Genomic DNA, 57,671 nt, shown 5'->3' with positions numbered 1-57,671 from the left:
TATTCGTTTGTGTCGAAACCTTTTTTGAGCGTTTTTCCATTATTTCTGATCCTCCCTTGGCAACCATTGGTCTTGCGTTTCAATTAATTCATCTCGTACAGCATTTGCCATCAATTGATAGCCTAAGTTATTAGGATGAAAATGATCTTCTTCATACAATACATTATTTTTGCTATTTGACGTACTTTCGCTAGTACTTGACTGATTCGTTCCTTCTTCAGTTACGCCAACTTTTTGGTTTAACCCTTGATATAGCAAATCATTGATTGGGATAAAATAGCAGTTGTCCGCATTTTTGACAACAGACTCAGTCCCAGCATTCCAGTTGTTCACAATCGTCTGCATGTCTTTAATCTCAGGGAAATTCAAATAGAATGGATTATAAATACCTAAGATGTAAACCGGTGCGTGACCATTTAACTTCCTAATTTCTTCTATCAGTTGTTCAACATTTTTCTGATACTTTTGTAATGGTCGCTTAAATGATTGGATACTGATCCCAAATAGATCGTTTTGAATCACTTTCATTAAGTCATTTCCGCCCACTGTCAAAGTGATAAAGTCAGCTGATTTAATGTTTGTTTGAATCTCTGAATTTTTCTTGAGCCGTTTTAAAATTTGATCGCTCCGTTCACCGTTTACCCCATAGTTTTCAATTTCAACAGCAGTCAGATCATAGCGATCTTTTAAATCGTTGGCTACTAATGGAACAAAACCACCTTGTTTCGTTTGATCTCCTATTCCTTCAGTTAACGAATCGCCGATAGCTACATAATGGATTTTTTCTTTTTGATCCGTCTTTTGACTAACTGTCGCTGCTGGTTTTAATAGCGGTTTAGCTTTTGGAATCGATAAAGATAGTCCTAAATATACAAATATAGCGATAAGTAATGGGAACAAAACGAGCAATAGTTGTCGTTTTGTTAATTTCATATCATTCACCTCATATTATTCGATTGTTTCTTATGTTACCAAAAATTAAAATAAAAAGGTAGTGTTTCTGAAAAAAATAAGAATTATTATAAAGAAAAAAAGGATAAAATCAATGGCTAACTGACCAATGATTTATCCTCTTGATTTAGTCAACGTAATACATGATTGCAAAGGCGTTTTTCCCCGTATGTGTTGCAATAACTGGATTCGTGTGTAGAACAGGAATCGTCATATCAGGAAATAATTCTTGTAGTCCTTCTTTAAATTCTTGAGCAAGCTCTTGAGCATCTGCATGAGAGATCCCAATTTGACGAACATTTGGTAGCTCTTTTAATTCTTTCTTCAAATTATTGAACCATTTGTCAAAGGTTTTCTTTCCTCGACCCTTAGCAACTGGGATCAACTCTCCATGAGTGAAATTCATCACAGCACGTATGTTCAATACACTTGACAATAAACCAGTTGCTCGGCTAATGCGCCCACCTTTGACTAAGTTATCTAATGTAGAGATCCCAATATATAATTTTGTATTTTCTTGTACTTTTTTGATTTCTTCAAGAATCTCATCAGCACTTTTTCCTGCTTGTGCAAGTTCAGCAGCGCGGATTACTTGGAAGGACAGCCCCTGATCGGTTGTATCACTATCGATGACAGTCACTTTCGTTTTAGTCAGATTGCTTGCCTGACGGGCCGCTTCAACCGTTCCACTCAATCCTTTAGTCATATGGATCGAGATAACTTCACTGCCATCTTCGCCAAGTTGATCATAGGTTGAAATAAATTCACCGATTGGCGGTTGACTCGTTTTTGGTAATGATTTAGCTTGAGCCATCATATCCATGAATTTTTCTCCACCTAATTGATCGTCATCAGGATAGACCACGCCATCGATCATGATAGCTAGTGGCATCACCTGGATATTTAAGTTATCTCGCACACTTTTTTCCATTGTACAAGAAGAATCTGTTACGATTTTTACATTTGTCATACTATCTCACTCTTCCTTTAACAAGATGCCTTTTGGTTTACAACAAGTACTAATAAAGGCAATTTCTTTTTTAAGTATAACAGACAACAGACGTTTTTTCATTAAATACCTCTACGAACGATTCCGTTTTCATCCAAAGATGTGGTATTGATCCTTTCAACTTTATTAAAAAAGATATTTCCCAAAATGTGCTAAACAAGCTTTCAGGAAATACCTTTTTTCATTGGTTATTTATTTTCTTTTTCGTTGATATGTTTCAAATTGATGGGCATAAGGATTTTTTTCGTCCATCTCCCCTTGGCTGATATTGATTAATGACCATTGATCCCAATCAACTTCTGGAAAATAAGTATCCCCTATAAAAGAATGATGGATGACTGTACGATACAGCACCGAACAAAAAGGAAGAAATTCTTTATAAATAGCTGATCCTCCCGCAACGAACAAAATGCCATCGTTTTCCTTTGCATAGTCCAATACTTCTTCAATCTCGTGCATAACCATGACATTGTCAGCTTGGTAATCACGATCTCTTGTCATCACGATTGTTTGACGGTTAGGCAACGGACGACTTCCCATACCTTCAAATGTTTTTCTTCCCATAACTAAAGTGTTTGCTTCAGTCATTTGTTTAAAAAACTTCAGATCATTGGGTAATCGCCAAGGCAGTTGGTCTTCTTTACCGATCAACCCATTTTCATCTTGTGCCCAGATAGCAGCTAACATTTCATCATCCTTTCTGTGTTCATACTGCGATTGGCGCTTTGATTGCTGGATGAGGTTCATAGCCTTCAACCTTGATATCATCCATTTCAAAGTCAAACACAGATTTTTTTTCTGTATTTAAAACTAATTTAGGAAACGCACGCATTTCTCTTGAAAGTTGTTCTTTCATTTGTTCCACATGATTTGAATAGAGATGAGCATCACCTAAAGTATGGATAAATTCACCAACTTCTAATCCAGTTTCATGCGCAATCAGATGGGTTAACAAAGCATAACTGGCAATATTGAAAGGCACACCTAGAAATACATCACCACTCCGTTGATACAATTGACAACTTAAACGACCATCATGAACATAAAATTGAAACATCGTGTGGCAAGGCGGTAACGCCATACTAGGAACATCTTCTGGATTCCAAGCAGACACGATCAAACGTCTTGAATCAGGTGTTTTTTTGATTGCTTCGACCACTTCCTTGATTTGATCGATAAACCCACCATCTTTCGTTTTCCAATGGCGCCACTGGTACCCATAGATGTGACCTAAATCGCCATATTTTTCAGCAAATGCGTCATCAGTTAAAATTCTTTCACAAAATAGCTGACTTTGTTCTTGATATTGTTTATTAAACTCAGGATCAGAGATGCTTCGATGGCCAAAATCAGTCATATCTGGCCCATGGTATTCATCACTTTTGATATATCGTTCAAATGCCCATTCATCCCAGATATGATTGTTATTTTGTAAAAGATAACGGATATTCGTATCCCCTTTTAAAAACCATAACAATTCACTCTTAATCAACCCAAAAGGAACCCGTTTCGTTGTTAATAATGGAAATCCTTTTTGTAGGTCGAACCGCATTTGATAGCCAAAAATGCTGCGTGTACCGGTGCCTGTTCGGTCGCCTTTTTCATGTCCTTCTTCTAGTAGTTTCCTGCCTAAATCAAGATATGCTTGCTCCATTTTATTCCTCCTAGTCTTCTACCCATTCGCTTAAGTATTCCCAACGAGCCATTTTCTCATCTAATTTGCTTTCTGCTTGTGAAACGTTTGCTTGTAATTCTTGTAAACGAGTAAAGTTATCTCCTTGATGATTCATTTCTTCTTGTAGCTCTGAAATCTGTTCTTCTAATTCAGCAATTTCATCTTCGATCGTTTCCCATTCTTTTTGCTCCAAATAAGAAAGTTTCTTTTTTGTTTCCTTTTTACCGTCAGCAGCCGGCTTCGTTGGTTCATTCATTTTTTCTTTACCTAAAGGCGCTACATCTTTTTGTGTCAATAAATAACTCGACATATCCCCATAATATAATTTTTGCTTAGCATTTCCTTGAAAAACTAATAATTTTTCTGCTACTTTGTCTAAGAAATAACGGTCATGTGATACAGTAATCACGGCACCTGGGAAACTCTTGAAATAATCTTCTAAAATGGTCAGTGTGGCGATATCTAAATCATTCGTTGGTTCATCCAAGAGTAAAACATTAGGTTGTTGGATCAGCAATTTCAATAGATATAGTCGACGTTTTTCGCCACCAGATAATTTTTTGATCAATGTACCATGCATAAATCGAGGAAATAAAAATCTTTCCAATAATTCAGCCACACCAATTTGCATACCTTCTGCCGTTTGAGCTTCTTCAGCTGCTTCTTGCAAATAAGCAATCATGCGTTTTTCGGGATTCATCTCTTCATTTTCTTGTGTATAGTAGGCGATACGAACAGTCTCACCAACCGTAAACGTACCATTATCTAAAGGAATACGTCCCGCTAAAATATTCAGTAAGGTTGATTTACCGGCACCATTTTTCCCAGTGATCCCTAAACGTTCTCGTGATTGAATCAACAAATCTAAATGGTTGATCAGCAATTTCCCTTCAATAGCATATGTTCCATCTTTGATCTCTAATACTTTTTTTCCTAAACGTTTCGTTGCGATATTCAATTCGAGGTCTGCTTCATGATTGACTTGATACAAGTTTTCTTTAAGATCCTCAAAACGATTGATGCGTGCTTGTTGCTTCGTTCCGCGTGCTTGAACTCCAGCTCTCATCCAGGCTAATTCTTGTTTGTACAGGCGCTTTCGTTTTTCTTCTTGTTCCACTTCCACACGATCTCTTTCAGCTTTTTCTAAAATATAAGCTTCATAATTCCCTCGATACTCGTGTAGTTGTCCAAATGATAGTTCAAAAATGCGATTCGTCACTCGATCCAAGAAATAACGATCATGGGTGACCATTAATAACGATCCACGATACTGTTTTAAGTAATTTTCTAACCATTCAATCGCTTCATAATCCAAGTGGTTCGTGGGTTCATCTAATAATAATAAATCAGGCTCATCGATTAGGACTTGTGCTAAACTTACACGTTTTTTTTGTCCACCTGATAGTGCGCCAATCTTTTTATCTAATTCACTGATGCCTAATTTTTGTAAGATAATCTTAGCATTTGTATCTGTGGTCCAAGCATCTTCTTTGTTCATTTGTTCTTCTGCCTTGGCATAACGTCTCTGAACGCTCTCGTCCTCGCCATTCTCAGCTAATACAAGCAAAGCTTCCTCATATTCTCTCACGGTACGGATTAATGGACTATTTCCTTGAAAAACCGCTTGAAGTACAGTCAATTCATCAGAAAATTCGGTTGTCTGTGACAAATATCCAATTCGATAATCATTCGGATAAAAAACTGTTGGTCGATCTCCATCCCCACTGTCGATACCTGCTAAAATATTTAATAAACTTGTTTTTCCAGTTCCATTAGTTCCAATCAAACCGATTCGGTCTTTTTCGTGGATCAAAAAAGAAATCTGGTTAAATAGTTCTTTTTCACCATACGTTTTATTGAGGTCAGTTACTTTTAATTCTTTCAATCCATTCCCTCCTCATCTTGGTTATTGTATCATAAAATAATTTAATTACGGATATTTTTCTATTGTCATCTTAGACAAAATAAAGGGAGAAAATAAGATAGTGTTGATTTTTTCATTAGAGTGGGATAATAGTTAGAAAAAATCTGATTATTGCCTCATTTTTTTAAGGTACACAAAAAGCACACAACCTTGTATGATTAAAGTGCCTAAACAAAAATCAAAGGAGTGTGCTTTTTTTGTATCTATAAAATAAAAAAAATTTTATGTTTTGACTATCTATAACGTTCCTATTATAAAAAATAATTAGAAAGATGTTAATTATTCGATTATAGCTACTGCTCTAACCCAACCAGCACTAGCATTTTTAATTTTTATCGGATAACAACTGATTTTAAACCCCGTGGAAGGTAATTGATCAAGACTGGTTAATTTTTCAAGCTGACAATAAGATTTCTCGATTCCTGCAAAATGCCCTTCCCAAATAAGTGAAGGGTCTCCGGTCTTATCAAATTCTTTTGCAATGAATGGTAAAGGTCTGTCCCATGACCAAGCATCGGTACCTACCACTTTTATTCCTTGTTCGAGTAGCCATAAAGTTGCTTCTCTTCCTACACCGCACCCACTGATTAAGTAATTTGATGTTCCCCAATATTGATCCGCTCCAGTCCGAATTAAAACAATGTCCTTTTCTTTTAATCGATAGTCCATCGCATCTAAAGCTTCTTTAAAATCCTCGATTTCTAATCGATATCCGTCTGGTTTGTTTGAAAAATCAAATACAACACCATTACCGTAACACCAATCAAGAGGAATTTGCTCAATTGTCCAAGCTGGCTTACCTTTATCCATTGTTGGATGGTAGTGATAAGGAGCATCTAAATGAGTACCTGAATGCGTAGTCAAGTGAATTTTTTCGATCGCCCATGCTAAACCAGCAGGCAAGTGTTCTTTTTTTGCTGTTCCAAAGAAACGAAGCATATCGTTGACGCTTTGTTCATGATCAATATATGAAATTTTAGGTATCATTTCCTCTGGATCACTGGGCAAATCATTTTCTATAGTGATACTTAAGTCAACTAATTTCAATGTCTAACAACTCCTTGAATGATTATCTAAGTTTTAATATTAACTAAAAAAATTTTTCTATTTTACTTTTTTTTGATGATTTTTGAATTTATTTTTTATAGTGATAGTCTGATGGACAATCAATGAATTATGTCATTAAATTAAGAATAGACGTTATGAACGATGCTTTTATTAGTTTATAACGATTAGAAAGGTGAAGAAAATCTTGAAAAATAACTGTCATTTATCCTATTGATTTTATAATGTGGAAGTCCAACATAGTATACTTTACTTGATTTTTTGAGACTAGAAGAAATATCTTCTTTACATTAATAGAAAAATATATTACAATTTTTTTCGAATATCGGAGGATCCTAAGGGATTGGATAAGATTACTCTTATCCAATCCCTTTTTTGTTTTCTGATATCTAATTTTTCTTAAGGAGGTACGAAATGGAGAAGAACTGGTTTTACGTTATCTTCGGAGGTTTTTTAGAAATTTTTTGGGTACTTTGTTTAAAAAAATCAGAGAATTTCCATCATTTTTTCTATTCCATTTTGACGATTTTGCTCGTTGTTATTAGCTTTTATTTATTTGCTAAAGGTATGGAAAGCTTACCTACTGGAGCAGCATATACAGTGTTTACTGGAATAGGTGCAGTTGGAACAATCATTTTTGGTATTTTATTTCTAAATGAAAGTGTATCTGTGCAAAAAATATTGTTTTCTGCATTATTAGTTATAGGAATTTTGGGTCTAAAAATCACAACAAAGGAGGAATAATCTGTGGATATACTTTATCTTATACTAGCAGGAATAGCAGAGATCATAATGGTCTTTTCTCTTAAAAATTCACACGGATTTAAAAAAATAAATTGGAGCATTATAACTATTATTTCTGCAGCCTCTAGTTTACTCCTTTTATCGCATTCAATGAATACATTAGAAGCTGGGCTTAGCTATAGTATTTGGGTAGTTTTTGGTTCCATTGGTTCAATGATCCTTGGAGTATTTTTATTTAAAGAAAAAATGAACTGGCTGCAATTTGCTTCCATGATTATTATTTTATTTTCTGTGATTGGGCTAAAACTAGTTAGCTAATTAAATTGAAGAATCTATTGTCATTTGTGAGATTGGGACAAAACTTGTCTCAGTCTCTTCTACTATCACTAAAGCTGTTTTGCTAATTGAAAGCCATTTTCTTTTAAATACGCTTCAAATGCTTCTTATGTGATTTGAGTTTCATTCGGATCAAGCTTGGCACAAAACTCTCCGTTTTAAGCGATTATCTGGGCTTTTCCTTCAAAGTAAGGTTTTTCTTGACTTTCCTGATCTTTTCTTGCAATTGGTAAATCATAGATGTTGTTGGGGTTTGGACTCTACCTAAGGACAAACTTACTGGTATGCCTTTTTGCTGCAAGAGTAAACTATACCATGGGTTATCATTCATACCATCAATGAATCAACGTGAAATAACAAAAAATCTGAGACAGAATGAGGTTCATTCTGACCCAGATTTGATCACGCTGAGCACTTACTCAACTTTTTTAGCCGGAAGCGAACGTTTTCTTGCCCGCAATGCGAATTTAAATGAAAAATCATCAACTGGCTTATTCATAGTATAAGATTCCAGTAAATTAATATTTTTCCGATAACTATTAGCAGAAAAAGTTGTGATTTTCTCAGCTTCTTCATACTCATCAACGATTTTGCGCTCTAAGTAATAGCCACGTAACATTTTTTTAGAATAAAGACTGTCTTGTTGGATCATCCAAGAGGAGATCAAATTTCCTGAAGCCATTTTGATGCCTTCCATTTTTCGTTGTTGGATGAAAAAGTTGACCATTGTTTCATCATAAACATCGGTTAGGTTTTCTAAACTCTCAATGATCAATTGTGTGTTTTTTTGATAGGTTTCCCGAATTTCTTGAATATCTTTTTCAGAAATCAGTGTCTTTCGATCTGATTTTTGTCGTTGCCAGAACATTTTGGGATGTAAGATGATCCGAATCAACCGTCGAACAAAAATAAACCAGAAGCCGACAAACGACAGTACCTGACTAGTAATAGAGTGTTCAAAATTAGCAAGAAATCGTGAATAAAAACGATAGCCATTTGAGGAAAGCTTATCAGAACGATAACTTTTATCTAACCCATCACGTTCGATGGATAAAATCAATGCTTGAATTTCTTGTACTTCTTGCTTTTCATCATCAGAAAGATCTTTTAAATAAAGATCACGGATACGCTCTTGATAGTTTTCGATCACTGCTTCAGTTGCTAAATATTCTTTTGAATCTTTATCTAACGTTTTGATTTCAGATTTCAATACTTCAATGACTTCTTCTAGGATCATTAAAGCATTCAAATCTGTTTTCACTACCTCTTCCGTTTCTGTCAACAGGGGTAAAACCACGATGCCTACGATCAGCGTTACCAAAATAACTCCTGCCGTCAAAAATAATAATAAAGAGCGCTGATAAAAAATCATTTGGTTAATCGTAAAAGGTAAGATGAAAATCGTTGCTAAACTAACCGTTCCTTTCACACCACCAAAAGTTAAAATCAAAATCTCATTCAATTGTTCCTTGAATTCTTTTCCTTTATATTTAAATAAATAAAAAAGACTGATCGAAACAAAGCGAATCATAAATAAGATCATTGAGATCAACAAAATCGTGATTAACAGCAACCAATTTGAATAAAGCCCATCTCCCCAAACTGGAGAAAATACTTGGGTTAATTCGATTCCTAAAAAGATAAAAACTAACGCATTCAGCGTAAATGTGATTGTTGTCCATGTACTATCGGACAAACTTGATAACTCCGCATCAAACACCGAGATTTTTCTAAATCCCGAAGCTTGCAATACCCCAGCTACTACTGCGGCAATAATCCCTGAAACATCAAATACTTCTGCTAAAACATACGCTAAAAACGGTAATAGCAATTCAATTAACAAGTAACCTGTCACATCTCTGGCAGAAGCCTTCTCAATCAGATTAATTACTTTTCGTTTGACCCAGACAAGTAAAAAGCCAACGACGGCTCCTCCTATACTAGAAAACACAAGTGTAAATCCTGCGTTGACTGCAGAAAAAGAGCCCGTGATCAATGCAGCTAATGCAAATTGAAAGGCGGTAACACCTGAAGCATCATTCAATAATCCTTCGCCTTCTAAAATATGCATCGCTTTATTTGGGATATTCACCCGTCCAGAGAGCGAGCTGACAGCGACAGCATCGGTTGGTCCAAGAGCCGCTCCAAAAGCAAAACAAGCAGCTAATGGCACGCTGGGTAATAAAAACGACAGCGTGAAACCAACCCCGACTAATGTCAGGATTACCCCTCCAAAAGCCAGAAATAAAATCGTATCAAAGTTTTTCAGGATCGAGGATACATCGGCTTTTTCTCCTTCACGAAAAAGCAACGGCGCAATGATCATCACTAGAAAGAGTTCTGGTTCAAAGTTGATCGATTGGCCCCATTCTGTTAAGCCTAAGATGATACCAAGAAATATTTGGATCAGTGGAGCTGGGATCATAGGTAAAATGCGGCTAGCTATATTAGATAAGGTGATCGTTACAGCAAATACGATCACTAACTCAGCAAATTCCATGGTCCGTCCCCTTTATTTTTTATTTTGAGCGAGTACCTTTAGAAATTGTTCTTTTTTCTTCAATATTTTGTTTTCTACCACTTCTGCTTGTACATTGTTTCCTTCTAATTCACACTGTACTCGCTTTGATTCTAAACGTAGCAAATCATGTTTCAATCGCTCAAGCTGACGGTACATGATGATATTTTTCTTCCGCAGCTTACAAAGGATTTGCCGACGATCTTCCATTGAAAACGCACCATAACGATCATGCAACAGTTTCTTTTGTTCTTCAAAGCTCTTCCTCATTTTTAAGATCTCCTAAATGCAAACTTGATCTTCATGAAACACTGAACGTTAAAAGGAAAAGGATTCTCCTTCATTAGACAAGTTCAGCTGGATTCGAAGAATAAGTTTGCTTGAATTTCAGAAACTCATTCTATTCCAAATGGAAGAAAATATCAAGTGCGGAAAACACACCAAAAAAGGAGCTGGGAAACCATTTCCGCTCCTTTCTCAGCTATCCATTAAACTTTGGTTTTATTCAAAAAACTCGCCATAGATATCTTCAACACGTTGATCCGGATTGATCACGATGTATAAATTACCTGTTTTTTCACTGATTTTAGTTGATTGGTATTGATTATCCAATCCTTCTGTTCCTTTATCAAGATAAGGGAAATAAACTAGGTCAGGTGTACCATTGCGATAAAGAATCTCCATCCGTTCAATATCTTCATATTTTAATGCACGGTTGAACATGCCCATCTCTAATCCACCTAAGTTGATGTCGTGAGTTGCTACGGAATCACCTTCGTGAAAAATTTCGATCTTAAATCCAGCACAAGGATGGATTTCCATAAATTCACTACCATTGATTCGTCCAAAACTCGTTGTTATTTGTTTGATCCACAAATCACCAATATGGCGACGATTGATCGTCCACGTTTCGCCGTTTCGGAAATAAAATTTTAGCGCTGTCATTTCTTTACTCATAAAAAAATCCCCTTTTGACGTCATTTATTCTGGTTCCCTTTTAGTTTAGCACACATCCCACGTGAAGGTCACATCTAAAGTTTTTTCAAAGATGTGAAACTTTAGAAGCGTTCCACTATTGACAAAAAAATCCGGAAGCAACTCCCCAGCAATAAGCGAGGATTTTCTAAATAGGAGAAGTTTTTAAATTCCTCACTTATTACTCAGAGCTGATTGCTTCTTTCAGAATCTCTATTAAAGCGCGACTTCGACATTCATCGAAATCTATAAATGGTTATTTTGCTGGAGATAATCAACAAGGGCACTTGCTTCATTTGCTAAATTTCCCTCTACCACTGCTCTTTCTGCAGCTTGAAGTGCATCACTGACCCATTTCCCTGGTTTCTTGTCACTCACACTAAGAAGTTTCTTCCCATCAATTGCTAACTCTCGCATGGATGTAATCGGTAATTGATCATAGCACTTTGCTACTTGTTCTAGTTGAGGTGTTTCACCAAAATAAATCATGAGTTCTTCTGTCTTCAAAGCGTTCTCTTTTCCCAAACAATAGAGTACCATTGGTTCCAACATCTGTCTTTTACGTTGAATCAATCCATGAACGATCATTTGAACTTCTCGAATCATTTGGTTGGAACATTTCCATTCCTTTAAGAAAGGACGGATCTCACTTTCTTGAAGTCCTAACTGATCGATCAACAATGCCCACGCCTGACTTTCAGTTTGCAATGGTTCATCTGGTAAATCGGCAAAACGTAACAAGGCTTCACCATAGTCTCTTAAACCTGGACAATAAATATAACATTGCGTCTCAACGAATGTTCTCAATCCTGTAGAACGCTCTTTCCCTAATAACATTTTGATGAATTCCACATTAATCCGTTCGACAGAAATTTTTCCTAATAATGAATGGTTGGCCTGAATGGCCGCAGCCGTTTCTTGCTCGAGCGTAAACCCAATTTGACTAACAAATCGAATCCCACGCATCATACGCAAAGCATCTTCATGAAACCGTTCCTGTGGATCGCCTACTGCTCGAAGGATCTGGTTTTCTAAATCAGCTAACCCGTCAAATAAATCAATGATTTGACCATCTTCTTTTAATGCAAATGCATTGATCGTAAAATCACGTCTTTTTAGATCCTCTTCAAGTGAACGGACAAATTCGACATGATCTGGACGACGATAATCTTGATAGGTCGATTCTGTCCGAAAGGTCGTGATTTCATATTGTTCCTCTTCAGCCAAGACCAAAACGGTGCCATGTTCAATGCCGATATCAATGGTTTTCGGAAAAAGTTGTTTGATTTCTTCTGGGAATGCACTTGTTGCGATATCTACATCATGGATGGGTTGATCCAACAAGATATCTCTAACGCTTCCTCCGACAAAATAAGCTTCAAAACCCGCTTGCTCCAATTTATTCAAGACAGGAATCGCTTTTTGGTATTCTCTTGGTAATTGTTTTAGTTTCATTGTTTTCCCTCTTCCAACTTGATGGCTTACGCTTTTTTATCATCCTTATTTGCTTCTTTTCTTTCAAAGCGATTGTGATCTCTGCGATTAAATTTTTCCATATTTTTTTCAAATACATCCGTTAAATCGATTTCCAGGGAATTTGCCATGATCATAGTGACAAATAAAACATCACCTAATTCTTCTGCTACAGAATTGTTGGGCTCCGTTTCTTTCTTCGCTTTTTCACCGTATGTATGATTGACTTCTCGAGCCAGCTCCCCGACTTCTTCTGTTAAGCGTGCCATTTGAGCTAATGGAGAAAAATAGCCTATTTTAAACTGTTGGATATAGTCATCTACTTCCTGTTGCATACTTCTTAAAGAACGTTCTTTTGTCATTTCTTCTCCACCTTTCCTATTTATCTTACCAAAAACTACGTCCAAATCCTAGGCAAGAGCGATTGAGAAAATAAAGATTACGTGCTACATTGAGTATTGTGATGTAAAAAGAATGAAATATTGCGAAAATATTAGTCGGTTTATCGAAGGAGTGGTTTGATGATCTCAATGAAAACAGTTAAAGAAGTCGTAATGATTATGGTTGGTACAAGTATTTATGCGTTTGGACTCGTTTATTTAAATATTGCGAATCATTTAGCAGAAGGTGGCGTTTCAGGGATCACTTTGATCTTACGCGCACTTTTTGGGATTGATCCTGCCTACTCTACACTTTTGATCAATATACCTTTGATTTTGATTGGGGGAAAAATTTTAGGAAAACGTTCACTCGCTTATACCGTCTTAGGAACAGTTTCGTTGTCTGCATTTTTATGGATTTGGCAACGTGTTCCTTTACAAATCAATCTTCAACATGACTTACTGATCGTTTCATTATTGGCTGGCTTAATTGCCGGAACTGGAAGTGGTCTGGTCTATCGGATGGGTGGAACTACCGGTGGAAGTGATATCATTGCTCGTATATTAGAAAAGAATTATGGGATCTCAATGGGTCGATCTTTACTGGTATTAGATGTTATCGTTTTGTTGGCTTCATTGACTTACATTGACTTGAAACGCATGATGTATACGTTAATTGTTTCTTATGTTTTCAGCCGTGTCATTGATTCAATCTTAGATGGCGGTTACTCAGCTAAAGGGATTTTAGTCGTCTCAAACAAAAATGAAGAAATTGCCCCACTATTGATGACTGGATTAGAACGCGGCGTCACTTTTTTAAGTGGTGAAGGTGGATTTTCTGGTCATTCTAAAAAAATTATCTATATGGTGGTTAGTTCGAGTGAATTGAATGAAGTGAAACGAATCGTCCATGAAATCGATGAAAAAGCCTTTCTATCGATCATCAATGTCCATGAGGTCGAAGGAGAAGGATTCACTTATCTTAAACCACAGTCTAAGTTATTTAAGCGAATATAGCTCTCTCCTAGTCCTACTCGTTTTTCTGGAGTGAGTTTCATCTTTCTTTTTGGCATACAAAATCCCCCTATACAGGATTTTTATATTTCAGTGTCCTATATAGGGGGAGCATATCAACTTTCCTCAGTCTCTTTTAGTATCTTTAAAAACGAATAAACGTTTAGATAAAAGTATCCTTAGTTAGGATTCTTTCCTGCATGTTCGCCTTTTACTTGGTTCTTGCTTAATATTTCACGATTAACTTCATCGGACAATTCCAGGAAAGCATCTTTATCCCCTTTTTCAAGCGCTTGATCAATCTGTAAGTAAAGCATTTTGAGATGGGCTGCTTGTTCTTTCTCTTTGAGATATTGCTCGACTAGTTCAAGATCTTCTTCACTAATAGAGTCGTTCCAAGATGCAAAGGGGTTCTCTTCTAAAACCATTAAATACTCTTTCGTCTGCCAAGCATTTTCAAAAAGGCATTCTACATATAGCGGTCTTTTCCAATTTAATCGAATTTCATGAAAAATTTGATCAGTATCGGTAAACTCTTTCCCCTCGAGAAATAATTTCATTGGTTCTCCATCGAAAGAAAGGTCACTGATTTGTAATCCCCGATTTGCTTGATTCGCTCCTTCAACAAAATGAACATTACTTAAGATTGCTTCATGATTAGCCAAGTAATTCAAAATCCAAAAAACCTCTCTGCGACTAAATGAAACATGATTGACCATCCAAGTTAAGAAATTCTTTTTTTCCTTTACATCTATTAGCATTTTACTCACCTCTCTGCTAGGTCGTCTAATACTGACAATGCCTCCAAATCTCCAGGTTCCAATTCTAAATAATGAGTAAGTAGATCTTTTGTTTTTGTCAATTGTCCTTCTTCTCGTAAGAATAAGGCGTATTCTTTTAGAAAATCAGGTTCATGCTCCAATTCGTGATACGCTTGTTCATAATGAACAGCTGCTAGCGTGAAGTCCTCTAATTCATTATAGGCATGGGCTAAATTCCATTCCGCATATGGATTTGCAGTTTCTTCCATTTGCTCGATACTCTTGATTACATCTTCGTAACGTTCTTCATCTAAATACAAATTACTTAATGTTAATAATGTTTCGTCTTGTTTTTCGCCTAATTCCAACGCATTTAATAATAGTTTTTCTGCTTTTTCTTTGTCATGTAGGCGATACGCATTTTCAGAAGCTAAGTGATAGAGTTCTACTTGATAAGGATTTTCTTTGATCCCATCTTCAAGAACTTTCTGCGCTTCTTCAATCAATTCTTCTTCTTGCAATGCTTGACCTAAATAAAGATAAAGAGATTGATATTGGGGATTTACTTCTCTCAATTCTTGTAAATAATTGATCGTTTTTTCATTTTCTTTTAGCTGCAGATTGGTGAAAGCTAACTGGAATAAGCGATCATCTGTCCGTTCTTCCTGCAATGCTTGTTCCAATGGTTCGATTGCTGCTTCAAACTCTCCTTGCATGCTTAGAGATTGTCCTAAACGTTCCTGCATAGAGATGCCAGAAATCTCATCAATATTACTTGATAATAATAGTTGATAGATCGTTGCAGCTTCAGCAAAACGATCGACTGAAAAGTAAAGTTCAGCTAATGCAAATTGGATCAATGGTTCATCAGGCAACAACGCAGCTGCTTCCTTCAATTTCGCTTCACTGACTTCAGGAATACCGATCACTTGATATAAATCAGCAATTGCTAATAAAGCTTGAGGATAGTAGTCACTTTCTTTTGAAATGTTTTCCAGATATTCAAATGCTTGATCGATTTCATTATCTTCAATCGCAATTTCCGCCAATGGAATGAACAACTCATCATTTTCGGGGTACTGTTTCACTAACTGTCCAAAAATTTGCTTTGCTTCTTCTAAAAAACCAATCGCTAAGAGTTCTTCCCCTAATTCAGCCAAAACATCGGCCGGATCTTCTTTCAAAGCTTGTGTCAGATATAACTGAGCTTGCGCCAAATCTTCCTCTGACAATGCTTGTAACATTTTTTCACTATTTGTATTCATTTAAATCCCTCTAATCTCACTAATAATCTCGTCATAAGATTTCATTGTTTGTATTAATTCTTGTTCCTTTGGCGATTGATATTTCTCTATTATACCAATTTTTTTCAAAACAAGAATTTTTTTGCTTTTTTCCGCTAGAAGCAAGACATTTTCTAAATAATCAATTTTTGATAATTGTTCTGGCCAATCGATAGGATAACCCAGATGTTTCAACCAGATAAAAAAATTTTTCAATTGAAAGGACATATCCGCTAGTCCTACATTCCAAGTAAGATGAAAAAGCATTCCTAATAGTTTTTTCATACTAGCTGATAACAAATGACCATTTTCTGTTAGGTAAAAAGCTTGTTCAAATAGTTTACCATAATTTGAGAGATTTTCCGCATCTACTTGGTAAAAACTAATCATTTCTTCCAGCATCCCCGTAAAAGCCCGCTGAGATAACTGCCTTGGTTGCGGATAGTTTTTATAGAGATTTTGTAAAAAATGATAATCACAAACTAAACCACATGTTATCAAAGTCAAAAAATCTATTTGTTTCCCTTCTCCTTGTTTTTCACTGATTGTTTGATCGTAAACAATTCGTTCTGGAAGGTTGGTCGTTCGCAAGACGACTTGATTTGGCAATTGTAAAATATTTCGTTGAGGAGTTAATGCCCGGGCCATTGAACGAATCGATACCGGTATTAGCCATAATGTTGATGCAAGTGAGGTATGCTTCTGGAAAAAACCTGCTAAATCCATGATCCCCTCATTCCCAAACCCAATGATAAGTAAGGATTGGTTTTCAGGATATCGTTTTGCAAATGTCACAAGATTACTTAGTTCTGTTAAGTGATTACATTGAGTATTGGCACAGATATACCAATCAATCTCACTTGGGTTAGGAAACTGTTGGTTGATTTTCTCAACAAACAAATCGTAATACCGTTGGTTCGTCAAAAATAAAACAGGCTGATCAATCGTTATTGTTTTCAGTTGGCTGACCAACGTTTCCCCATAATAGATTTTTGTTTGTTCTTCTTGTCCTTGATAGTCGATTTCCATAAGCACCCCTCCTTTTCTTTATTTTACCATTAGTAAGTAAAATCGGAAAAGAATAGGGTAAATTCTTGGGAGAATATAGAAAAACTTCGTAATTCACCTACATTTAAGAGCACCTATTTAAAGAATTCTTGTGTAATAAATCGGGCATGGTATACTGTAATACGAAGTAAAAGATTATATAGGACTTTGCTTTTCATTTTATAAAACGGAGAAATGGATTAAGCAATTTTATTCAACTAAATTTCATCAAAAATGAGGGATAAGTTTTGTCAAAAATAAATAAAAAATCAGTTACAGCAATATTAATTATCTCCCTATGTGCTTTTTTTATGGTTTCACCTCAAATTTATAAACATGCACTCATTGTTTCAAATGACTGGGTATTTCATATGAACCGTTTCTATGACACGGCTATGCAATTAAAAAATGGCACGTTTAATTATTTCCAATCCATCTACGGTTTTAGCCAATCGGGAAGAGTCATCAATGCCCTTTATGGAACCGACTTTGCCTATTTACATGGACTGTTACTTTTAATTTTTAAAACTTGGTTCAGATTCCAACTTGTATCTACTTTTCTGTGTTACTTCACTGCCGGTACATCGATGTATTTCCTTGGACGGTACTGCCATTTAGAGCAAAAAATTGCTACTGGGATGGCTATTTTATACATGGGTACACCTACCATTTTTTACTATACTCTTGCCCAAAATTTTTCTGGTTGGGGTGCTGCCTTTTTACCTCTTATTTTTATTCCAGCTGTTAGAATGATAAGAAATCGGGAAAGCCCAATCCAACCTGTGGTGCTAGGAGGAACCATTTCATTATTGCTATCTGTCCATATGTTTTCAACCTTACTAGCCGTAGCCGCTTTGATTCCCTTTTTCCTTGTGGGTTTGCTTTACTCTAACAAAAAACTAGTAATAATCAAACAGGCTCTGCTAGCAGTGGTGATCGCTATCGGTCTTTCTTTCAATACGTTTGCTGCTTTTCTGGATTTGTCCAATGATACCTTGATTCCACCATACGCAGTAACTAATCTATTATCGAATAGTACTTCACTTTCGTTTGGTTCAATTGGCTGGACAAACTTTGGACTAATCCTTTCTATGATATTTATTTTTCAACTTGTGTTTACTATCGTCCACTTTAATAAACTCAATGTGTTGGAAAAAACAATCAACTTAGTCGGAGCATTCTTTTTACTTGTCTCTTCTAAATACATTCCTTGGAATGATATCGGCAATTATTTTACATTTGTTCGCAAAATGCAATTTCCACAAAGACTGGGTTGCCTCGCATGTATCTTATTAATACTAGGGTTCGGTTTTACCATTCAAAAAACCTTTGTAACTTTAGAGAAACAATCGGTTTTAAAAATCAGTGTGCCACTATTACTGACTTTTTCATTGTTAAATTTAACAGGTGGCTATGCTTTAATTTCGGATACAGCAGCTATCTGGAATAGTGATGCCCCACTTTCTAAAGACACCAGTGCTGCTGAAACCTTAGAAAGTAATGCAAGTAATATTCGTCACCTATTTGGAGGCAATGCTGATCTATCTGCTGCTTTACAAATACACAGAAAACCGATGGCTGACTATTTACCCGCTAGTGGTGGACAATTGGAAGATCCTTACAAAGCTTATAAAGAGGACGTTTTACACAATTCTATCCCTCTTAAAAGATCAATTGACAAACAAGGGAATATACATCTAACTTTCACTGCTAAAGATACAAATAAAATAACTTTACCAGTAATCATTTACCACAATAGTTCCCTCATAATCAATGGAAAATCTAGAAGTGAAGCACAATATTCACTGACTTCAATAGGCGCTCTAAGAATTTCTCCAAAGATTGGTACAAATGAAATTATTGTAGGATATAAACCAGGTAAACTATTCAGATCAGCTATTTATCTCCGAATATTAACAGTGGTTATCATCATTGCTTACTATATGAGCAAACGATGCAAATTTTTCAGTAAAAACAAACGCACGCAATAACCGATGAGCAAAAGATTTTTTCTAAACAGCCAGATAGACAAATGAGACAATGAACGAAGCAATCAACTTTGAATAAATAAGAGGTTGTAAAAATAACGACTATCTTATTCATTAAGATAGTTTGAAAAAATAGCTTTTCGTCAATAATGACTGAGAAGTTTTGTATTAAAAATCTGGGACAGAATGAACCGTATTCTGCCTCAGATTTTTTTATTATTGTTTAAAGCAAAGTTGTGAAAAGAGCGTAAATCAGAGGTTTTGCAAGCATCGGGAGCTTCGATGACAATGAGAAAAGATTTTTTGAAATAGCTTCTCCTATTTTAGAAAATCATCGCTTATTGCTGAGAAATTGATAAAAGAATTGTATCGAAAACCTTCAACGTATCGTTTAGGTCGATTTGCTGAATTTATGTTTTTGACGGGCACACACATCGGAGAAGCAATAGAAATACAAGCGAAAGATTTTGATTTTGAAAATAGTCAAGCTTTCGTAAACGGATCAATTGATCGTTCTGGAGAATATCGAAGAGGGATCAAGGGATCTGTTAAAACAAACGCATCATACAGAAATCTTGATATAACAAATAGAACTCTTTGTTTGGTTAAACGGACAATTGAAGAAGTAACTTGGGATTCTATGGAAAACGACAAGTTCGAAAATCTCAACTATCTATTTGTAACGAAGAACGGGGTTCCTGTACAAAACAATTCTTTCAATCTAGCTTTGAAAAGAGCTGATGAACGTGTTGATTTAGCGCATAAAATTTATCATCTCATATTTTTCGCCATACGCACGTTTCGTGGTTGACAGAAAAAGGATAGCCGTTAAAAGCAATCATGGATAGAGTTGGACATGAAGACTCTAAAATCACAAATCAAATTTACACTCACGTTACATAGAGAATGCGAGTTAACATTTTAGAGGACTTAGAAAAAGATGGGCTCTGATTATTATTGCCCCTTTTCTGCCCCTTTTTCATATTTCGACTTAAGAAAAACGCCTGTAGCTCTAGAGCCACAGGCGTTTATTCAGCCGTATTATTTAACAGCGTCTTTTAATGCTTTACCTGGTTTGAATGCAGGTACTTTGCTAGCTGGGATTTCGATTTCTTCACCAGTTTGTGGATTACGTCCTTTACGTGCAGCACGTTCGCGAACTTCAAAGTTACCAAAACCGATTAATTGAACTTTTTCGCCGTTAGCTAAAGCATCTTGAATAGTTGAAAATACAGCATCGACTGCTGCAGTTGCATCTTTTTTAGTTAAGTCAGTAGCTGAAGCAACTTTTTCGATTAATTCTGCTTTGTTTGCCATGGATAGATTCACCTCCTCCACAAGAGATATGATGTAAAACATCAGTTTAGTTAAAAACATTCTGAGTGGTCCAGAAGTTTAAAAGAAATATTGATCTAGTTCAATATTCTGTTATCACGATATCATATAAACCGCTTAATAGCAAGGTTTTTACCATTTTTCACGTGCTTTTTTTAGTCATAAAAACGTAATAAACAAAACCACCTATTTTTTTTGAAAAAAATCTGCCGATGTGGTAAAATGCCTATTTTCGTCTTCTTGGAATGATTCGGATCGAAGTTCCTTCGAAAGTAAATGCTTTACGAATTTGATTTTCTAAGAAACGTTCATAAGAAAAATGCATCAACTCTTCTTCGTTAACAAAAACGACGAAGGTTGGTGGTTTTACAGCCACTTGCGTAGCATAGAAAATCTTCAACCGCTTCCCTTTATCTGTTGGAGTCGGGTTGATTGCTACTGCATCCATGATGATATCATTCAAGACAGCAGACGGCACACGCAAGTTTTGATTCATACTTACTTCTTCGATCATTTCAGGTAAACGTTCTAAACGTTGTTTTGTGACTGCTGATACGAAGACGATTGGCGCGTAATCTAAATAACGAAATTCTTCACGAATTTCTTGCTCAAAATCACGCATCGTATTGGTTTCTTTTTTGACAAGATCCCATTTGTTTACCACGATGATCACACCACGTCCTGCTTCATGAGCGTATCCAGCTACCCGTTTGTCTTGCTCACGGATTCCTTCTTCAGCATTCAAAACCATCAAAACGATGTCGGAACGGTCAATAGCACGCATCGCACGCATCACACTGTATTTTTCGGTATTTTCATATACTTTTCCACGTTTACGCATTCCAGCAGTATCGATCATTAAAAATTTCTGACCGTTATCAGATACAAAGTGAGTATCGATAGCATCTCTAGTCGTTCCTTCTATATCCGAAACGATCACTCGTTCTTCTCCTAGAATCGCATTAATCAATGAAGATTTCCCAACATTTGGGCGGCCGATCAAACTAAATTTGATCGTATCATCCTCTTCTTCTTCCCCATCATTTGAAAAGTGTTTAATTGCTTCATCTAATACGTCGCCGATCCCTAAACCGTGACTCCCTGACACTGGATATGGATCACCCAATCCTAATGAATAAAATTCGTAAATATCGTTTCGCATTTCGGGATTATCCACTTTGTTAACTGCTAAAATCACAGGTTTATTACTGCGGTATAAAATTTTTGCTACTACTTCATCTGCATCGGTGACTCCTTCACGTCCGCTGACAACACAGATGATGACATCTGCTTCTTCAATCGCGATTTCTGCTTGATGCTTGATTTGATCCATGAATGGTTCGTCACCTAAATCAATCCCACCTGTATCGATCACACTGAATTCTCGACCTAACCATTCGCCTTTAGCATAAATACGATCGCGAGTTACTCCTGGAGTATCTTCGACAATCGAGATACGCTCGCCAGCGATGCGGTTAAAAATCGTAGACTTACCGACGTTCGGGCGGCCAACGATTGCAATTGTTGGATTTGCCATATTTTTTCCTCCTCACAAGTTTCCAATCTTACTTAGTGTAACGAAAGCTTTGCGAACTTTCAAGCATTGTTCGCTAAAATTACGCAAGTATTTATTCATTGGACAACTTTTTTTCATAAAACATCAAAGTGAATATTGAACCCTAGGAAACCACCTTTTATTCTTGTTTCTTTGGTTAAGGAACTTCATTGTTTCAATAACCCTAAAAACCATATTCAGAACCGCTAGATGAGCGTTAGCCTAAATATTCACACACTACTGAACTTAAAATCGATCAGTGACATTTGATTATAGCATAAATTGTTTCTCTCGTTTTCATTTTCTACTCTTTTTATTGTTTCATGATATGTGAAAGCTCTTTTCTTCACTCTCATTCTTTCAACGATCTTCATATTCTCAAACTCTCAGTTTATCTAGCGCAATATCCTAATTCCTTATTCTAGCCTGTATTTTCTTATGGTCACTTCATTAGTCCCACTGTGCCTACAATATAGCCTGATGCCCAAAAATGTTGATTTTCAAACTCAAATTAATATTTTCATGTTTACCAGAAATTATTAACGTCCTTTTTCTTTTAAATAGCCTGTAAAACTGGACATGCATATTTCATTAATCTACAACCGGAAAGTTTATTCCATATCTAGCTATGAGAAATAAGCCGAAGAATCCAAAAATAGTTCCTCCTATTTTTGGTATTCTTCAGCAATTTTTTGTTAAAGCAACTTCTTGAACCATGTGGATAAGGTCGTGAAAGAAGCGATCAGCTCCAAATTTTTTTGAACGAATGTGATAAACATCAAGAAAAGAATTTGACGTTAAATGCTCCCTCCGGGAAGTAACGAGATTGGCAAAATGTAATCCTTGCTTGTCTTTTCATTCTTCATTTTTTTCAGAAGAACATCAACAATCAGACTTGCGATTTCATCAATTGGTTGTCTGATTGTGGTCAATTGTGGGAAAAATTTCTCAACAAAAGATGTTCCATCATAGCCAATAATTTTTAGATCTTCTGGGATATTAAGTTTAAGCTGATGAGCAATTTTCATAGTAAGAATGGCTGTTAGATCATCAGAAACAAAAATACCATCTGGTTTGTGACTTAGGATCGTCGACTTGATTTCCATTTCTCGACGAATCGTAGAGAGATTATTAGGAATTTTGAAAACTTTGCCATTTGGATTTTGAAAAGAAAAACCAAGCGCACGTAACCCTGTTGGAGAATCCGTATTGTCATTTCCTGTAATCATAATACTATTTTGACAACCATTTTTTTGTAACGTTTTAGCAGCCAGTTTTCCACCTTCAAAGTTGTCTGAAGAAACAATGGAAACATTGGGAGCTAAGTTTCTATCAAAAGCGACAATAGGTGCTCCCACACGCTCATAATCAGCAATTCCAAGATTATGACTAGATGAGATAATCCCATCAACTTGATTCGCTTCAAGCATTTCAATATATTCCCGCTCTTTAGCAGGATCGTTCTGACTATTGCAAATAATTGTTTTATAGCCATGTTTGAATAATTCGATTTCCAGATACTCAATCAGTTCAGAGTAAAAGATATTACTGATATTAGGAAAAATAAGCCCAATAAGTTGGGGTGACTTTCCTTGAAGTCCACGTGCTAGATTATTAGGTTTGTAACCAAGAGTTTTCATAGCTTCATGAACTTTTTGTTTTGTTTTTTCCGATAGATATCCCTTATTGTTAATGACACGTGAAACGGTAGTTGGGCTAACTCCAGCTAGTTCAGCGACATCAGATAATTTTGCTACCATATTAATATTTTAATTCAAAGTATTTTCCAGTCGGTTCACCTGATTTAAGTTGAATACCATTTTGGTGTTTCTCAGGGAATACGCGACTAGTAAATACTTTTTCTCCTTTATTAATAAAAATCTCAATGATTGAATTGTCTACAAAAATGTTAGCAATTGTTTCTTTAGTATCAATTGAGCATTCACGAATCGTACCAAAGTCAGTGGCATATTGAATGCCTGCTTTACTGCGATCTAAAATAATTTTTCCTTCTTTGGTATCTACAATCAAGCTAAGTCCATTTCCTTTACTATCAGAGAAAAGAAGTAACTCCGATTTCTGATTTGGAGGAAACGTTAGTTCAAGCTCATAAGTATTATTTGTTTCTGCTTTTGCTGTAAATTGTTCAGAACTAGCACGTAATGATGTAATAGCTTCTACTGGATATTGGTAAAGTTTACCATCTTTTATTGAAAGTTCTTTTACAAGACTCATTGCTCCCTGATAATCATACTTATCAGTTGGATAATCGATATCAGGTAGTCCAATCCAACTGACAATCAGAGCACGACCATCAGGAGTATTGAATCCTTGAGTCGCATACGCTTCAAATCCATAATCAAGATTTTGAATTTCTGAAGTGCCCACAAGTTTTACTTTTTCTATGTCAAGCGATTGACAGATCTTAAAAGTATTTGGGTAGATATTTCCATAATTAAGCTCAGATTTATCCAACCCTTGAGGACAATAAATGAGAACAGGTTTTTTGTCTACAAATACCAGATTTGGACACTCAATCATGTATTCTGAACCAGTGCCGCCAAAATCAAGGTTGCCAACTTCTTCCCATGTTTCCACGTTATTGTCAGTCGCTTTGTAAAGTTTGATAAAGCCTGATTTTTCTAAATTTTGTGCTCCAACAATCGCATACAATTGTCCTTCATAATTAAACATTTGTGGATCACGAAAATGATCAGTTACATCAGCAGGTGGATGAATAAGAACATTCTCACCTTTCGTAATGTTGTAGTCTTTATCCATCCATGCTCCGATTTGAAGTGTATCACGTTCCCAATTTTCATTTCGAACGTTTCCTGTATAGAGTAAGAATAGATTCCCCTCTATTTCATATGCAGAACCGGAATAAGCGCCGTGGCTATCTCGTTTTGTGTCTGGAAGAAGTTCTGCTCCTGTTACATGAAAATGAACTAAGTCATCTGATTCAGTGTGTACCCATTCTTTCAAACCATGAGCAGCTCCAAATGGCCAATTTTGATAAAAAAGCGTATATTTTCCGTTAAAAAAAGAAAAACCATTAGGATCGTTTAACAATCCTGTTTTAGGTTCGATATGATAGCTAGCACGCCAAGGTGATCGTTTTACATTATCCTTAATTTTATCCATCTCATCTTTAGTCCAATCAGAATAAGCACGATATCGTATTTCTCGAGGTAAGTTCATATTTTACTCCTTCAATTTATCTTTTTACAACTAGTATGGTAAACGTTTTCCGTTGAAAAATCAATCATTTCATTTAAAAAAATAAATTATATGACAAACGTTTGACATATTTTTAAGATATGCTAAAATAAATTTGCATTTAAGTGAACCGTTTTCACGTAAAAATAAAAAAGGAGTGATTCGAATGAATTACAGTAAAGTAGCTTCCGACGTAATACAAGCGGTCGGAAAAGATAACCTTATTGCAACTGCACACTGCGCTACACGTCTTCGTCTCGTACTAAAAGATGACACGAAAGTGAATCAAAAAGCTTTAGACGAAAATCCAGATGTGAAAGGCACATTTAAAATTGATGGACAATATCAAGTGATTATAGGTGCAGGTGATGTTAATTTCGTTTATGACGAACTTATCAAAAAAACTGGACTTTCAGAAATTTCAACAGATGATTTAAAACAAATTGCTAGTAAAGATAAAAAATTCAACCCCATTATGGCATTAATTAAATTATTATCAGATATTTTTGTTCCAATTATACCTGCCCTTGTTGCAGGTGGTTTATTAATGGCATTACAAAACTTTTTAACAGCTGCTGGACTTTTTGGACCAAAATCAATTGAAGAAATGTATCCTGCGATTGAAGGTATTTCCTCAATGATCCAACTGATGTCCGCTGCACCATTTATGTTTTTGCCTATTCTAGTTGGTATTTCCGCTGCTAAACGTTTTGGAGCCAACCAGTTCCTTGGTGCTGCAATTGGAATGATTATGACAACACCACAACTTGGTGGTTCTATGGAATATTGGAATATTTTTGGTTATCATGTCTCACAAACTAACTATGCTTATCAAGTCATTCCTGTGTTAGCAGCTGTTTGGCTATTATCAATACTGGAAAAGTTTTTTCACAAAAAACTTCCATCATCCGTTGACTTTACATTTACCCCCTTATTATCTGTAATCATTACCGGCTTTCTAACCTTCACAGTCATCGGCCCTGTCATGTTATTGCTTTCTAACGGGATTACAGATGCGATCGTTTGGCTATATAATGCAACCGGATTTATTGGAATGGGTATTTTTGGTGGAACTTACTCGTTAATCGTTATGACCGGTCTTCATCAATCATTTCCTGCAATTGAAACGCAGTTACTTTCAGCATGGACTAATGGTATTGGACATGGAGACTTTATATTTGTAGTTGCTTCTATGGCGAACGTTGCCCAAGGTGCTGCAACATTTGCTATCTGGTTCTTGACTAAAAATGCTAAAACAAAAAGTCTTGCTTCCTCTGCAGGAGTATCAGCTCTTCTTGGAATTACTGAACCAGCTCTGTTTGGTGTCAATTTAAAATATCGTTTCCCGTTTTTCTGTGCTTTAATTGGTTCCGGAGTTGCCGCTGCAGTAGCAGGTCTACTGAAAGTAGTTGCTGTATCACTTGGTTCAGCAGGTTTTCTTGGATTTCTTTCAATTAATGCAACCTCTATCCCATTTTATTTACTATGTGAATTAATTAGCTTTGCGATTGCTTTTGCAATTACTTACTTTTATGGAAAAACAAAAGCTTCAGGCATCTTTGCAGCAGAAGCTCTTACGGATCAAACAGTGACGAATCATTCAGAAAACACCCAACAATCCACAGTTACTTCTGGCGAACCTACTAAAACAAATCATTCTTCAGAAACAATCGTTAGTCCCCTTGCAGGTGAAGTGATTGGACTTGATTCAGTAAATGATCCAGTATTTTCTTCAGAGACTATGGGAAAAGGTATTGCGATTAAACCAACTGGGGACACTGTTTATTCTCCAGTAGACGGTACTATTCAAGTTACATTTGAGACTGGACATGCTTACGGTCTTAAATCGAATGATGGCGCTGAAATACTGATTCATATTGGTATTGACACCGTATCGATGGGCGGTAAAGGATTTATACAAAAAGTTACTGCTAATCAAAAAGTAAAAAAAGGAGATATCCTTGGAACGTTTGATCGTACGCTAATTAAAGAAGCAGGACTTGATGATACAACAATGGTTATTGTGACAAATACCGCAGATTATTCAAAAGTGACACCACTTATTAAAGGAACAGTTACCGCTACTACTGATTTACTTGAAGTTGACTAATGGAATAGTCAATAGTACTGATTATTCTTTCTAACCAAAACATCAATAAACGGATAATTTAAAGGGCTATGCGCGATCTGATGTATGTATTAACTGGAATAATAGCGATTTTTCAAAAGAAAATAACAAATAAACGAGTTAAATTCTTTAAAAATCTGAACAATAAATTGGTTAAATGCATAACTGCCCATGAAATCATCTTTAACTATAAGGAGAAATGTTTTATGCTATACGGTGCAATTGAAGCAGGAGGAACAAAATTTGTCTGTGCAGTTGGTAATGCACAATTAGAGGTTATTGAGAGAGTGAGTTTTGAAACTTTGAATCCAGGAGAAACAATGCCACAAGTTGTTTCTTTTTTCAAAAAATATGAAACAGAATTGTCCAGCATTGCTGTTGGTTCTTTCGGACCTATTGATATCCATCCTGAATCGAAAACATATGGATATATAACCTCAACACCTAAAATACCGTGGAGAAATTTCGATTTTATTGGTTATCTAAAAAGAAATTTTGAGAAAATTCCTTTTTATTGGACAACTGATGTCAATGCTGCAGCTTATGGAGAATATATAGCTGGACATGGTCAAGGCCATTCATTAGTTGTTTATTATACAGTTGGCACAGGTATAGGTGGTGGTGCACTGCAAAATGGAAGATTTATCGAGGGATTCAGTCATCCGGAAATGGGACATATGATTGTACGTAATCACCCTGACGATCACTTTAAGGGTAACTGCCCTTATCATCAAAATTGTTTAGAAGGTATGGCAGCAGGACCTGCTATCGAAAAGAGAATAGGAATTAAAGGTCAAGATTTAAAGGAAGATCATCCTTTTTGGGACATGGAAGCTTTTTACATTGCCCAATGCATTCATAATACTACAATGATGTTTTCACCGGATATTATCATTCTAGGTGGCGGTGTAATGAAACAAGTACACTTACAAGAGAAAATTCATCGTGAATTTTCAAAACTTAATCAGAATTATGTTGCTCATCCGAAAATAGAAGAATATATTGTTTTTCCAAAATTAGGAGATCAAGCTGGAATTATCGGTTGTTTAGGGCTAGCCCAAAAAATAGCTTCTAATTAAACAATGATAGAGTTTTGATAGTAGTTTGACAGAAATCTCCAGCTCTGATAAATAGTTTAAGCAAATCATCTATCCAATATCTCCAATTGTGAATACAATATGGCACTTGCACAGCCATTTGGTATGGTCTAAACGATGTACTTTATTAGGTATTCCTTAGCCCTTCTCACAGCAGTTGGTTTTATCTTTCACTCGATTTGTGAGTTTAACTAGTTCTAATGATAATAACAGAAAAAGATCAATCAATGTTGTAAACATTGATTGATCTTTTTGTCTCATTTCAGTTTTTTTAAAATGAACACTCAAAAATTTTATTTTTCTGAATCATCAGTAGTCGTTTCTTCGACTTCTTCTTTCAAAGCATCACCTAAAAGATCACCCATTGTGAAACCAGTATTTTCTTCTGGTAATTCATAAGTTTCAACATCTTTTGGTTCTTCTTCCGATGCTGGTTTTTCTTCTAAAGCCTTGATGCTAAGGGCAATACGATGTTCTTCAGGATGTACTTCTAAAACTTTTACTTGCACTTCATCCCCTTCATGAAGTACTTCATGAGGTGTAGCGATGTGCTTGTGGGAGATTTGAGAAATATGAACCAGACCTTCTACCCCTGGGAATACTTCTACAAATGCACCAAAGCTTGTCAAACGTTTCACTTTTCCATCTAAAACTGAACCAACAGTGGCTTTTTCTTCAATATCAGTCCAAGGCCCAGGCAACGTGTCTTTAATTGAAAGAGAAACACGTTCTTGTTCAGGATTAATCGAAAGAACTTTTACTTTTACTTCATCCCCAACTGCTAAAGCATCACTAGGCTTCGCCACATGGCTATGTGAGATCTCAGAAACATGGACCAATCCATCAATTCCACCTAAATCAACGAAAGCACCAAAATCAGTAATACGAGCTACTCGTCCGTCGATAACGTCTCCCTCGTGAATATTGGCTAGAATTTCTTTTTTCTTTTCTTCTTTTTCCGTTTCCACAACTGCTTTGTGTGAAAGAATTAAACGGTTTTCTGAAGGTTCGATCTCAACGATCTTGAACGCCAATGTTTGACCTTTGTATTCTGAAAAATCAGCAACAAAATGATCTTCCACCATTGAAGCTGGTACAAAACCACGAACACCTACATCAACGACTAAGCCGCCTTTTACGACATTCGTCACAGGTGCTTCGATGATATTACCTGCTTGGAAATCTTTTTCGATATCTTCCCAAACTTTTTTGGCATCCAAACGGCGTTTTGAAAGCAAATAGCTACCGTTTTCTTTATCTTTTCCGATAGTACTGATAACTACAAGATCTAGAGTATCTCCTACTTTTACTACCTCGTTGATATCTTCAACAGGTGAAGTAGACAATTCTTTAGCAGGAACGACGCCTTCAACTCCGGCACCTTCGATTCCTACCACAACTTGTTTATCTTCGATTACTAAAACTTCGCCGGATACAACGTCTCCAACGTTTACTTCTTGGACGCTATTCATTGCATCTTCCATTGATTGACTGTTTTCTGTTTGATTTTGTTCAAATTCTGTCATAACATTTGTCCTCCTAACCAACATTCTGCCGTAACAACGGTACTAATTTTAGTTTAATTGATTATTAAAAAAAAATAAAGCGATTTCGTTTGGTTTACCCTAAAAATCCTGAGTTTTTCCCTTTTTACAAAAGATAGCCTTTTTCTGTGACCACTTTTTTGATGGATTGGACAACTTCCGTAATCGATTTTCCAGTAGTGTCGATTCGAATGGCATCATCCGCTTGTCTTAAAGGGGATACTTTTCTTGTAGAATCATAATGATCTCTCTCTTGGATTTCCTTCGTAAGAGTTTCCAACTCTGTTGGTATCCCTTTTTCAATATTTTCTTTATAGCGTCTTTGTGCCCGTTCTGTTACACTTGCTACTAAAAATATTTTCACTTCTGCCTGAGGTAAAACAGAAGTACCAATATCTCGGCCGTCCATTACAACCCCACCATGTTCACCAATTTTACGTTGGATCGAAACCAGTGCTTCACGTACTTTTTGATGAGCAGAAACTTCAGAAACTGCCTTGGTCACATCTGGCTGACGAATTTCTGTAGTTACATCTTGGTCTGCCACCAAAACGTGTTGACCGTCTGTCTCTTGGATAAAAGAGATTGGATAGGCTTGGATCAGCTTTACGAGTTGCTCTTCATCTCCAAAAGGTACTTGGTGTTTTATCGCTAGATACGTAATGGCACGATACATGGCGCCTGTATCGGTATAAATATAGTTGTATTCTTTTGCCAAAATTTTTGCAACAGTACTTTTACCTGACGAAGCAGGTCCATCTATTGCAATACTGATTTGTGTCATGCTATAACTCCCTTTTCAAAAAAAAAGCCGCAGATCGCGGCTAAGATTATTTAACTTTTAATTGTTGTCCAGGATAAATCATATAATTATTTGGATCTAAACCATTTAATGCAAATAATTGATCAATAGTGATCCCGGCACGTTCAGCTACTTGTTTAGGTCCGTCACCTGGTTGAACAGTCACTGTTGATCCATCTGCAGCAGCCGAAGAGGATGGTGTTGTCGCTTCTTCTACCGTGCTAGTTGGTTGTGTTTCTTGTTGGTAAGTAGACGTTGTCGAAGGCGTTGTTTCCTCTGGTACAGTAGTACTTTGTGGTGTACTTGCTACTACTGATTCTGTCTGAGTAGTGCTTTCAGGCTCCGTACTTGATTCTTTTGTTGATGATACTTCTGATGAGGTCGTACTTTCCACTACAGAAGACGTTGTTGTAGTTGATGATGCACTTGAAGCATTGGAAGACCCATTTCTAATCCAGAAGTAAGCTCCCGCTGGAATTGCAATACACAATACTAATAATACTAAGAAGAGAGACAAAAACAGCGTGTTGCCTTTCTTTTGTTGTCGTTGAGAACTTCTTGAAGAAAATTCGTCTTCAGTGTCATAAATCGGTTGTTCCCATGGCTCTTGTGTTTCATTATTTTCTGATGAATGATGTCTATCTTTTCTGCTCACCTTATTAACCTCCTAATTTCTATCGTGAATATTATACCATAGCCAGAACGCGATTGTCTTATAAATTTTCTATCCAATGTTTTTTTAAAATAAATTTAGTAAAATATCTTGCCACTGTTTTAGCTCTACAGATGGGCTGACTTCTCTATTTTCCTGACTCGTAAGGACCGCTCCATCAATATCACAACATTTTTCTGGTTTTTTTATCAGTTTCTCCCCAAAGTATTCAAGAATCAGCGCTCTTCGACAAGTCTTTGTATTGACATAATGAAGCATTTGTTGTAGTCGATATTCCTTTTCTTTTTCTTGACGTTTTAGCCGATTTAACCACTCTTGCGGATTGCTCGTTTGTGCAATTATTTCTAACCATTTTTGTTGAATCTCATCGAATTGTTCTTGTTCATTGCTATGATATTGCAGATAAATTTCAAAACTTTGTCGTTGTTCTCTAGAAAGTTGATTAAAAAAATAATGAATGCGTTCGTCATTTTCTTTGTATAAAAGAATCGCTTCACTCGCCTGTTGGTCTCTTCCCGCACGCCCGATTTCTTGAACATAATTTTCTAAACTATCTGGTAAATCGTAATGGACAACATAACGGATATCTGGCTTATCGATGCCCATACCAAAAGCATTCGTCGCAATCAAAAATTGAAGTTTATTTTGACTAAATTGTTGTTGCAACTGTCGCCTTTGTGATGCCTCTAATCCACCATGATAATAGCCGATAGTAAAACGTGAGCGAAATAGCTGATACAAACGCTCTACCTCTTTCTTTGTCGCACAATAAATAATCATCGAGCCTTTTGCTTGTTTCATCAGGTCCTCTAGATCAGCTTCTTTTTGGGAAGTCTTTTTGACATATAAAGCAATATTTTGTCGATTAACCGAATGGATAATTCGAACTGGCACTTCTTGAAACAAGACAGTTTCAATATCATGTTGCACGGCTGTAGTAGCGGTTGCTGTCAAGGCAAGCGTTACTGGAGAGCCTAATTTCTGAGCAATTTCTCCTAGTTGTTGGTATTCCGGACGGAAATCTACCCCCCACTGAGAAACGCAATGCACCTCATCGATCACATATAACCCAATTTTTTGTTTTTGTAATTGTTCCATCACATCTTTTTGCGTCAACATTTCTGGACTTAAAAATAAAAATTTATAATCGGACAAATGATTTAACACATAATATCGTTCCGTTCTAGATAGTAAACTATTGAAAGCAACAACTCGCTTTTCTCCTTGTTTCTGTAGTTGCATCACCTGATCCTCCATCAATGAAAGCAAAGGTGAAACAATGATAACTATTCCTTCACGCAGATAACCGGTCAGTTGGTAGCATAGGCTTTTTCCATTTCCTGTCGGTAACACTGCGAGGACATCTTGGTCATTCAATAAAGACTGGATGATTTCTTCTTGTCCTGAACGAAACGAAGTAAATCCAAAACGTTTTTGTAGTTCATCCTTCAGCGACATTCTTCAGTTCCCCTTTCAATACACCAATTTGATAAAAACGAAACTCTCCATAGTCTAGTGGTGCGACTTCATTTAATTCTCGATAATTCCATTCTTTGATGTTCGATAGTTGACTTAGTCGCTTAAATGTCTGCTTGGTGATCATTTTTTGATAAGGAAAATCAGTTAAATAAAGTTGCCATTCGATCAAATGATCGGTTACTGTTCCTCTTTTTAAATGACGTATCTTCATTACTTCATCAATTGAGCATCCAGATAAAATCAGTTTTCTCGTCGTTAACATACTTTGATTGAAGTTTTGCATAAGTAGTGGTGAAACCAATTGAAAAAGCAACGAATCTTTTTTTTCTTCGATTGTTTTTAGCAGCAGGTGTACTTGCTTTGCTTCATACAATTCACGTTGCACTTCATTGGTTATTTCTGTTAATTGATAAGTTAATAGACCAGGTGACTGGATACCTGAAAATTGATTGGCCAGAAAGTTAGCCGATTCAGATGTCATCGTTGAAAAGATTTCACTCAGTTCTTGGCTTAATTTTTTTGCTAAGGTTTGTCGATCTAGTTGTGTGTCAGCTAACCATTTTTTTACTTGGATAGTATAATAGGGACTAGTTTCAATCGGTAAGTATTCCTTTTTATTATTTACCAGATGAGAGACAACTTGAACAGCAAACTTGATCAACCGCCAACAATTCTCAGCGGTTCTTCCATAACGATCATAATGGAGCCCTTCTAGATCAATTATTTCTTCTGCTAAAGCTTTTTCACCTAAATGAGTGATCATCACGCCATCTTCTAGCTGAATAAGGAACTTTTGGTCAACTAATTGGTCAATGATACGTGTAAATTCTTCTTGATTCATTTTAGGAAAACTACCATGTATAAATAATAAATGGTTTAAAAAACTATAAATCAATACCGAACTCGTTCGTTTTCCTGTGATAACTTGGTATAAGGAGCTGATCCTTAACTTGTTTCTTGTTGAAAATAAAGCTAAAATAAATGAAGTCATATTACTCCCCTTAAGAATAGGATGGTCAAAATGTCATTACTATGTAAATTAGTACCTGAGCGCTGTATCGCTTGTGGTCTTTGTCAAATCGAAGCCCCAGATATCTTTGATTATGATGAAGAAGGAATCGTTTTATTTGCCCAAGAACCAGAAGCTCATCAGCAATTTGTTTCTCAAACTGACGAGGAAGCCGTCAGAAAAGCTTATCAAAAATGTCCAGTAAGAGCTATTTTATTAGAGAAATCATGAAAACTAGTTAACCAAATGAATATAGATCAATGTAAGTGTTTCTAACAATGATGATTTGAAAAGTAGGCAGTTGACCTGGAAATGGTGTCTGAACAAATTTCTTTCTATGTTCAAGTGAAAGTTTGAGTTGATTTATCTCTAGTCTATTTATATAAAGATTGTGACTTATGTAGCTCTTCGGCAAAGTTTCTGATAAATGGACTTCTGAACTGCCTTAGATAAAGTCATGAAAGAAGCGGGAAGCTACGATAACAATAAGCTTGAATTTTTTTTAACAGTTTCTCATGTTTAAAAAAATTCAAGCTTTTTTCAAAGAGCTGATGCACACTTTTTACTCATTTTTAAAGTGAGCTGTAAGATTTAGATCTGGAACTCTATTCTCCTAACCAATTGATTAACGTATTGGTAATCGCTGTTTGTTGGTCTTCGTTTGTAATCTTAGCTTTACCGTCTCCCTTTTGTTCCCCATAGCTGCCAAATCCGCCATGATTTCCTCCATTAATCGAAACATATTCTGTTTGCTCAGGTAAATATTCTTTAGCTGATTCATAGGCTTTTTGATTCAAGACTTTATCATTAGACGCAGTCAGGCTTAATACAGGTAACGTCGTTTTCGCCAATGTACCTTTTTCATCAGGATAGCTTGCTAAGAAAAAGATTCCTTTTAAGTGTTTGTCAGAAGAATGCTGATTAGCATAGCGACTCGCCATGACGCCCCCCAATGAGTGTCCACCAATCACATAATTTCGATTTGAAAAGTCTTCTTTGATCTTATCTGCCTTATTCCCACTAAGTATGGCTAAGTCAAGAGGCATCTTAGCGATTGCTACGGAGTACCCACTTTTTGCTAATTGTTCAGCCCAGACACTATAACTAGCTGGTTCAACCAAAGCACCTGGATAAAAAATAACCAGTGGTTTTTGACTTTTTTCTTTCGTCTCAAAAAATAAATAATCTTTTTTATCCTTTCCATTTTGGGCTATTTGACTTGCTTGACTAGATGGTTCATAGGTATTTTGTTGTAAATAGTAGTACCCAGCGCCTCCTGCTAGCCCCAAAAAAATAATTATACCAATTAATACTCGCTTAAATATCTTCACATCTCTCACCTATTCTCCTTTTATCGTACCTATTGATCGATTATAAATTCACACTAAATAAAATACGAATACATTGCAACTCTTTTTTCTTGAAAAAGAATAAATTTGTTTAGCCAGTGGCACTAAATGCGATCTTTCTTAGACCTGACTCTTCCCCTCAACAAGACCCACTATAACAAAAAAAAAGGCTGATGAATGTACATTGACCTTCATCAGCCTTTAACAGTAAGAGAGCAGTTTCGTTCTCTATTGAACTAAAGTGTATTTAGTTGAGCATTCCAAATGATTATTTTCCACACAAACGGTAAACAGCTTCTGCATAGATTTCCATTGCTTTGTACATGCTGCTTAGTTCCCAACGTTCATTTGCCTGATGCATAAAATCAGGGGTATCTGGGAACATTGCACCAAATGCTACACATTGGTTCATCGTCCGCGCAAAAGTTGCACCGCCAGATACAAATGGTTCAGTCATATCACCAGTAATATCACGGTAAGTTCCTAAAAGATTTTTGATCAATTCACTGTCTAATGGAACATAAAGGGAATCTAAGAAGTCAAATTCTTCATAAGTCAAGTCATACTTTTTAGCAGTTTCTGTTAGTTTTTCTACGAGTTCATCTTTTTTGAAAGTTACTGGGATACGCATGTCGACCCCGATTTTAGTTTGTTCAGGAGTGATTTCCAGACTAGCAAAGTTCATTGTCAATTCGCCAGATTGTTCATCCACCGTTTTTCCTACCACGTTTTCACCAGTAGCATTTTCTTGAACTAATTGACCTAAGAAGTTGATTGGAGCAAAATCAAATACTTCAGAAAGAGCAATCGCTAAACGAGAGATTGCATTGACACCTTCTGCTGCATCTTTGGCATGGATACTTTTTCCAAGAACGACAATTGATTCTCCTTGATCTTCAAAGTCAAATCCATGTTTTTTCAATGCTTCTTTGACTTCAGCTAATTTTTCACCAGCATAAGGAGCTGCATCTGGAACGACATTCAGTGCGCCACCAGCTTTAACTGAAAATTCAGATGTTCCCGGTCCAGTTAGGTAAGCTTGTAGTAATCCTTTTTCAGCATAAATCAATGGAAACTCTGCATCTGGTGCGAATCCTTGCGTAATACCTTCTTCTTTTTCGTTGTATTTATCTAAACAACGCCACAAGTTTTCTTCATCGGTTCCAAAAATAAATCGGATACGTGTATTAAATTCAACGCCTGCATCCATCAACGCTTTGACAGCATACATTGCAGCGATAGAAGGTCCCTTGTCATCTTGTGATCCTCGTCCAATCAACCAACCATCTTTGACAGTTGGTTCAAATGGTTTAGAATCCCAATTGTTTTCATCGCCAGCTGGAACGACATCCATATGACACAAGATACCAAATAGCTCATCGCCAGATCCGACTTCCGCATAACCATAATATCCTTCTGGATCTTTAAATGTCTTAAATCCTAGATTTTCACTGATTTCTAACACTTTATCCAATGCTTCGATCACTTTTGTCCCAAAAGGATGCCCTTCACCAGTATCTGATTCGTCCAGAACTGAAGGGATTCGAATCAATTCATTTAAAGATTCCAATGCTTGTTCATGATGTTGTTTTGTTACAAATTGTTTCATGTTACTAGCCTCCTAATATAATAAAAAGGTTATGTCAAAACAACAGACACAACCTCTTTTTTCAAACAATAAATAGTTGAGCTTGGATCTTGTCCATTCACATCAAGTAAAAAACCATGTACACTCTAAGTCAACGGTTTTGTCTACTTTGTTATAACATTGCCGCTACACCTAAGATAACACAAATGGCTACAAATAGGATAGCAATCAATTTTCCTGTGAATTTCCACCAAACGGAAATATCAAAACGAGCGATCGCAACAGCCCCCATAACGATTGCTGATGTTGGTGTGATCAAGTTGACCAAACCAGATGCTGATTGATAAGCAGTGATAACTAAATCTTTACCAACGCCTGCAAATTCACCCATTGGTCCCATGATTCCCATAGTAGCTGCTGCTAGTCCAGAAGTTGATGGGATCAAGAATGACATAGGGATATAGAAGATAAACGTTAAGATCAAGAAGACACTAGATGACAATGAACTTAATCCTTGTTCACCCCAATGTAAGATCGTATCAGTAATTAAACCATTATTCATCACAACTTGGATACCACGTGCAACAGCTACCACGATCGCAACACCGATCAAATCTGAAGCTCCTGCTAAGAATTCAGAAATAAAGACTGATTCTTTCATTCCGTAAGTGATTGCCACTACAATAGCCATCACTAAGAACAACATGGTAATTTCTGGGAAATACCATTCTCCTAAAGGAAGCATGTTTTTACCTAAAACAGTTCCGACTACAGGTAACCCTGTTAACCAGTTAGTTAATGATTCAAAAATCGTAAAGTTTTTATTCAATGTTGTCCAAGGAATCAAACTAATGATCATAATACCAAAGGTAATGAAAAATAGGATATTTACATGTTTTTGTCTTTTAGTAATTGATTCTTGACGACCAATTGAATCGATATCAAAATGTTTGATGTCTTCTTCACGTTGTTTATATACAAGTGATTTCGTTGGGTCTTTTTCCACTTTAGATGCGTAACGGTAGACATAAGCAATTGAGATAGCCAATAGTACCACGAACATCAAGAAACGTAACCCGATTCCTTCACCCATTGAGATACCAACTGCTTGAGAAGCGACCCCAGTAGCAAATGGATTAACGGTTGAAGCTAAACAACCAACTTGTGACCCTACTAAAACGATAGCTACTGCAACAACTGTATCAAACCCAACAGCCATCATAACAGGAATCAATAAAGCATAGAACGGAATAGTTTCTTCCGCCATACCATAAGTTGAACCACCTAATGCAAATAAGATCATCAACACAGGGATCAACATTTTTTCTTTTCCTTTAAAGCGTTTTACAACGGAAGCAATCCCTGCATCCAAAGCACCAGTTTTATTGATAATACCTAAGAAACCACCCACAACTAAAATAAAGAATGAAATTGGAATAGCAGCCGGTGTTTCTTTCGTTAATTCCCCAGCAGGTACACCTAGCATCCCATTAATCGGTGCCATAAAGATATCCCATAGCCCCTGAGGATTTTGCTCTACTCGTTCATATGATCCAGCAATGATGTTGCCTGCATCATTGACACTATAATGTCCAGCTGGTATGAACCAAGTTAGTACAGCGATAATCGCAATAATAATAAATAAGACCGTATACGCTGAAGGCATTTGAAATTGTTTCTTCTTTGTTTGTTCCATGTTCTTCTCCCTTTCTTGTAACATTAGAATCTTATAAGAGTGATTCCATCAGTTATTTTATCAAAAAGAATACGATAACCAAAACAATAACCTATTGATTTGGCAAATTTTATTCAAAAATCCTGCTTTCACTCCTTTCTCTATAAAATTTAAGGTAAAGCTTTTTCAATACAATTGTAGCGTTTTCCTCTTCCATTATAACAAAACTATTTATCATTCAAAAAGTGATTAATTTCACATTTTGAATCATAAAATACATTTTTATGCATAAACAAAAGAAATACTCAAACACCGTTTATAAAACGCTTACGCAACGTAGGTTAATGAATTTTTTTTCATTAAAATTTCCGATATTTTTTTATTTCCTTGAATTCTTTTTAGAAAAAACAATTTTTATTTTCTCATCCCTTTTTTTTCTAATCGTTGGACTACTTTTTCAGAAATACTAGTACTTACAAAAACGGCTCCATAACTTTTTATATTGTAAAAGTTATGGAGCCTTGACTGATTTTTTTAATGATAAAATAATTAAGAAAGTGGCATCAATTCATGCTTCCCTCTGAAAATGGATAAACGAGCATGAGCTGCTGTACTATTTATTTGTTGTTCGTCACTGTATGTCTTTGTGCCAACTGGTGTTGTTTCCGACTTAACCATGGCAATAATTTTGCGTGTAAAACCAAAAAGGCAGCACTGACGATAAATCCTTTAATGATATTAAATGGGACGATTCCGATCAGGACATAATTAGCTAACGGCATCCCTAACATTTGATTAGCATTTAAACCTAAAAACATAAGGTACAATGGGGTAATCACAAAATAGTTTGCGACACTCATGAAGATCGTCATTGCGATCGTACCAGAAATCACACCTAAAAACTTATTTTTTCCTACTTGAGTCTTCTTACGGAAGAAGTAGAAAATAGGTAAGGTAAAGATAGCTGTTGCTAAAAAGCTGGCTGTATCTCCTACCAAATTATCTGGTGAAAAGCCGGTAGTGATCAAGTGTAAGATCGATCGTAAGAAAGCTGTAACCAATCCAGCAACTGGACCAAATAAAAACATACTGATCAGTACTGGGATATCACTAAAATCGATCTTTAAAAAACTAAAGGCTGGCATGATCGGAAATGCGATATATTGCAAAACCAATCCGATCGCAGCAAATAATGCCACAGCGACCATTTTTTGTACACGGGTGTTCTTCATTTGAAATCCTCCTGTTAGGACTCCTCTTCAGCGAACTTTTCGACGAACTTTTTGCAAATAAAAAAACTCTCCAATAACAGGGAGAGTTAGAGTTATTTGGCAAAAAACTACGTCAAATAAGCTCTATCTTCTTTATCCAGACTATACTGTCGGTATCGGAATTTCACCGATTCAGCTACTTAGGTAAAGTAGGTCGTGGACTATAACCACCGGTCGGGAATTTCACCCTGCCCCTGAAGACGAACCATTTATAATTTTGTTTACCTTTACATTATACATCGCTTGAGAAAAAATGCAATCATTTATTCTTATAATAAGTAAGTAATCATTTTGATTGATTCAATAAACTGCTGACTTCTTTTTTGTTCAACTCACGATAGTCGCCAGGGCGTAAGCCTTGAAGCGTCAAATCGCCGTATTTTTCTCGTTTTAATTTTTGAACAGGTAAGCCAACTGCTTGAAGCATATTTTTTACTTGATGATTTCTACCTTCATGGATAGTCAATTCAACGATACTATGATTTGTCTTAGGATCCACAGATAATATTTGGTAACGTGCTGGTGAAGTTCGTTTCCCTTCGATTTTTATCCCTTTCGTCAAGGGAGATAACATTGTTTTAGTAGCAATCCCTTTGACTTTCGCCACATATACTTTGTCTACTTCATGTTTCGGGTGGGTCAAACGTTGCGCAAAATCACCGTCATTAGTCAAGAGCAGTATACCCGAAGTATCATAATCTAATCGTCCTACTGGATAAATTCGTTCTTTCACCATTGGAAGCAAATCAGTTACGACTTTTCGCCCCTTGTCATCAGCAACAGCGGAAATCACGCCTTTTGGTTTATATAGTAAATAGTACCCGTATTCTTCTTGATAAATCGGCACTTCATCTACTTCGATCAAATCACGTTTGCTAACTTTTACTCCGAGTTCTTTTACTGCTTTGCCGTTGACTTTTACTCGTCCAGCCAAAATATATTCTTCCGCTTTACGTCTGGAAGTGATCCCTGCATGCGCAATTACTTTTTGTAGTCTTTCCATTATATCTGTTCTCCTTCATCCATTTCATCAAAGAATAAGTCGAGTGAAGACTCTTCGTTTAATGAATGCTCCATTGCTTGTATATCTGGTAAGTCTTTTAATGAGTTGAGACCAAAATAATCTAAAAAATAAGGAGTCGTCCCATACAAAATAGGTCGTCCAGGTCCTTCCACGCGTCCTTTTTCTTCAATCAACTGATGAGCAGCTAGCCGTTGAATGGCACCTGAGACTTGAACCCCACGAATTTGTTCGATTTCTACTCTGGTAATCGGTTGTTTATATGCAATGATCGCCAACGTTTCGACAGCTGCTTGTGAGAGAGTATTAGACGTCCCTTGGGCATAGCGTTTCAACAATGGCGCTAACTCTTTTTTGGTTGTTAAAACGACATGTGCCTCTGTTTCCAAAATATGCAAAGCACTAGCTGGATCATTTTCATATCTTGTTTTTAATTCCGTTAATAAAGCCACTGTCTCTTCTTTCGTAATAGTTAACAGATAGCTGATTTCTTCTAACCCGATTCCTTCCTCGCCAACAATAAATAAAATGGCTTCAAGTTCACTTAATTTTGTCATCTTTGGTATCTCCTACTGCTAGATAAAGCATAATTGTTTCATAATTTCCTTCTTGTTGCGCAACGATCTGACCATTTTTCATCATTTCTAATAAAGCCATAAATGTAGTGACTACTTCTGTTTTCGAAGGCGTTTCAAAAAAAGACTCAAAAGAGCATCCCTTATGATGTTGCTTAAGACGCTCTTCAATAAAGATGATACGTTCTTCAATTGTTGTATCATCAGGAGTAATCGTTTTTTCAACTTTCTCTGAGAATTTCTTTCGCTCTAAGATTTTTTCCATCGCATGAAATAAATCAATCTTTTTGACTTGTCCACGTTTCAATGGTTTCTCTTGTCCAATGAGATCGTCTACTGCAACTGGTTCTTTCGTATAATATAAGCTTCTCTCTTGGGCTTTTTCGGTTAACTGCTCTGCAGCATACTTATACTTTCGATATTCCAATAATTGATTGACTAATTCGTCACGCGGGTCCTCTTCCCAATACTCATCTTCAATGATTGCTTCTTGAACAGGTAACAAAGTTTTGCTTTTGATCGCCATCAACGTGGCAGCCATCACTAGATATTCTCCAGCAACAGCAAGTTCAAGAGTTTTCATCGTATGGATATAACTCATGTATTGCTCAGTGATCGTTGCAATCGGGATATCATAAATATCGATCTCCATTTGCTGGATCAAATGAAGGAGTAAATCTAAGGGTCCTTCAAATATATCTAATTTGATATTGATTTCTGTCACCATATTCACTCTTTCTTCTTGTTTCGATCGACCCATTTTGCGAGATATGGACGGGTAATCTCTGTTGGTCGTATGGAAAAGTCTGGGTATTTTTCTTGAAGTTCATCAAGCATTTGAAAGCCCATCTGATCTCCCCGATAAGATGGATTCAATGAAACATCGTGAATAATCAATTCCTGATTTTCACCCCAATAAACACCAATGATTCCTTGAATATTCGTTGAACCTTCTGGTGTGAAGAAAAAAAGTTCATATCCTTCTTCTGTTTCATAGGTATTGATTTCTTTGAGTAAATTCGATTTATCCGTTAGTTTCTTATGAAAACTTAACAGTCCCATAGCAATTTTACGATTTTCTTTTCGGTAATGTGTTAACATTTTTTCACCTTCCTATGACTAAGCCCTTGGAAAATGCTGCTTATAAACATCCGTCATTCTTTTCTTTGTGATATGTGTATAAATTTGTGTTGTTGAGATATCAGCATGTCCTAACAATTCCTGTACCGTTCGAAGATCTGCACCATTTTCCAGCAAATGTGTCGCAAAACTATGCCTTAAAGTATGAGGGGTCACCTCTTTATTGATTCCTGCTTCACGCACTAATTGTTTAAGGTTTTTCCAGATACCTTGCCGTGATAACCCTGTACCATGATGATTGACAAATACATGCGTTTCAGAAGGATTCGCTACAAGGAGGGGGCGTGCTTCGTCTAGATACCGCTCCAACCATTGGATCGCATAATCACCTAGAGGTATGATCCGTTCTTTGTCCCCTTTACCAAGTGTTTGGACCAAGCCGAGCGACAAGTGAAGATCACTTAGCTTTAAACCAACGAGTTCACTGACACGCATACCTGTTGCATACATGACTTCTAGAATTGCTCGATCTCTGATCCCTAGATTTTTGGTTGTATCAGGTGTTTCGATCAATCGTTCAACCTCAGTCAAGGATAAGGTGCTAGGTAACTTTTGAACCTTTTTAGGCGTATCAATGTGTTGCATGGGGTCATGATCAGTCAATCGTTCTTGACGTAAGAATTGATGAAATCTTCTCAAGCTAGTAATCATTCTGGTCACGGTTGCTGGAGCTTTCTTTTCATCATGCATCTTTTCCAGATAATTGATCACGACGTAGCGATCGACATCTTGCCAGGAAGTGATTTGCTCATCTTCTAAATAGTGAAGATACTGTAACAAATCTCGTTCATAACTTTTTCTCGTATTTAATGACAAGCCACGTTCAATCGTCAAATAGTGGAGATAATCATTAATTTCTTCATTCATAATAATCCACCTCGTGCTCTTCTATCATATCAGATACCCTTCATTTTCGATAGTCTATTTTACAGCTAGGCAAAGAAAAAGCCGTCTAGCAATCAGACGGTTTTGCTTTCTTTTTCTTTAGTGTAACATTTTTGACAAATACCATGAAATGTTAAGCGATGATCTTTTACCAAAAAGTGATACCGTTGCTCCACAATTTCTTCCACTTCACACAATAAATCTTCTTCAACCTCTTCAATCGTGCCACATCGTAAACACAATAAATGATGATGGAAATGTTTTGCTCCTTCTTTTCTCAAGTCATAGCGAGCAACACCATCATTGAAGCTGACTTTATCAATGACTTTCAAATCGGTCAAAATCTCTAACGTCCGATAGACAGTAGCTAACCCAATTTCTGGACTCTTTTTTTTCACTAGAAAAAAGACTTCTTCTGCCGATAAATGTTCTTTCTCATTTTCTAAAAGTACTTGTAAAGTTGCTTCTCTTTGTGGGGTTAATTTGAACCCCGACTCGTGTAATTGTTGTTTCGTTTTTTTCATTACTGACATCGCATTCATAACCATGTATTCAACCCCGACAATTTATAATAATTATAATCAAACAAAAGGAATCTCTTTCTAAATTAAAATAATTATAAGCTAGTTAAGATAAACATGCAAGGTATTCTCAATTAGATTTTCTAATTCGTTTCGTTACCCCTGCTTCTTGTTTGACTAGTCCTTGTTTTAATAGATTGCCGATTGCTCGTTTAAAAGCTCCCTTGCTTATACCAAAAGTTTTCATGATATCTTCCGGATCAGATTTGTCAGTAAAATGGATTTGCTCATCTGCTGATCGTTCAATGATCGTTAAAATCATTTGTGCATCATCAGAGATTGCTTCATATGCTCTTGGTTTTAATGAAAGATTCAATACTCCATCAGGTCTCACACCAATTACTCGTCCTTTGACTTGTTCACCTAAGCGCGGCTCATTATAGCGTTCTGATGGGTGGATAAATCCGATATAATAATCATCTGTTAAGACGTACGTTCCGGTAATTTTCAAGCGGTAAGCAACACCTGTAATGTCTTTATTTTTGATTTCTTCTGTTCCACGTTTACTCAATGATTTAAAAATCTTTTCATCGGCTAAACTACCCCAAATTCGGTCTTTGCTATCGACTCTTAAAGCAACCATTAAACGATCGCCTTTTTTAGGCCAAAGTTCTGTCATCGTTGGTAGTTCATCTAATGAGACTACAAAATCTTTGTCGGGTAATCCAATATCGACGAATACTCCTAAATCTTTTCGTGAAGCAGTCACTGTACCAAAAGCATAATGACCAATTCGACTTTTAGGAATCAACGTAGTAAAACGATTTTCATGTTTTTGATTTTGATAACCAAACCCTTCGACTGCTTCACCGATACGATAGGTCCCTTCGGTTTTACTTAATCCAAAAGTTTGTCCATTTTTCTGGACAAAGTAATTTTTTTCATTTTCATCAATTACCATTCCGGTAAATATTGTTGCCAATAATTCATTCATCTTATTTCTCCTTATTTATAAAAGATTCAGCCATCTTTTCTTAGCTATCATAACATAATGTTCCCATGATTAGTAGTTGGTTTGGTCTTAGTCGTCGCAAAAAAAATCAGATATCGTGTATCTGATCCTATATGGTCATCCACTTAGTTCCATACGATCTACGATATCTGAGTAGTATTTGATCATTGTCTATCTAGCAGATTAATGGCTGCCATTTCCGCCAAACCAGCCTGTTTTACAATTGATCGTCACAATATAAAATGGTAATGCACTTTCACCGATTCCACGCATCAAATTAGATTGGGTTGAAGTAGCATAAAGATTATAATAACCTTCACCATTTTCGATTCTCGCTTTTTCTAGTTTATATCCACCTGCCACAATGTAGCCTCGTTGAATACAAGTAGCAATAACACTTTGTTGGACTCCTGGTGCCCAATTCCATGCTGGATTAAATGCATCAGCCACATCACTTTGTCGAGTTGACATGATGGGTTGATTGGCTGAATTAGTCTTATTGGTCGTTGAACTAGATTTTGCTTGTTGTGCAGCCAGAGCTGCAGCTTGTTTGGCTGCTTCAGCTGCTTTTTTTGCTTCTTCAGCTTTTTTCGCTTCTTCTTTTGCTTGTGCTTCTTTCTGCTCTTTCGCAGTCAAGGTTTCATCTACTTTTTTTAGTTGATCTTTTAAAGCGACAGCTAGCTCTTCATTTTTGATTTGCTCTACAGCATTTTTTGCTTCGTCATACTGCTCTCTGTTCGCACTGTCTATGACTTGATTATCATGATAGACAACGTTCACTTTATCTTTAGCCGTCTGCAATTGTTTGTATTGATCCTCTGCTTCGGTTTGCGCTTGCTTGATCAGACGTCCAAAAGCAGTTTCATTTGTAGTCATTGGTTGAATGGCTTGATCTTCTTTTAGTTTGGGATCAGCTGCTAAATGATCATCGTCAATCACTACCGAAGTAAATAACTGGTTGACACGTTGAATATCTTTGATTTTGGTTTGGATATCCTGGAATGTTTTTTCTAATTCAGGATATTCTTTCTCTTTTTTTACGTCATTCAGATCAGTCTTTAGTTTAGCTAAGTCTTGATTGATCATTGAAGTACGGATAAACTGGTGAGACGGATCTGTATAAAAAGCGTTCAAGGCAGTTTGTAGCTCTGCCACCTTTTGTTTTTGTCTTTCTTCTTGTGCAGCGATTTGCGCCTGAACATCTTGCTGATGGTCATAATAAGCCCAACCACCGACTCCGAGCAAGACGATTGCTGCTAAAGCCAGATACGGTCCTTTTTTCGATCTTTTTCGTTTCCCCTCATCAGACTTAGCTGATGTAACTGGTTCTTTTTGTTCCGTTTCTGTCCTTTGATCGATTTCATTTGATAATTCTGTTTTTTCTATAGCTTCTGGTTTTGAAGAATCTTTCTTACGAATTTCTTCTTTTGGTTCTTCTTCTTTTACCGATTCTTCTTTCGATATTTCTTCTTTTGCTGTTTCTTTTTTCGATATTTCTTCTTTTAGAACTTCTCCGTTTGATTGATTCTCTTGTAATGGAGCTGCTTTCGGAATATCTTTTTCTGAAACTTCAGGTTTCAAATTTTCGTTTAATGCTTCGTCCTCATGGGTTGAGTTTTTATCGACATCTTCCGCACTCGCTTTTTCTTCGACTTCTTTTTTTCCTATCAAAAGATTTTCTGACGACGATTGGACGTGAGTCGATTTTGAAGCGGGCACTGGTTCTTCAGTTTGTTCCTTAGAAGAAAGCAATTGATTTTCTTCTAAAGTTTGGGTTACCGTTAAGCGTTCATTATTTTTTTCTGTTGCTGTTTCAAACGTTTCTTCTTGATCAATCACTTGATGGTCAGTTGGCTGAACAACGCTATCGTTCGTATCAACTGGTTCCTTTTCTTTCGTTTCACGTTCGTTAGTTACTGGCACTATACTTTCTTGTTTTGAATCAGTCTCTTTGGCATTTTTAGCTGCGAGTTCCTCTTGGATCATTCGCATCAATTCTTCTGCATGTTCTTCTGTTGTATCTTCTCTATGAGCTTTGATATAAGCAGATAAAATCGAATTTTCTTTTTCATGATCAACAAATTCTTTTAATTCAGCTACTCTTTTTTGTTGTTCTGCTTCGATTTCATCCGTCAATTCATCGCCCTTAGCCTGTTTTTTCAAATCAGTTCCTTCTTCGCTTGTTGACGGCTTTTTGTTTGCCTTTTTAGTGACTACATCTTCAGCATCATTAGTTTCTGCTAGATTCGTTTCTTCAGATGATTCTTCTTTAAACAAGGCCATGACCGATTCTAATGGTAACTCTGTTAATTCTGACCATTCGATTGGATCATTTAATTCCGTGTCAGGAAAATGTTCTTCTGAAGAATCTATTGGTAATTGACTATTGTTCTTTTCTTCATTCGTGTGTTGGTCTTGCTCTTTTATTTGGTAACCACAATCAGGACAAATCAACTTTCCTTTGATTTTCTTTGATCCACACGTTGGGCATTTTTTTATCACTGAGCGATCGGCTCCTTTTGTTAGGTTTACGCTACCATTTAATCTACCATATTCTGAAAGTTTCGCCAAGAGTCTATTTTGATCAAACGGATATCAAATAGTATAACTCGTAAAAATAAAACAAATAATTTACAAAAAGTTTCTTATAATTACGCATAGTTACGCAATTATTTATGTTTTCATCATCATAACGTTAATAGCGCATCAATTATTTATTATGATCAGGTTCAAGCTTTTGACTCAGCCATTGACTAAAAAAGTAGCACGAGATCATCTATTCTGATCCCGTGCTACTTTGTTTTCAGTAAAGGCTACTCGCTATTTTAAAAGACAGTCATTGTCTATAAGATTCAAAATTTGAATCCTATTTTTACTCTAAGAAATCTTTCAATTGTTTTGAGCGTGATGGATGGCGTAATTTACGTAACGCTTTCGCTTCAATTTGTCGAATACGTTCACGTGTTACTCCGAATACTTTCCCAACTTCTTCGAGTGTTCTGGTACGACCATCGTCTAAACCAAAACGTAAGCGGAGAACATTCTCTTCACGGTCAGTCAATGTATCTAAAACATCTTCTAATTGTTCTTTTAGCAATTCATAAGCCGCATGTTCTGCAGGACTAGTAGCTTCTTGGTCTTCAATGAAGTCTCCTAAATGAGAATCATCTTCTTCACCAATTGGTGTTTCTAAAGAAACTGGCTCTTGCGCAATTTTCAATATTTCACGTACTTTTTCTGTAGGAAGGTCCATTTCTGCCCCAATTTCTTCTGGCGTCGGTTCTCTTCCTAAATCTTGAAGTAATTGACGTTGGATACGGATCAATTTATTGATGGTTTCTACCATATGCACTGGGATACGGATCGTACGTGCTTGGTCAGCGATGGCACGAGTGATTGCTTGTCTGATCCACCATGTAGCATAAGTTGAAAATTTGAATCCTTTACGATAGTCAAATTTTTCAACAGCTTTCATCAAGCCCATATTTCCTTCTTGGATCAAATCAAGAAATTGCATGCCACGTCCAACATATCTCTTAGCAATACTTACGACCAAACGAAGGTTTGCTTCAGCTAAACGCTGTTTTGCTTCTTGATCACCTTCTTCGATTTTTAAAGCAAGAGCTACTTCTTCTTCCGCAGTTAATAGGGAAACACGACCAATCTCTTTTAAATACATACGAACTGGATCGTTGATTTTTACACCAGTAGGTGCTGACAGATCTTCTGTTTTTGCTTGTTCCGCTTTTTTCTCTGCACTCTTCAAGCTATGGATCGATGGATCTCCATTTTCATCAACAACGCTGATTCCAGCATCCTCGACTTTTTGGATCAATTTATCCATCTCATCCGCATTCAATGTGAATGGCGTTGCAAGTTTATTTGAAAGATCATCATACACGACTTGTCTTTTTGGTTTGTTTTCTTTGATAAAAGCTGCTACTGCTGCTTCATACTTTTTATTCTCTGTTACATTTGCCATAAAAGAAGGCCCCCCTTGAGTAGCTATTCGGCTTGTTTTAACTGTTTTGTTAAATTAATGATCTCAATCGTTAATTCCAATTCTAATTGCTTGTTTCCAGTTCTTCTAGCCTCTTGCTGCATTTGTTTTTTTAAAGTTATTTCATCAGCTAAACTAGACTTTCTGATTACACGCAATAAGTCTTGGATTTCTCTTGGTGTGCTTTCTTCGGCTACACGCAAATACTCGATTTCCACCACTAAACGCCTTAAATTTTCATCTTGCAAAAAGTCCAAAAACTCCGCAAGGTTGAATTCATCATGTTGTGACACAAATGCATCGAATAAAAAATATACTTCTGCATAAATGTCATGAATAAACTGAAATTGCTGTTCTTTCAAAAGATTACGGACAGATATCTCTTTGAACACTCTGTACAAGAGCATTTGTTCCGCTTTTTCTACTTGAGTCAGCGGTCTCTTTTTCGTTATTGCCGTCCGTGAAATAGCTGGTTCTGGCAATGTCGTTGGTTGGTTGGTTCGATTCGTTTGATTTTCCCTGCGAAAATCCCGTATTTGCTTTTGCAGGGTTTCACGACTAAGTTGAAATTCGGTCGCTAGTTGCGATAAATACATATCTTGTTCGATTGGCGAGACAACTTGACTAAGTTCTCTCGATACCTCTTCTAAGTACTGGATTTTATCTTTTTCATTCTCCAGGTTCTTGTCTTGCTTCAAATAACGTGACTTGAAAGTAAAGACCGTTTCACGACCATGAAAGATCAGTTCATTAAAGGAGTCATTTCCATATTTACGTAAATATTCATCGGGATCAAGTTTTTCCGGAATCACAACGATTGATAATTGCAATCGACTATTTTGTCGTAACAATTCGATCCCTCGATTCGTTGCCTCGAATCCTGCCTTATCTCCATCGTAACAAAAAACTAGTTCTTTGGTTACTCGTTCAATCTGCTGGATCTGTTGATTCGTTAAACTCGTTCCCATGGAAGCTATCCCATTTTTTACACCTGCTTGCCAAGAAGCAATGACATCCATGAAACCTTCAAATAAAAGAACTTCACCGCTTTTTCGGATATCACTACGTGCTTTATCCAAGTTGAACAACACTTGTCTTTTATTGAATAATTCTGTTTCTGGACTATTCAAATATTTGGGTTGATCTTTTTCTTGTCCTTTTTCTGGTGCAAGCCAGCGTCCAGAAAAACCAATCGTGCGCCCTTGAGGGTTTCTGATAGGAAACATGATACGTTGGTAAAACCGATCAGATATTCCTCCATCCTCATGAGAGATAAACAAACCAGAACGTTCCAACACTTCTTGATCGTATGCTTCAGTTTTAAATACTTGTTTCAAAAATGAACGTTCATTCGGTGCAAATCCGATCGCAAATTCTTCAATCAATTCTAGTGTCAAACCACGTTGTAGTAAGTAATCTAAAGCTTGCTCGCCTACTTTCGTGTGTAGCAACATATGATGATATACTTCTGCGGCTTTTTCATGCGCTAAAATCAATTTTCCTGTAATTGAATCGCTATTTTCGAAGGGAAGTGTTTGTTTGCGCCATTGATCTTCTAACTGAATTTGTTCAAAATCAGCAACTTTGACGACTGCTTCTGGGAAACTAAGTCCTTCTAGTTCTTGAAGAAAAGTAAAGACGTTTCCTCCTTTTCCGCAACCAAAGCAATGAAAAATCTGTTTATCTTCAGCCACCGAGAAAGATGGTGTTCGTTCTTCATGAAAAGGACACAAACCTAAATAATTCTTTCCAGATTTTTTTAATTGGACGTATTGACCAATCACCTCAACAATATTCGTTTGTCCACGAATCGTTTCAATGACTTCTTGAGGAATCCGTTGAGCCATGCTTTCACCCCCTGTAAATAGCTAATTGGCATCTGTCAAAGAGATACCTCAGGAGAATAACCGGTAAAAAATCGCACTAACGAAAATCAGTGCGATTTTAAAGGACACAATTATACATGTTTCATTCTATCACAATTCTAAACTTTTTCAAGTATAATACTTGTCATTCTAAGAACAAGCAACGGTTTATTTCGTTGTTGCTAATTTATTCAATAAGTAGTCACGGATATTGGTCTTTCCATAAATCAGTCTCAAAATGATATTAACGATCATAAAACCAATGAAATATGGCCAAGCCGTTCCTAACCCAAGATCAACTTCTAACAGATGATGGAAAAGCATCGCTGCTACATAAATCCCTACAACAGTTGTTACCGCTAAGAAAATTCGCAACGGATTAAATGGATAACACGCTTTGACTACTGCCATACAGCTGATTCCGATCAATAGATAATACATTAAAGTGGTCGTTTGCAACTGGGTAAATGGCAAAACTTTTCCTAAAATATAAACCACAATAATATTCAATACGACTAGCAATGCATTTGGCAATGCATTGATCAATGCTGTTGGTAAATAACGATAGGTAATCTTTCGTTTATCTTGTTCAAACGATAAGAAGAAAGAAGGATAACCTTCAATAGCTAAGTCAATCAATGTGATCTGGATTGGGATGAATGGAAACCCGATTGCAGTAATTGCGCATAAGATAGAAAGAATAAACGAATAGATCGTCTTTATAAAGAAAATACCTGAAACTTTGGTCACATTGTTCACGACACGACGCCCTTCGAATAAGACTTCTGGTAAAGTCGTAAAATCAGAATCAAGTAAAACGAGATTAGCAATTTGTCTTGTTGCACCGTCTCCTTCAGCCATGGCGATACTGCAGTCTGCTTCACGCAGTGCCAACACGTCATTGACTCCATCCCCAGTCATAGCCACAGTTCCACCACTTTGTTTTAATTCGTTCACTAATGTTTTCTTTTGTTGTGGACTCACACGACCAAAGACCGTGTATTCATGAGCGGCTTCCCGGACAGCTTTTTCTTCTGTCATCGTAGAAAGATCAACATACGAATCATAATTTGGTAAGCCTGCACGGCGGGCAATATTTGAAACTGTGAACGGATTATCACCTGAAATAACCTTTAGATTCACACCTTCAGCATGTAAATAAGCTAATGTTTCTTCTGCATTTTTACGTATTGGATCGTCAATCTCAAACAGCGCGATTGGTTCAACGCCTTTTGGCTCTCCTTCAGTCAAATGTTGTTCAGGAGCGACACCTAGCATCAATACACGGTAGCCATTTGCTTGAGCATCCACCAAACTTTCTGGCAGTTGTGATTTTTCAACCAAACGTTCAGGAGCTCCTACATAGATCACACCTAATTCAGGAAACTCCATTGCTCCCCATTTACGGTCAGAAGAGAAAGCTAACTTTTCAGTCACAGTATAGCGATTAGCTACTTGAAAGTAATCTCTAAGTGCCCGCATGGTAAGATTATTGTCACTGCTTTCAGCTAGATAGGTTCCCATGATTTCAGGAATCGCTTTTTCGTACTTAGGATTTAGGGCTTCGACCCGTTGGATACTCATTTTTCCTTCAGTGATCGTCCCTGTTTTATCCAAGCAAAGCGTATCTACATGAGCAAGTGTTTCAATCGAATACATATCTTGGACTAAGATTCTTTTCTTTGCTAATTTCGTTACACCAGTAGTCAGTGCAATACTAATCAAAAGGACTAAGCCTTTAGGCAACATCCCTAGTAATGCTGCTGCCGAAGCAATAACAGAAATCTTAATGGAAGCATCACGGATAAATAACGCTTCTAAAAATAAAATAATACCTAATGGAATGATAATGAAGCTAGTAAATTTCGATACTTTTCGAATAGAATCGACAAGTTCAGAATGAATCGCTTTATGGGTTTTTGCCTCACTCGTTAGGCGAACTGCATAGTTGTCTGCACCCACACGAATCGTTTGAGCTAAAACAGAACCACTGGTTAAGAAACTACCTGAAAGCAATTCATCTCCTTCGGTTTTGACAATCAGGTCTGACTCCCCTGTCAATAGTGCCTCATTGGCTTCTGCGCGTCCTGAGATCACTCTTAAATCAGAAGGAATCTGTTCCCCTGCACCAATCTTTACGACATCTCCTAAAACTAATTCTTTCGTTGAAATCGACTGCTCTTTTCCTTCGCGGACAACTCGTACCTCTGATTGCGAAACAATCGATAACTTTCTTACTAGATTTCTAGCATGGATTTCTTGATAGATACCAATAATGATATTCACCACAATGATTGCCAAGTAAGCCATATTGGAATAGGCACCGACCAATAGTAAGCAAATCCCAATACCAAAATTTAAAAAATTGAACAGCGTTAGTATATTGTCACTAAGAATCTGCTTAGTACTTTTTGATGCATCCTCTTGGTAATCATTTTGCTGCCCAGAGGAAATTTTTTGTCTCACTTCTTCCTGAGTAAGACCGTTCATTTCTTTCGTTTCCATTTTTCGCCAACTTTCAAAAAATAATCAATATATTTAAGTCTAGCTTGTTCTATTATTAAAAACAACTTATTTTTTACAAATTTATACAAAATAAGAACACATGATTCTATGCCGTTGAGAAATCCCAGCAAAAATCATGCGCCATTCAACCTTTATTTATATTGTTCTTCTAAACGACTCATCCACCAACCTAATGCGATACCAGCAAAAAATAAAATGGGACAAAAGATGATTCCTAGTAAACTTAAATTTGTGTAATCTGTAGGAACAATCATTACCGTCGAAGCAAAAACAACTCCTAAAATAAAATGGAACAATTTACTATATGCCTTAGAAAATATAAAATCAAATAACTTTGATAACGTCAACACGCAGAATACCGCGCCTAAACCGATCGGTAAGATCACGTCTAAGCGAGCTTCTTTGAAACCATCAGCCATCGCCTTGTATAACCCCATATAGACTAAAAAATTCGAGGGACTCAGTCCAGGAACAATCATCCCTAAGCCGATTAGACCACCAGCGATGATCCAAGTTACTGTGTTTTGTTCAACTTGACCATCAAATAGTTGTGATCCGTAAAGTAAAAAGAAATAAGCCACGATCAATGTGACGATCATCAGGATGATATCACCTGATTGCCGCCCTTTCTTTCCAGCTTCTTTCCACAACGCTGGAACAGTACCTACAATACACCCAACAAAAAACCATAAAATCGTCGTTTCATATGTCCCTAATAAGAAACTCACCAAAAAGGAAAGCAAAAAGACTCCGCTGATGCCTCCTAATCCGACAGGCAAAAAGAAAAGCACGTTTTCTTTAAAATTTCTGGTTAGATGAGCTAAAAAAGAGATCAATCGTTCGTACATCCCAAAAACAGCTGCTAAAGCGCCTCCGCTTACCCCCGGTAAAATAAAACCCGAACCGATAAACATTCCCTTTACAAAGCGCAATAGCCAGTCTTTCCCTGAATCTTTCGCTACCTTTTCTGTTATGATTTGTTCTTTTTCCACTTTTTTGAGCACTCCTTCTTTCTGATAAGATAAAGATCTAGCAAAAAATCTCAGCATTACACTCAATTAGTTAAAAACTTTGTCATATAACTCAATGAGGTCTTCATTCATCTTGACAACTTTTGTGTAAAACATGTTCCCTCCATTATGATAAAGATAACCGCCATTGTAAAGCAATGAGGGGACTCGCCAATAGCGATACTTGGTTTTTTTCTCATTACCTAAAAGTGGACTCAAGACATTTTTGGAATATTCTTCTGCTATCTCCATAGTATTTTCCCCACCTCGGTTTTTTACGTAGACAATATAATCCTTACCGAAGTTATAGGCTTGTATAGCTGTATCAAGATCACATCCTTGTTTTTTTGCCTCATTGATCATTTCTGCTAAGTAGCTGACTCCTTGATCGATACTTTCTTTTTGATTATCGATCAAATTGGCTTTACCATAGGCGCTTTCCGAACTTTGCATCAAATCAATCCCCTTGCCTTTTGATTCTGTTAAAATGATCCCCTTGACCAAAGACTCGTACTCTTCCATATGGTACTTTTTGATTGCTGTTGTTATTTCTGGTTCGTACTTTTCTACTCTTTTAATTGATTGATAGGTTTTTCCTAAGATGATCAATACTCCTATGACCAAGACAATCACTAAAAAAGAGACGATTCTTCGAAAGATTGATTTTTTCTTTTTTTTCATAAACATTCACCTAGTTATTTTGACATCTTTTTTTATCTTACTATTTATTATCGTTCTTGGCTATTTCTTACTAATCATTTGTTCCTTTCCTTAATAAAAACTGAAATTTTCGGAATTTTTTACTATCTTACGAAAATGATCGTTGTTTTTTTAGGAAAACAATTGCTCTTATAGGAGAATTGTCGTTATACTTTAACCAGTAGGTGATTATGTGAAAAAAGAAAAGAAATATGCAAAAATGACTGATGGAACAGAGATCTATTATGAGAAAAGCGGAAATGGCATGCCTCTGTTTTTACTCCATGGTAATGATGGCAGTGGTCGTTTCTTCTCAGAGCAAGTTCCTGTCTTTAGTCAGTTTTATACCGTTTATCTCATTGATAGTCGAGGTCACGGACGTTCAACGAATCAAGCAAATACCTTGTCTTTTCGTTTGATGGCAGAAGATCTTTATACCATCATGCTACTTGAAGGAATTACAAAAGCAAATATACTAGGTTTTAGTGATGGAGCTAATCTTGGATTGGTCTTTTCAAGTTATTATCCAGAGAAAGTACATCGATTAATATTAAATTCAGGAAATACTTTAGTTAAAGGGGTTTTATTCTCAGCGAGACTGCTTAGCTACTGTCATTATATTGGTATGTGGTTGCTTTCTTTAGTTTGCCCATCGCTTAGAAAAAATTTGTTGGTGATCAAATTGTTGTTAAAAGATATCGGTCTTTCAACAGCAGATTTAGAGAAAATTAAATGTAAAACATTGATTATTGTTGGAAAAAAAGATGTGATCAGACTGCAACACTCCCTTTACCTAGCAAAAACGATCCCAAATGCTTCTTTTGTTTTAGTGAACGAACAAGGACATCAGTTAGCTAGAAAAGATCCTCAACGTTTCAATCAAGAAGTATTAGATTTTTTGTCTGAATAATAAGAATAGTAGGTGATTTTTTTGTTAAAACAAGCCTTACAATGGTTCAAAAACCATTTAGGTCTCTTTAAAACAATCTTTTTAATTTCTGTGGTTGTCATTATCGTTAGTGAATTGATCAATATTGGCAAAACACTATCGATCGCTCAATTAGCCGAAACATTTGCAACAATCCCACTTTGGAAGACGGGGTTGATGCTCATTGTTGGATTACTATCTGTTGCACCGATGATTGGGTATGACATCATCCTTAACCGCTTGTTGGGACAAAAATTAAAAAAGAGTTATTTATTTGAAACAAGTTGGTTGATCAATACCATCAACAATGTTGCCGGTTTTGGCGGCTTTGTCAGCATCGGATTACGCTCCGAATTATACGGTCATAAAAAAGACAGTAAGCAGTTGATGCAAGCTTTGTCGAAGATCTTTTTATTTCTAATGGCTGGACTGTCTATTTATAGTTTGATTTCTTTTTTTATGGTCTTTTTTGCACCGGTTGCGCCTTTTATTAAGCAGTATTGGATTTGGTTGATCGGTGGTGGGTTATACTTCCCACTTGTTTTTGTAGTCACTACCTTAAAAAAAGAGGGCTACCTCGGAGGACTTTCATTAAAAACACAAGGACAATTGCTGCTTGTCTCGATCTTAGAGTGGTCTGGTGTCTTGTTCACCTTTCTAGCAGTTGGGGCACTTATGGATATCAAAGTCGATTTGTGGCAAACGATACCGCTCTTTATCGCAGCTTCAGTTATCGGAATCGTCTCGATGATTCCTGGTGAAATCGGTAGTTTTGATATCATGATGATTATCGGTCTTTCTGCCATAGGTGTGCCAAAGGCAACTGTAGTCGTTTGGATCTTACTGTACCGAATTTTTTATTACATTATTCCTTTTTTGATCGGGATCGTCTTTTTCTTTAAGAATATTGGCTCAACTTTTGATCAACGTTATTCTGGTATTCCTAAGCAGCTGGCAACAGAGATTGCTCATAAAGCCGTCGTCGTCCTTTTATATTTTTCTGGTATCATGATGGTTCTTTCAGCAACGATCCCACAAGCTTTTACCGAGTTTCGTTGGCTGCATAGTATCAATCCGTTAAGGTTGCATTTTATTATTCAATTCCCAAGTATGTTGTTAGGATTTCTCTTTGTCATCATGGGGCGTGGGATTGCTGCAAGAGTCAAAAGAGCCTATTGGCCAACTATTGCACTGATCTTTTTAGCAGCATCTTATGTGACGATTATTGACTTTAGCTTTACTGCAGCTATTTTCCTATTGTTACTGTTGTTGATCGTAATTGCTTCGAAAAATGAATTATTTAGAGAACAAATCATTTATTCATGGGAATGGTTGACGATTGATGGTGTGATTATTGGTGCTTTAGCGTTGCTTTACATCATTATTGGTGTTTATAATCTGCCAACATTTCCTCATCGTAAGCATCATTTTATTTCGTTCTTTTTGTTCCCGTCAGAAAAGATTTGGTTATCTGGATTATTTGCTATTATTGCAGTAAGCTTTATCATCATTCTTTTCGTCCACTTCCTACAAGGAAAGAAACAGCAAGTCGGCGAACCGTTGGATGAAGAAAAAGCGTTAAATATCCTCCATACCTTTGGCGGAAATTCTGACAGTCAATT

At 36.5% G+C, this 57,671-nt stretch carries 51 protein-coding genes, 1 pseudogene and 1 riboswitch (2 of these 53 cut by a window edge); of the genes and pseudogenes, 10 read left to right on the top strand and 42 right to left on the bottom strand.

What is annotated here, in order from left to right:
- From IGK91_RS04820 to IGK91_RS04790, 7 genes are all read right to left on the bottom strand, one after another.
- A protein-coding gene (locus IGK91_RS04820; protein ID WP_010737370.1) for a YpmS family protein crosses the window boundary here: on the bottom strand, positions 1 to 40 show its start. It extends 662 nt beyond the left edge of the window; only the first 40 of its 702 coding nucleotides appear in the window; its start codon is at positions 38 to 40; its stop codon lies beyond the left edge, outside the window.
- Positions 40 to 933: an SGNH/GDSL hydrolase family protein gene (locus tag IGK91_RS04815; protein ID WP_010719544.1), complete on the bottom strand. Its 894-nt coding sequence runs from the start codon at positions 931 to 933 to the stop codon at positions 40 to 42. The genes IGK91_RS04820 and IGK91_RS04815 overlap by 1 nt, the downstream gene beginning before the upstream one ends.
- Before the next feature lie 145 nt (positions 934 to 1,078).
- Complete coding sequence (locus IGK91_RS04810; protein ID WP_010719545.1) at positions 1,079 to 1,921, bottom strand: DegV family protein; 843 nt, start codon at positions 1,919 to 1,921, stop codon at positions 1,079 to 1,081.
- 231 nt (positions 1,922 to 2,152) lie between these two features.
- Positions 2,153 to 2,647 carry a dihydrofolate reductase gene (locus tag IGK91_RS04805; RefSeq protein WP_010737369.1) on the bottom strand — a complete coding sequence of 165 codons (495 nt, stop codon included), beginning with the start codon at positions 2,645 to 2,647 and terminating at the stop codon, positions 2,153 to 2,155.
- Positions 2,648 to 2,666: 19 nt separating this feature from the next.
- Positions 2,667 to 3,614, bottom strand: a complete 948-nt coding sequence (locus tag IGK91_RS04800; protein ID WP_081122868.1) for a thymidylate synthase — start codon at positions 3,612 to 3,614, stop codon at positions 2,667 to 2,669.
- 10 nt (positions 3,615 to 3,624) lie between these two features.
- A complete protein-coding gene (locus IGK91_RS04795; RefSeq protein WP_010737367.1) occupies positions 3,625 to 5,520 on the bottom strand; it encodes an ABC-F family ATP-binding cassette domain-containing protein in 1,896 nt (631 codons plus the stop codon).
- Positions 5,521 to 5,838: 318 nt separating this feature from the next.
- Positions 5,839 to 6,606, bottom strand: coding sequence for a cyclase family protein (locus tag IGK91_RS04790; RefSeq protein ID WP_010737366.1), 768 nt, complete (start codon positions 6,604 to 6,606; stop codon positions 5,839 to 5,841).
- 432 nt (positions 6,607 to 7,038) lie between these two features.
- Here IGK91_RS04790 and IGK91_RS04785 point away from each other — a divergent pair, with 432 nt between their 5' ends.
- Together IGK91_RS04785 and IGK91_RS04780 are read left to right on the top strand one after the other, a co-directional pair.
- The gene (locus IGK91_RS04785; protein ID WP_010737365.1) at positions 7,039 to 7,368 is read left to right on the top strand and encodes a DMT family transporter; all 330 of its coding nucleotides are present in this window, start codon (positions 7,039 to 7,041) and stop codon (positions 7,366 to 7,368) included.
- A 3-nt stretch (positions 7,369 to 7,371) separates the two neighbouring features.
- Positions 7,372 to 7,686, top strand: coding sequence for a DMT family transporter (locus IGK91_RS04780; protein ID WP_181934235.1), 315 nt, complete (start codon positions 7,372 to 7,374; stop codon positions 7,684 to 7,686).
- 128 nt (positions 7,687 to 7,814) lie between these two features.
- Here the strand turns inward: IGK91_RS04780 and IGK91_RS04775 are convergent.
- The 6 genes and pseudogenes from IGK91_RS04775 to IGK91_RS04750 form a co-directional block, all read right to left on the bottom strand.
- A pseudogene (locus IGK91_RS04775) lies at positions 7,815 to 8,038 on the bottom strand (type IA DNA topoisomerase); the annotation flags it as partial.
- An 81-nt stretch (positions 8,039 to 8,119) separates the two neighbouring features.
- Positions 8,120 to 10,204: a cation:proton antiporter gene (locus IGK91_RS04770; RefSeq protein ID WP_081115051.1), complete on the bottom strand. Its 2,085-nt coding sequence runs from the start codon at positions 10,202 to 10,204 to the stop codon at positions 8,120 to 8,122.
- A gap of 12 nt (positions 10,205 to 10,216) precedes the next feature.
- Positions 10,217 to 10,492, bottom strand: coding sequence for a hypothetical protein (locus tag IGK91_RS04765; RefSeq protein ID WP_010719553.1), 276 nt, complete (start codon positions 10,490 to 10,492; stop codon positions 10,217 to 10,219).
- A 231-nt stretch (positions 10,493 to 10,723) separates the two neighbouring features.
- The gene (locus tag IGK91_RS04760; protein ID WP_010751262.1) at positions 10,724 to 11,179 is read right to left on the bottom strand and encodes a hypothetical protein; all 456 of its coding nucleotides are present in this window, start codon (positions 11,177 to 11,179) and stop codon (positions 10,724 to 10,726) included.
- 264 nt (positions 11,180 to 11,443) lie between these two features.
- Complete coding sequence (locus IGK91_RS04755; protein ID WP_010737362.1) at positions 11,444 to 12,652, bottom strand: CCA tRNA nucleotidyltransferase; 1,209 nt, start codon at positions 12,650 to 12,652, stop codon at positions 11,444 to 11,446.
- 26 nt (positions 12,653 to 12,678) lie between these two features.
- Complete coding sequence (locus IGK91_RS04750; protein ID WP_010737361.1) at positions 12,679 to 13,032, bottom strand: nucleotide pyrophosphohydrolase; 354 nt, start codon at positions 13,030 to 13,032, stop codon at positions 12,679 to 12,681.
- 159 nt (positions 13,033 to 13,191) lie between these two features.
- On the opposite strand from IGK91_RS04750, the gene IGK91_RS04745 reads away from it, so the two are divergent.
- Positions 13,192 to 14,067, top strand: coding sequence for a YitT family protein (locus IGK91_RS04745; protein WP_010719557.1), 876 nt, complete (start codon positions 13,192 to 13,194; stop codon positions 14,065 to 14,067).
- 176 nt (positions 14,068 to 14,243) lie between these two features.
- On the opposite strand, the gene IGK91_RS04740 is transcribed toward IGK91_RS04745, so the two are convergent.
- Genes IGK91_RS04740 through IGK91_RS04730 form a run of 3 tightly spaced genes read right to left on the bottom strand, consistent with a single transcriptional unit; the run spans position 14,244 to position 17,137 of the window.
- A complete protein-coding gene (locus IGK91_RS04740; RefSeq protein ID WP_010719559.1) occupies positions 14,244 to 14,825 on the bottom strand; it encodes a ReoY family proteolytic degradation factor in 582 nt (193 codons plus the stop codon).
- Positions 14,826 to 14,830: 5 nt separating this feature from the next.
- Positions 14,831 to 16,090, bottom strand: a complete 1,260-nt coding sequence (locus IGK91_RS04735; RefSeq protein WP_081130429.1) for a tetratricopeptide repeat protein — start codon at positions 16,088 to 16,090, stop codon at positions 14,831 to 14,833.
- Entirely contained in the window at positions 16,091 to 17,137 is a 1,047-nt protein-coding gene (locus IGK91_RS04730; protein ID WP_010737358.1) for a hypothetical protein, read from the bottom strand. It lies immediately after the preceding gene.
- Positions 17,138 to 17,403: 266 nt separating this feature from the next.
- Between IGK91_RS04730 and IGK91_RS04725 the strand changes: the two genes are divergently transcribed.
- Positions 17,404 to 19,146: a hypothetical protein gene (locus tag IGK91_RS04725; RefSeq protein ID WP_081129391.1), complete on the top strand. Its 1,743-nt coding sequence runs from the start codon at positions 17,404 to 17,406 to the stop codon at positions 19,144 to 19,146.
- Between the two features lie 349 nt (positions 19,147 to 19,495).
- Entirely contained in the window at positions 19,496 to 19,954 is a 459-nt protein-coding gene (locus tag IGK91_RS04720) for a tyrosine-type recombinase/integrase (protein ID WP_071859331.1), read from the top strand.
- Between the two features lie 230 nt (positions 19,955 to 20,184).
- Here the strand turns inward: IGK91_RS04720 and IGK91_RS04715 are convergent, their stop codons facing one another.
- The 4 genes from IGK91_RS04715 to IGK91_RS04700 all read right to left on the bottom strand — a co-directional run bounded on the left by IGK91_RS04715 (position 20,185) and on the right by IGK91_RS04700 (position 25,234).
- Positions 20,185 to 20,460, bottom strand: a complete 276-nt coding sequence (locus IGK91_RS04715) for an HU family DNA-binding protein (protein ID WP_002290178.1) — start codon at positions 20,458 to 20,460, stop codon at positions 20,185 to 20,187.
- A 244-nt stretch (positions 20,461 to 20,704) separates the two neighbouring features.
- Positions 20,705 to 22,015, bottom strand: coding sequence for a ribosome biogenesis GTPase Der (gene der / locus IGK91_RS04710; protein ID WP_010719563.1), 1,311 nt, complete (start codon positions 22,013 to 22,015; stop codon positions 20,705 to 20,707).
- Positions 22,016 to 22,830: 815 nt separating this feature from the next.
- Positions 22,831 to 23,793, bottom strand: coding sequence for a LacI family DNA-binding transcriptional regulator (locus IGK91_RS04705; protein ID WP_010737356.1), 963 nt, complete (start codon positions 23,791 to 23,793; stop codon positions 22,831 to 22,833).
- A gap of 1 nt (position 23,794) precedes the next feature.
- On the bottom strand, positions 23,795 to 25,234 hold the full coding sequence (locus IGK91_RS04700; protein ID WP_010737355.1) for a sucrose-6-phosphate hydrolase: 1,440 nt from the start codon (positions 25,232 to 25,234) through the stop codon (positions 23,795 to 23,797).
- 184 nt (positions 25,235 to 25,418) lie between these two features.
- On the opposite strand from IGK91_RS04700, the gene IGK91_RS04695 reads away from it, so the two are divergent.
- Positions 25,419 to 27,362 (top strand): sucrose-specific PTS transporter subunit IIBC, encoded by a 1,944-nt coding sequence (locus IGK91_RS04695; RefSeq protein ID WP_010737354.1) that lies wholly within the window; start codon positions 25,419 to 25,421, stop codon positions 27,360 to 27,362.
- A gap of 224 nt (positions 27,363 to 27,586) precedes the next feature.
- On the top strand, positions 27,587 to 28,459 hold the full coding sequence (locus IGK91_RS04690) for an ROK family protein (protein ID WP_010737353.1): 873 nt from the start codon (positions 27,587 to 27,589) through the stop codon (positions 28,457 to 28,459).
- Between the two features lie 311 nt (positions 28,460 to 28,770).
- Here the strand turns inward: IGK91_RS04690 and rpsA are convergent, their stop codons facing one another.
- The 5 genes from rpsA to IGK91_RS04665 all read right to left on the bottom strand — a co-directional run bounded on the left by rpsA (position 28,771) and on the right by IGK91_RS04665 (position 33,966).
- Positions 28,771 to 30,003, bottom strand: coding sequence for a 30S ribosomal protein S1 (gene rpsA, locus IGK91_RS04685; RefSeq protein WP_081122878.1), 1,233 nt, complete (start codon positions 30,001 to 30,003; stop codon positions 28,771 to 28,773).
- 124 nt (positions 30,004 to 30,127) lie between these two features.
- Entirely contained in the window at positions 30,128 to 30,805 is a 678-nt protein-coding gene (gene cmk / locus IGK91_RS04680; protein ID WP_010719569.1) for a (d)CMP kinase, read from the bottom strand.
- Positions 30,806 to 30,851: 46 nt separating this feature from the next.
- Positions 30,852 to 31,478 (bottom strand): SAG1386/EF1546 family surface-associated protein, encoded by a 627-nt coding sequence (locus IGK91_RS04675; protein WP_081122879.1) that lies wholly within the window; start codon positions 31,476 to 31,478, stop codon positions 30,852 to 30,854.
- 84 nt (positions 31,479 to 31,562) lie between these two features.
- Positions 31,563 to 32,954: a RecQ family ATP-dependent DNA helicase gene (locus IGK91_RS04670; protein ID WP_113803538.1), complete on the bottom strand. Its 1,392-nt coding sequence runs from the start codon at positions 32,952 to 32,954 to the stop codon at positions 31,563 to 31,565.
- Positions 32,938 to 33,966 carry a helix-turn-helix domain-containing protein gene (locus IGK91_RS04665; RefSeq protein ID WP_010737350.1) on the bottom strand — a complete coding sequence of 343 codons (1,029 nt, stop codon included), beginning with the start codon at positions 33,964 to 33,966 and terminating at the stop codon, positions 32,938 to 32,940. The genes IGK91_RS04670 and IGK91_RS04665 overlap by 17 nt, the downstream gene beginning before the upstream one ends.
- 30 nt (positions 33,967 to 33,996) lie before the next feature.
- Between IGK91_RS04665 and IGK91_RS04660 the strand changes: the two genes are divergently transcribed.
- A complete protein-coding gene (locus tag IGK91_RS04660; RefSeq protein WP_010719573.1) occupies positions 33,997 to 34,215 on the top strand; it encodes a ferredoxin in 219 nt (72 codons plus the stop codon).
- A 374-nt stretch (positions 34,216 to 34,589) separates the two neighbouring features.
- On the opposite strand, the gene IGK91_RS04655 is transcribed toward IGK91_RS04660, so the two are convergent.
- From IGK91_RS04655 to IGK91_RS04575, 17 genes are all read right to left on the bottom strand, one after another.
- Positions 34,590 to 35,315 carry an alpha/beta hydrolase gene (locus IGK91_RS04655; RefSeq protein WP_025480478.1) on the bottom strand — a complete coding sequence of 242 codons (726 nt, stop codon included), beginning with the start codon at positions 35,313 to 35,315 and terminating at the stop codon, positions 34,590 to 34,592.
- A 286-nt stretch (positions 35,316 to 35,601) separates the two neighbouring features.
- Positions 35,602 to 36,942 (bottom strand): M20 family metallopeptidase, encoded by a 1,341-nt coding sequence (locus tag IGK91_RS04650; RefSeq protein WP_034867515.1) that lies wholly within the window; start codon positions 36,940 to 36,942, stop codon positions 35,602 to 35,604.
- Positions 36,943 to 37,093: 151 nt separating this feature from the next.
- Positions 37,094 to 38,617, bottom strand: coding sequence for a YfcC family protein (locus IGK91_RS04645; protein ID WP_010719576.1), 1,524 nt, complete (start codon positions 38,615 to 38,617; stop codon positions 37,094 to 37,096).
- A gap of 596 nt (positions 38,618 to 39,213) precedes the next feature.
- Positions 39,214 to 39,828: an ECF transporter S component gene (locus IGK91_RS04640; protein ID WP_010737347.1), complete on the bottom strand. Its 615-nt coding sequence runs from the start codon at positions 39,826 to 39,828 to the stop codon at positions 39,214 to 39,216.
- Between the two features lie 121 nt (positions 39,829 to 39,949).
- Positions 39,950 to 40,073, bottom strand: a riboswitch (FMN riboswitch).
- Positions 40,074 to 40,153: 80 nt separating this feature from the next.
- On the bottom strand, positions 40,154 to 40,870 hold the full coding sequence (locus IGK91_RS04635) for a pseudouridine synthase (protein WP_113803537.1): 717 nt from the start codon (positions 40,868 to 40,870) through the stop codon (positions 40,154 to 40,156).
- Positions 40,870 to 41,445 carry an SMC-Scp complex subunit ScpB gene (scpB, locus tag IGK91_RS04630; protein WP_010719579.1) on the bottom strand — a complete coding sequence of 192 codons (576 nt, stop codon included), beginning with the start codon at positions 41,443 to 41,445 and terminating at the stop codon, positions 40,870 to 40,872. The genes IGK91_RS04635 and scpB overlap by 1 nt, the downstream gene beginning before the upstream one ends.
- A complete protein-coding gene (locus IGK91_RS04625; protein WP_277749450.1) occupies positions 41,429 to 42,196 on the bottom strand; it encodes a segregation/condensation protein A in 768 nt (255 codons plus the stop codon). Before IGK91_RS04625 ends, scpB begins: the two co-directional genes overlap by 17 nt.
- On the bottom strand, positions 42,193 to 42,564 hold the full coding sequence (locus tag IGK91_RS04620; protein WP_010719581.1) for a hypothetical protein: 372 nt from the start codon (positions 42,562 to 42,564) through the stop codon (positions 42,193 to 42,195). The genes IGK91_RS04625 and IGK91_RS04620 overlap by 4 nt, the downstream gene beginning before the upstream one ends.
- A gap of 18 nt (positions 42,565 to 42,582) precedes the next feature.
- Positions 42,583 to 43,470: a site-specific tyrosine recombinase XerD gene (gene xerD, locus IGK91_RS04615; RefSeq protein WP_010719582.1), complete on the bottom strand. Its 888-nt coding sequence runs from the start codon at positions 43,468 to 43,470 to the stop codon at positions 42,583 to 42,585.
- Positions 43,471 to 43,562: 92 nt separating this feature from the next.
- On the bottom strand, positions 43,563 to 44,036 hold the full coding sequence (locus tag IGK91_RS04610; protein ID WP_010719583.1) for a Fur family transcriptional regulator: 474 nt from the start codon (positions 44,034 to 44,036) through the stop codon (positions 43,563 to 43,565).
- Between the two features lie 103 nt (positions 44,037 to 44,139).
- Positions 44,140 to 45,003 carry a CvfB family protein gene (locus IGK91_RS04605; protein WP_010737345.1) on the bottom strand — a complete coding sequence of 288 codons (864 nt, stop codon included), beginning with the start codon at positions 45,001 to 45,003 and terminating at the stop codon, positions 44,140 to 44,142.
- A 201-nt stretch (positions 45,004 to 45,204) separates the two neighbouring features.
- Positions 45,205 to 47,523 carry a cell division site-positioning protein MapZ family protein gene (locus tag IGK91_RS04600; protein WP_181934233.1) on the bottom strand — a complete coding sequence of 773 codons (2,319 nt, stop codon included), beginning with the start codon at positions 47,521 to 47,523 and terminating at the stop codon, positions 45,205 to 45,207.
- Positions 47,524 to 47,893: 370 nt separating this feature from the next.
- Complete coding sequence (rpoD, locus tag IGK91_RS04595) at positions 47,894 to 49,003, bottom strand: RNA polymerase sigma factor RpoD (protein WP_010719586.1); 1,110 nt, start codon at positions 49,001 to 49,003, stop codon at positions 47,894 to 47,896.
- A gap of 23 nt (positions 49,004 to 49,026) precedes the next feature.
- Positions 49,027 to 50,868, bottom strand: a complete 1,842-nt coding sequence (gene dnaG, locus IGK91_RS04590) for a DNA primase (protein WP_010719587.1) — start codon at positions 50,866 to 50,868, stop codon at positions 49,027 to 49,029.
- Between the two features lie 186 nt (positions 50,869 to 51,054).
- On the bottom strand, positions 51,055 to 53,376 hold the full coding sequence (locus IGK91_RS04585) for a cation-translocating P-type ATPase (RefSeq protein WP_010737343.1): 2,322 nt from the start codon (positions 53,374 to 53,376) through the stop codon (positions 51,055 to 51,057).
- Positions 53,377 to 53,543: 167 nt separating this feature from the next.
- The gene (locus IGK91_RS04580) at positions 53,544 to 54,326 is read right to left on the bottom strand and encodes a DUF368 domain-containing protein (protein ID WP_223603424.1); all 783 of its coding nucleotides are present in this window, start codon (positions 54,324 to 54,326) and stop codon (positions 53,544 to 53,546) included.
- A 144-nt stretch (positions 54,327 to 54,470) separates the two neighbouring features.
- On the bottom strand, positions 54,471 to 55,103 hold the full coding sequence (locus IGK91_RS04575) for a lysozyme family protein (protein ID WP_034867509.1): 633 nt from the start codon (positions 55,101 to 55,103) through the stop codon (positions 54,471 to 54,473).
- Between the two features lie 211 nt (positions 55,104 to 55,314).
- On the opposite strand from IGK91_RS04575, the gene IGK91_RS04570 reads away from it, so the two are divergent.
- Complete coding sequence (locus tag IGK91_RS04570) at positions 55,315 to 56,031, top strand: alpha/beta fold hydrolase (RefSeq protein WP_010737340.1); 717 nt, start codon at positions 55,315 to 55,317, stop codon at positions 56,029 to 56,031.
- 21 nt (positions 56,032 to 56,052) lie between these two features.
- Positions 56,053 to 57,671: the 5' portion of a bifunctional lysylphosphatidylglycerol flippase/synthetase MprF gene (mprF, locus tag IGK91_RS04565; RefSeq protein ID WP_010737339.1), read on the top strand. The gene runs 967 nt beyond the window's last position; 1,619 of the gene's 2,586 nt are visible here — the first part of the coding sequence; it begins with the start codon at positions 56,053 to 56,055; its stop codon lies beyond the right edge, outside the window.

This window comes from Enterococcus sp. DIV1208 (assembly GCF_050530455.1).
In the GTDB taxonomy this organism is placed as follows: domain Bacteria; phylum Bacillota; class Bacilli; order Lactobacillales; family Enterococcaceae; genus Enterococcus_B; species Enterococcus_B hirae.
Note: the sequence above shows the minus strand (reverse complement) of the source record. Positions and strands in the feature narration are given on the sequence as shown.

Excerpts from the sequence above, each read along its gene's own strand:
- IGK91_RS04815 (WP_010719544.1), bottom strand. The coding sequence starts at position 933 with ATGAAATTAACAAAACGACAACTATTGCTCGTTTTGTTCCCATTACTT.
- cmk (WP_010719569.1), bottom strand. The coding sequence starts at position 30,805 with ATGACACAAATCAGTATTGCAATAGATGGACCTGCTTCGTCAGGTAAA.
- IGK91_RS04740 (WP_010719559.1), bottom strand. The coding sequence starts at position 14,825 with ATGCTAATAGATGTAAAGGAAAAAAAGAATTTCTTAACTTGGATGGTC.
- IGK91_RS04650 (WP_034867515.1), bottom strand. The coding sequence starts at position 36,942 with ATGAAACAATTTGTAACAAAACAACATCATGAACAAGCATTGGAATCT.
- der (WP_010719563.1), bottom strand. The coding sequence starts at position 22,015 with ATGGCAAATCCAACAATTGCAATCGTTGGCCGCCCGAACGTCGGTAAG.
- IGK91_RS04670 (WP_113803538.1), bottom strand. The coding sequence starts at position 32,954 with ATGTCGCTGAAGGATGAACTACAAAAACGTTTTGGATTTACTTCGTTT.
- IGK91_RS04730 (WP_010737358.1), bottom strand. The coding sequence starts at position 17,137 with ATGGAAATCGACTATCAAGGACAAGAAGAACAAACAAAAATCTATTAT.
- IGK91_RS04810 (WP_010719545.1), bottom strand. The coding sequence starts at position 1,921 with ATGACAAATGTAAAAATCGTAACAGATTCTTCTTGTACAATGGAAAAA.
- rpoD (WP_010719586.1), bottom strand. The coding sequence starts at position 49,003 with ATGGCAAATGTAACAGAGAATAAAAAGTATGAAGCAGCAGTAGCAGCT.
- IGK91_RS04665 (WP_010737350.1), bottom strand. The coding sequence starts at position 33,966 with ATGACTTCATTTATTTTAGCTTTATTTTCAACAAGAAACAAGTTAAGG.
- IGK91_RS04620 (WP_010719581.1), bottom strand. The coding sequence starts at position 42,564 with ATGTTAACACATTACCGAAAAGAAAATCGTAAAATTGCTATGGGACTG.
- IGK91_RS04760 (WP_010751262.1), bottom strand. The coding sequence starts at position 11,179 with ATGAGTAAAGAAATGACAGCGCTAAAATTTTATTTCCGAAACGGCGAA.
- IGK91_RS04785 (WP_010737365.1), top strand. The coding sequence starts at position 7,039 with ATGGAGAAGAACTGGTTTTACGTTATCTTCGGAGGTTTTTTAGAAATT.
- IGK91_RS04750 (WP_010737361.1), bottom strand. The coding sequence starts at position 13,032 with ATGACAAAAGAACGTTCTTTAAGAAGTATGCAACAGGAAGTAGATGAC.
- IGK91_RS04635 (WP_113803537.1), bottom strand. The coding sequence starts at position 40,870 with ATGGAAAGACTACAAAAAGTAATTGCGCATGCAGGGATCACTTCCAGA.
- IGK91_RS04640 (WP_010737347.1), bottom strand. The coding sequence starts at position 39,828 with ATGAAGAACACCCGTGTACAAAAAATGGTCGCTGTGGCATTATTTGCT.
- dnaG (WP_010719587.1), bottom strand. The coding sequence starts at position 50,868 with ATGGCTCAACGGATTCCTCAAGAAGTCATTGAAACGATTCGTGGACAA.
- scpB (WP_010719579.1), bottom strand. The coding sequence starts at position 41,445 with ATGACAAAATTAAGTGAACTTGAAGCCATTTTATTTATTGTTGGCGAG.
- IGK91_RS04705 (WP_010737356.1), bottom strand. The coding sequence starts at position 23,793 with ATGGTAGCAAAATTATCTGATGTCGCTGAACTAGCTGGAGTTAGCCCA.
- IGK91_RS04690 (WP_010737353.1), top strand. The coding sequence starts at position 27,587 with ATGCTATACGGTGCAATTGAAGCAGGAGGAACAAAATTTGTCTGTGCA.
- IGK91_RS04765 (WP_010719553.1), bottom strand. The coding sequence starts at position 10,492 with ATGAGGAAGAGCTTTGAAGAACAAAAGAAACTGTTGCATGATCGTTAT.
- IGK91_RS04770 (WP_081115051.1), bottom strand. The coding sequence starts at position 10,204 with ATGGAATTTGCTGAGTTAGTGATCGTATTTGCTGTAACGATCACCTTA.
- IGK91_RS04585 (WP_010737343.1), bottom strand. The coding sequence starts at position 53,376 with ATGAACGGTCTTACTCAGGAAGAAGTGAGACAAAAAATTTCCTCTGGG.
- IGK91_RS04610 (WP_010719583.1), bottom strand. The coding sequence starts at position 44,036 with ATGGTTATGAATGCGATGTCAGTAATGAAAAAAACGAAACAACAATTA.
- IGK91_RS04605 (WP_010737345.1), bottom strand. The coding sequence starts at position 45,003 with ATGAATGAATTATTGGCAACAATATTTACCGGAATGGTAATTGATGAA.
- IGK91_RS04700 (WP_010737355.1), bottom strand. The coding sequence starts at position 25,234 with ATGAACTTACCTCGAGAAATACGATATCGTGCTTATTCTGATTGGACT.
- IGK91_RS04575 (WP_034867509.1), bottom strand. The coding sequence starts at position 55,103 with ATGAAAAAAAAGAAAAAATCAATCTTTCGAAGAATCGTCTCTTTTTTA.
- IGK91_RS04805 (WP_010737369.1), bottom strand. The coding sequence starts at position 2,647 with ATGTTAGCTGCTATCTGGGCACAAGATGAAAATGGGTTGATCGGTAAA.
- IGK91_RS04645 (WP_010719576.1), bottom strand. The coding sequence starts at position 38,617 with ATGGAACAAACAAAGAAGAAACAATTTCAAATGCCTTCAGCGTATACG.
- IGK91_RS04735 (WP_081130429.1), bottom strand. The coding sequence starts at position 16,090 with ATGAATACAAATAGTGAAAAAATGTTACAAGCATTGTCAGAGGAAGAT.
- IGK91_RS04580 (WP_223603424.1), bottom strand. The coding sequence starts at position 54,326 with ATGTTTATCGGTTCGGGTTTTATTTTACCGGGGGTAAGCGGAGGCGCT.
- IGK91_RS04695 (WP_010737354.1), top strand. The coding sequence starts at position 25,419 with ATGAATTACAGTAAAGTAGCTTCCGACGTAATACAAGCGGTCGGAAAA.
- rpsA (WP_081122878.1), bottom strand. The coding sequence starts at position 30,003 with ATGACAGAATTTGAACAAAATCAAACAGAAAACAGTCAATCAATGGAA.
- IGK91_RS04745 (WP_010719557.1), top strand. The coding sequence starts at position 13,192 with ATGATCTCAATGAAAACAGTTAAAGAAGTCGTAATGATTATGGTTGGT.
- IGK91_RS04800 (WP_081122868.1), bottom strand. The coding sequence starts at position 3,614 with ATGGAGCAAGCATATCTTGATTTAGGCAGGAAACTACTAGAAGAAGGA.
- xerD (WP_010719582.1), bottom strand. The coding sequence starts at position 43,470 with ATGAATGAAGAAATTAATGATTATCTCCACTATTTGACGATTGAACGT.
- IGK91_RS04660 (WP_010719573.1), top strand. The coding sequence starts at position 33,997 with ATGTCATTACTATGTAAATTAGTACCTGAGCGCTGTATCGCTTGTGGT.
- IGK91_RS04755 (WP_010737362.1), bottom strand. The coding sequence starts at position 12,652 with ATGAAACTAAAACAATTACCAAGAGAATACCAAAAAGCGATTCCTGTC.
- IGK91_RS04715 (WP_002290178.1), bottom strand. The coding sequence starts at position 20,460 with ATGGCAAACAAAGCAGAATTAATCGAAAAAGTTGCTTCAGCTACTGAC.